This is a genomic window from Caballeronia ptereochthonis, assembly GCF_001545075.1.
Taxonomy (GTDB): Bacteria; Pseudomonadota; Gammaproteobacteria; order Burkholderiales; family Burkholderiaceae; genus Caballeronia; species Caballeronia ptereochthonis.
In genome coordinates this window covers 57,672-115,342 of the sequence record NZ_FCOB02000009.1, presented here as the reverse complement: position 1 = coordinate 115,342, position 57,671 = coordinate 57,672, and the positions used below count along the sequence as shown (strand labels likewise).

42 protein-coding genes and 9 pseudogenes (1 of these 51 only partly in view) are annotated in these 57,671 nt (G+C 60.0%); 23 read left to right on the top strand and 28 right to left on the bottom strand.

Features of this window, described 5'->3' with window-relative positions; translation table 11 throughout:
• Positions 1-38 precede the first annotated feature (38 nt).
• From AWB83_RS11645 to AWB83_RS37880, 3 genes and pseudogenes are all read left to right on the top strand, one after another.
• Positions 39-477 (top strand): annotated as a pseudogene (locus tag AWB83_RS11645) (efflux RND transporter permease subunit); the annotation flags it as partial.
• A gap of 7 nt (positions 478-484) precedes the next feature.
• The gene (locus tag AWB83_RS11640; RefSeq protein ID WP_510183547.1) at positions 485-730 is read left to right on the top strand and encodes a hypothetical protein; all 246 of its coding nucleotides are present in this window, start codon (positions 485-487) and stop codon (positions 728-730) included.
• Between the two features lie 159 nt (positions 731-889).
• On the top strand, positions 890-1,333 hold the full coding sequence (locus tag AWB83_RS37880; protein ID WP_143750038.1) for a hypothetical protein: 444 nt from the start codon (positions 890-892) through the stop codon (positions 1,331-1,333).
• Between the two features lie 104 nt (positions 1,334-1,437).
• Here AWB83_RS37880 and AWB83_RS11630 read toward each other — a convergent pair whose 3' ends face one another.
• The 5 genes from AWB83_RS11630 to AWB83_RS36950 form a co-directional block, all read right to left on the bottom strand.
• On the bottom strand, positions 1,438-2,280 hold the full coding sequence (locus tag AWB83_RS11630; protein WP_087045374.1) for an NAD(P)-dependent oxidoreductase: 843 nt from the start codon (positions 2,278-2,280) through the stop codon (positions 1,438-1,440).
• 9 nt (positions 2,281-2,289) lie between these two features.
• Positions 2,290-3,444, bottom strand: a complete 1,155-nt coding sequence (yqhD, locus tag AWB83_RS11625) for an alcohol dehydrogenase (protein ID WP_087045372.1) — start codon at positions 3,442-3,444, stop codon at positions 2,290-2,292.
• Between the two features lie 60 nt (positions 3,445-3,504).
• Positions 3,505-4,494 (bottom strand): FAD binding domain-containing protein, encoded by a 990-nt coding sequence (locus AWB83_RS37170; protein ID WP_244197674.1) that lies wholly within the window; start codon positions 4,492-4,494, stop codon positions 3,505-3,507.
• Between the two features lie 209 nt (positions 4,495-4,703).
• Positions 4,704-4,925, bottom strand: a complete 222-nt coding sequence (locus tag AWB83_RS37700; protein WP_159463035.1) for a DUF3331 domain-containing protein — start codon at positions 4,923-4,925, stop codon at positions 4,704-4,706.
• A 416-nt stretch (positions 4,926-5,341) separates the two neighbouring features.
• The gene (locus AWB83_RS36950; protein WP_208636741.1) at positions 5,342-5,776 is read right to left on the bottom strand and encodes a protein kinase domain-containing protein; all 435 of its coding nucleotides are present in this window, start codon (positions 5,774-5,776) and stop codon (positions 5,342-5,344) included.
• Positions 5,777-6,306: 530 nt separating this feature from the next.
• Between AWB83_RS36950 and AWB83_RS11605 the strand changes: the two genes are divergently transcribed.
• A complete protein-coding gene (locus AWB83_RS11605; protein WP_087045368.1) occupies positions 6,307-10,881 on the top strand; it encodes a tetratricopeptide repeat protein in 4,575 nt (1,524 codons plus the stop codon).
• A 693-nt stretch (positions 10,882-11,574) separates the two neighbouring features.
• Positions 11,575-11,916 (top strand): annotated as a pseudogene (locus AWB83_RS37165) (transposase); the annotation flags it as partial.
• A 334-nt stretch (positions 11,917-12,250) separates the two neighbouring features.
• On the opposite strand, the pseudogene AWB83_RS11590 reads toward AWB83_RS37165, so the two are convergent.
• The 6 genes and pseudogenes from AWB83_RS11590 to AWB83_RS11565 all read right to left on the bottom strand — a co-directional run.
• Positions 12,251-13,329: pseudogene (locus tag AWB83_RS11590) on the bottom strand (IS630 family transposase).
• 102 nt (positions 13,330-13,431) lie between these two features.
• Positions 13,432-13,723, bottom strand: a pseudogene (locus AWB83_RS11585) (IS30 family transposase); the annotation flags it as partial.
• A gap of 66 nt (positions 13,724-13,789) precedes the next feature.
• Entirely contained in the window at positions 13,790-14,062 is a 273-nt protein-coding gene (locus AWB83_RS11580; RefSeq protein WP_087045367.1) for a DUF4148 domain-containing protein, read from the bottom strand.
• Positions 14,063-14,215: 153 nt separating this feature from the next.
• Positions 14,216-14,491 (bottom strand): DUF4148 domain-containing protein, encoded by a 276-nt coding sequence (locus tag AWB83_RS11575; protein WP_087045365.1) that lies wholly within the window; start codon positions 14,489-14,491, stop codon positions 14,216-14,218.
• 148 nt (positions 14,492-14,639) lie between these two features.
• Positions 14,640-16,005: pseudogene (locus AWB83_RS11570) on the bottom strand (heavy metal sensor histidine kinase).
• A gap of 26 nt (positions 16,006-16,031) precedes the next feature.
• Positions 16,032-16,442, bottom strand: a pseudogene (locus AWB83_RS11565) (winged helix-turn-helix domain-containing protein); the annotation flags it as partial.
• Between the two features lie 479 nt (positions 16,443-16,921).
• Between AWB83_RS11565 and AWB83_RS11560 the strand changes: the two are divergent.
• Positions 16,922-18,069 (top strand): annotated as a pseudogene (locus tag AWB83_RS11560) (porin).
• Positions 18,070-18,249: 180 nt separating this feature from the next.
• On the opposite strand, the gene AWB83_RS11555 reads toward AWB83_RS11560, so the two are convergent.
• A complete protein-coding gene (locus AWB83_RS11555) occupies positions 18,250-18,645 on the bottom strand; it encodes a hypothetical protein (RefSeq protein WP_087045363.1) in 396 nt (131 codons plus the stop codon).
• A 283-nt stretch (positions 18,646-18,928) separates the two neighbouring features.
• Here AWB83_RS11555 and AWB83_RS11550 point away from each other — a divergent pair, with 283 nt between their 5' ends.
• From AWB83_RS11550 to AWB83_RS11540, 3 genes and pseudogenes are all read left to right on the top strand, one after another.
• A complete protein-coding gene (locus AWB83_RS11550) occupies positions 18,929-19,951 on the top strand; it encodes a YncE family protein (protein ID WP_087045361.1) in 1,023 nt (340 codons plus the stop codon).
• 96 nt (positions 19,952-20,047) lie between these two features.
• Positions 20,048-20,583 (top strand): annotated as a pseudogene (locus tag AWB83_RS11545) (efflux RND transporter permease subunit); the annotation flags it as partial.
• 22 nt (positions 20,584-20,605) lie between these two features.
• Positions 20,606-21,526 carry a LysR family transcriptional regulator gene (locus tag AWB83_RS11540; protein ID WP_087045359.1) on the top strand — a complete coding sequence of 307 codons (921 nt, stop codon included), beginning with the start codon at positions 20,606-20,608 and terminating at the stop codon, positions 21,524-21,526.
• 872 nt (positions 21,527-22,398) lie between these two features.
• On the opposite strand, the pseudogene AWB83_RS11535 reads toward AWB83_RS11540, so the two are convergent.
• From AWB83_RS11535 to AWB83_RS11525, 3 genes and pseudogenes are all read right to left on the bottom strand, one after another.
• Positions 22,399-22,760: pseudogene (locus tag AWB83_RS11535) on the bottom strand (divalent metal cation transporter); the annotation flags it as partial.
• Between the two features lie 414 nt (positions 22,761-23,174).
• Positions 23,175-25,202, bottom strand: a complete 2,028-nt coding sequence (locus tag AWB83_RS11530; RefSeq protein WP_244197673.1) for an alkaline phosphatase family protein — start codon at positions 25,200-25,202, stop codon at positions 23,175-23,177.
• A 590-nt stretch (positions 25,203-25,792) separates the two neighbouring features.
• A complete protein-coding gene (locus AWB83_RS11525) occupies positions 25,793-27,691 on the bottom strand; it encodes a potassium transporter Kup (RefSeq protein ID WP_159463034.1) in 1,899 nt (632 codons plus the stop codon).
• 573 nt (positions 27,692-28,264) lie between these two features.
• On the opposite strand from AWB83_RS11525, the gene AWB83_RS11520 reads away from it, so the two are divergent.
• From AWB83_RS11520 to AWB83_RS11505, 4 genes are all read left to right on the top strand, one after another.
• Complete coding sequence (locus tag AWB83_RS11520; RefSeq protein ID WP_087045353.1) at positions 28,265-29,494, top strand: YncE family protein; 1,230 nt, start codon at positions 28,265-28,267, stop codon at positions 29,492-29,494.
• 79 nt (positions 29,495-29,573) lie between these two features.
• Positions 29,574-29,813, top strand: a complete 240-nt coding sequence (locus AWB83_RS36455; protein WP_159463033.1) for a hypothetical protein — start codon at positions 29,574-29,576, stop codon at positions 29,811-29,813.
• A gap of 383 nt (positions 29,814-30,196) precedes the next feature.
• Positions 30,197-31,366, top strand: coding sequence for an extracellular catalytic domain type 2 short-chain-length polyhydroxyalkanoate depolymerase (locus tag AWB83_RS11515; RefSeq protein WP_087045351.1), 1,170 nt, complete (start codon positions 30,197-30,199; stop codon positions 31,364-31,366).
• A gap of 581 nt (positions 31,367-31,947) precedes the next feature.
• Positions 31,948-32,415: an Lrp/AsnC family transcriptional regulator gene (locus tag AWB83_RS11505; RefSeq protein WP_087045561.1), complete on the top strand. Its 468-nt coding sequence runs from the start codon at positions 31,948-31,950 to the stop codon at positions 32,413-32,415.
• A 264-nt stretch (positions 32,416-32,679) separates the two neighbouring features.
• On the opposite strand, the gene AWB83_RS11500 is transcribed toward AWB83_RS11505, so the two are convergent.
• The 5 genes from AWB83_RS11500 to AWB83_RS11475 form a co-directional block, all read right to left on the bottom strand.
• Positions 32,680-34,209 (bottom strand): PAS domain-containing hybrid sensor histidine kinase/response regulator family protein, encoded by a 1,530-nt coding sequence (locus AWB83_RS11500; RefSeq protein WP_087045349.1) that lies wholly within the window; start codon positions 34,207-34,209, stop codon positions 32,680-32,682.
• A gap of 66 nt (positions 34,210-34,275) precedes the next feature.
• Entirely contained in the window at positions 34,276-34,827 is a 552-nt protein-coding gene (locus AWB83_RS11495) for a response regulator (RefSeq protein WP_087045347.1), read from the bottom strand.
• The gene (locus AWB83_RS11490; RefSeq protein WP_087045345.1) at positions 34,828-35,106 is read right to left on the bottom strand and encodes a hypothetical protein; all 279 of its coding nucleotides are present in this window, start codon (positions 35,104-35,106) and stop codon (positions 34,828-34,830) included.
• A gap of 77 nt (positions 35,107-35,183) precedes the next feature.
• On the bottom strand, positions 35,184-35,432 hold the full coding sequence (locus AWB83_RS11485) for a hypothetical protein (RefSeq protein WP_087045559.1): 249 nt from the start codon (positions 35,430-35,432) through the stop codon (positions 35,184-35,186).
• A gap of 984 nt (positions 35,433-36,416) precedes the next feature.
• Positions 36,417-37,340, bottom strand: coding sequence for a LysR family transcriptional regulator (locus tag AWB83_RS11475; protein WP_087045343.1), 924 nt, complete (start codon positions 37,338-37,340; stop codon positions 36,417-36,419).
• A 192-nt stretch (positions 37,341-37,532) separates the two neighbouring features.
• Between AWB83_RS11475 and AWB83_RS11470 the strand changes: the two genes are divergently transcribed.
• The 3 genes from AWB83_RS11470 to AWB83_RS11460 all read left to right on the top strand — a co-directional run bounded on the left by AWB83_RS11470 (position 37,533) and on the right by AWB83_RS11460 (position 39,657).
• Positions 37,533-38,111 carry a YceI family protein gene (locus AWB83_RS11470; RefSeq protein WP_087045341.1) on the top strand — a complete coding sequence of 193 codons (579 nt, stop codon included), beginning with the start codon at positions 37,533-37,535 and terminating at the stop codon, positions 38,109-38,111.
• Positions 38,112-38,160: 49 nt separating this feature from the next.
• The gene (locus AWB83_RS11465) at positions 38,161-39,066 is read left to right on the top strand and encodes an NmrA/HSCARG family protein (protein WP_087045339.1); all 906 of its coding nucleotides are present in this window, start codon (positions 38,161-38,163) and stop codon (positions 39,064-39,066) included.
• Positions 39,067-39,276: 210 nt separating this feature from the next.
• Positions 39,277-39,657 carry a carboxymuconolactone decarboxylase family protein gene (locus AWB83_RS11460; RefSeq protein WP_244197672.1) on the top strand — a complete coding sequence of 127 codons (381 nt, stop codon included), beginning with the start codon at positions 39,277-39,279 and terminating at the stop codon, positions 39,655-39,657.
• Between the two features lie 379 nt (positions 39,658-40,036).
• On the opposite strand, the gene AWB83_RS11455 is transcribed toward AWB83_RS11460, so the two are convergent.
• From AWB83_RS11455 to AWB83_RS11420, 7 genes are all read right to left on the bottom strand, one after another.
• Positions 40,037-40,891: a lipase family protein gene (locus AWB83_RS11455; protein ID WP_087045557.1), complete on the bottom strand. Its 855-nt coding sequence runs from the start codon at positions 40,889-40,891 to the stop codon at positions 40,037-40,039.
• A gap of 186 nt (positions 40,892-41,077) precedes the next feature.
• Positions 41,078-41,722: a hypothetical protein gene (locus AWB83_RS11450; protein ID WP_087045338.1), complete on the bottom strand. Its 645-nt coding sequence runs from the start codon at positions 41,720-41,722 to the stop codon at positions 41,078-41,080.
• Positions 41,723-42,864: 1,142 nt separating this feature from the next.
• Positions 42,865-44,436: a D-arabinonate dehydratase gene (locus AWB83_RS11440; protein ID WP_087045334.1), complete on the bottom strand. Its 1,572-nt coding sequence runs from the start codon at positions 44,434-44,436 to the stop codon at positions 42,865-42,867.
• Between the two features lie 102 nt (positions 44,437-44,538).
• On the bottom strand, positions 44,539-45,234 hold the full coding sequence (locus tag AWB83_RS11435) for a hypothetical protein (RefSeq protein ID WP_087045332.1): 696 nt from the start codon (positions 45,232-45,234) through the stop codon (positions 44,539-44,541).
• Positions 45,235-45,263: 29 nt separating this feature from the next.
• Entirely contained in the window at positions 45,264-46,157 is an 894-nt protein-coding gene (locus tag AWB83_RS11430; RefSeq protein ID WP_087045330.1) for a fumarylacetoacetate hydrolase family protein, read from the bottom strand.
• Between the two features lie 12 nt (positions 46,158-46,169).
• Positions 46,170-46,973, bottom strand: coding sequence for a 2-keto-4-pentenoate hydratase (locus AWB83_RS11425; RefSeq protein ID WP_087045327.1), 804 nt, complete (start codon positions 46,971-46,973; stop codon positions 46,170-46,172).
• A 2-nt stretch (positions 46,974-46,975) separates the two neighbouring features.
• The gene (locus AWB83_RS11420) at positions 46,976-47,707 is read right to left on the bottom strand and encodes an IclR family transcriptional regulator (RefSeq protein WP_244197671.1); all 732 of its coding nucleotides are present in this window, start codon (positions 47,705-47,707) and stop codon (positions 46,976-46,978) included.
• Positions 47,708-47,871: 164 nt separating this feature from the next.
• Between AWB83_RS11420 and AWB83_RS11415 the strand changes: the two genes are divergently transcribed.
• Positions 47,872-49,305, top strand: coding sequence for an MFS transporter (locus tag AWB83_RS11415; protein ID WP_087045323.1), 1,434 nt, complete (start codon positions 47,872-47,874; stop codon positions 49,303-49,305).
• A 409-nt stretch (positions 49,306-49,714) separates the two neighbouring features.
• Positions 49,715-50,950, top strand: a complete 1,236-nt coding sequence (locus AWB83_RS11410; protein WP_087045321.1) for a porin — start codon at positions 49,715-49,717, stop codon at positions 50,948-50,950.
• 808 nt (positions 50,951-51,758) lie between these two features.
• Here AWB83_RS11410 and AWB83_RS11405 read toward each other — a convergent pair.
• Entirely contained in the window at positions 51,759-52,565 is an 807-nt protein-coding gene (locus AWB83_RS11405) for an IclR family transcriptional regulator (RefSeq protein ID WP_087045319.1), read from the bottom strand.
• A gap of 84 nt (positions 52,566-52,649) precedes the next feature.
• Here AWB83_RS11405 and AWB83_RS11400 point away from each other — a divergent pair, with 84 nt between their 5' ends.
• The 5 genes from AWB83_RS11400 to AWB83_RS11380 form a co-directional block, all read left to right on the top strand.
• Positions 52,650-54,083 (top strand): MFS transporter, encoded by a 1,434-nt coding sequence (locus AWB83_RS11400; RefSeq protein WP_087045317.1) that lies wholly within the window; start codon positions 52,650-52,652, stop codon positions 54,081-54,083.
• Positions 54,084-54,201: 118 nt separating this feature from the next.
• A complete protein-coding gene (locus AWB83_RS11395; protein ID WP_087045315.1) occupies positions 54,202-54,654 on the top strand; it encodes a cupin domain-containing protein in 453 nt (150 codons plus the stop codon).
• Positions 54,655-54,876: 222 nt separating this feature from the next.
• Positions 54,877-55,713: a shikimate dehydrogenase family protein gene (locus tag AWB83_RS11390; protein ID WP_087045313.1), complete on the top strand. Its 837-nt coding sequence runs from the start codon at positions 54,877-54,879 to the stop codon at positions 55,711-55,713.
• Between the two features lie 26 nt (positions 55,714-55,739).
• Positions 55,740-56,759: a Gfo/Idh/MocA family protein gene (locus AWB83_RS11385; protein ID WP_087045311.1), complete on the top strand. Its 1,020-nt coding sequence runs from the start codon at positions 55,740-55,742 to the stop codon at positions 56,757-56,759.
• A gap of 23 nt (positions 56,760-56,782) precedes the next feature.
• Positions 56,783-57,671: the 5' portion of an alpha/beta fold hydrolase gene (locus AWB83_RS11380; protein WP_087045555.1), read on the top strand. 143 nt of this gene lie beyond the right edge of the window; 889 of the gene's 1,032 nt are visible here — the first part of the coding sequence; its start codon is at positions 56,783-56,785; the stop codon falls past the right edge of the window.

Genomic DNA, 57,671 nt, shown 5'->3' with positions numbered 1-57,671 from the left:
GGACGCTCTGGCGTTTTACCCCCAGCCAAAGATATCTCATGCTAGGCCTAGTCCGTATCGCCCTTCGGCGGCCTTACACCTTCGTAGTCCTCGCGATCTTCATTCTCATCATCGGCCCATTGTCCGCGATGAGAACGCCAACCGATATCTTTCCGGATATCAGGATTCCCGTGCTCAGCGTCGTGTGGCAATACACGGGGCTGCCACCGGATCAGATGGTCGGTCGCATTACCTCGCCATTCGAACGCACGTTGACAACCACGGTGAACGACGTCGAGCATATCGAGGCCGAATCGGTGGCCGGCTTCGGGATCAGATTATTTTTCCAGCCCCGGCGTGAATATCAGCACGGCGAACGCACGGGTCACCGCGGTGGCGCAAACTCAATTGCGGCAATTGCCTGCGGGTACGACACCACCTCTGATCCTGAACTACAACGCGTCGACCGTACCGATCATCCAACTTGCATTGGTCGCGGCCCTGGGTGGTCGCGAAGTACTCGGCCGACCTCGCGTTACAGCAGTATCGCCAAGGCGTGGTGGGTTACCTCGATGTCGTGCAGGCGCAGACGGCTCAACTCGAGGCGCAATGCAGCGTGCTCGATATCCAGACACGCCAGCCAAGCGCGAATGTGCAACTCCTGCACGCGCTCGGCGGTGGCCGGTCGAGCGATGAACTCGCTCACATGGCTTCAGCCCCCGCGCTCGTCGCCACGGCAACGCAGCGCTGATTGAACCTCCGCGCGGTAGGGGACCGCGCTGCCGGAGGTTCGATCACTTCGGCTCGCGTTCCGTGTGCGGTCTACTGCCAGCTGTTGGCGATCCCGGACACCTCGAGCGCGATGTCGTCGTGGCAATCGCTCGCCGTTGGCGTCTCGTGACATGGCCGAATGAAGCTGGCTTGCGATGAACCTGGAAAACTGCGTCGTGGCCTCGATCACGTGCCCCACTGCCGCCGCCATCAGTTGCTGATCGTGAATGACCAGGATTTTTTCGAGCATCAACGCGACCTCGACGCTGACCTGCCACACTCCATCACACTGCGCACTGCCCGCAGCCCGACTCAATCCAGCTTCCGCGAACCGGTACAGATCGACCGGTTCTTCACCGAAGCCCGTGTTTTGCAAGTAGTACGTCAGATACACGGCTCTCTTCAGTACATTGATCAGATGAGCATTGCCTTGCCCCTTGCGACAGACCGCAAGGGCAAGGTGATTCGCGAGCGAGATATCGGCAACAGCTTGCCTCTTCATCGGGAGCAGCATCACCTTGCTCCGGTGACGCCCATCAAAGGAAGCGCGGCTCTTGAGCCGGCGAGTGCGATGAGACATTGAACGTGTATCGAATAGAGAGCGACGATATCGGAATGGTCAGGGCTTCTGGCGCGTCTTGCTTCGGCGAATGCCGCTCATGACGAGCGGCATCGTGTCCACCGCGCTCAGCCGCCGCGAAGCGCGCTGCTCATGCCGGCATCGGAAAGCGCGCAAAGCGCCACCGCCGACCAGTCATGCTCGGCGCCGAGCCCTTGCGAGCGCAACGTCAGAAACCGGTCGTGCACCAGACTTGCCAGCGGAAGCGGAACGCCAAGCGCCTCGGCCGCCGCCCGCATCAGCCGGTTATCCTTCTGGCCGAGCGGCAATGCAAAGCCGGGCGGCTGGAATTGCTGTGACGCAATCATTGGCCCGTAGATCTTGTAGGGGGGCGCATTGAAGTTCGCGCTCGTCAACAGTTCGATCAACCGCATCGGATCGATGCCGGCCTTGCCCGCTACCGCACAGGCTTCACCGAGCGTTTCGATGATCACGGACAGCATGAAATTGCCGATCAGCTTGACCAGGTTCGCCTGCGAAGGATCCTCGCCGACGATGCCCACCGACTGCCCCAGCGTTGCCAGCAGCGGCGCGGCAACCTCGAGATGTTCGCGCGCCCCGGCCGCCATGATGAACAGCTTGCGCGCCGCCGCGGCATCGGGCCGGCCGAACACGGGTGCGGATACGAAACCCAGCCCCGCCTCACGATACTTCGCCGCGTGATCCTGCGCGGTCGCGACACTGATGGTGCTCATCGAGATGTGCAGCGCACCCGGTTTCAGCGTGGTGGCGATACCCTGCTCGCCGAACGTGACCGCAACGTGGGCGGTATCGTCGGCTACCATCGTGAATACCACGTCGGCGCCGAGCGCCGCCTGCGCGGGACTCGACGCGACGCACGCCCCCGCTTCGCGCAACGGTTCGGCGCGTGCCGGATTCCGGTTGAACACCTGCACGATCAGCCGAACCAACGCGGCTCATCAGGCTGCAAATTGATAGACCTGGCGGCTCACTTCGAGCGTCACGTCGCCGTGTTCGCCCAACTGCGTCATCCCGTGCTCATCGAGCTTCGCCACCAGTTTGTCGATTGACTGTTCGTCAATCTGGTAATCGCGCAAGCGGGTTGCCACCGACATGCGTTCGAAGAACCCGCGGGTCGCCGTAATCGCGGCGCTGATACGCTCGTCCGCGCTGCCCTCGGTGATGTTCCAGACGCGTTCGGCGTACTGCAGCAATTTCGCCCGCTTCGATTCATGCCGCACACTGAGCATGGCCGGCAGCACGATCGCGAGCGTCTGTGCGTGATCGAGTCCATGCAGCGCCGTAAGTTCGTGGCCGAGCATGTGGGTCGCCCAGTCCTGCGGCACGCCGGCGCCGATCAGGCCGTTCAGCGCCAGCGTCGCGGTCCACATCAGGTTGGCGCGCACCGCGTAGTTGTGCGGCTCGGCAAGCGCTTGCGGGCCGACTTCAGTCAGCGTGAGCAGCAGGCCCTCGGCGAAACGGTCCTGTACCTTGGCATCGACCGGATAGGTCAGGTACTGCTCGATGATATGAACGAATGCATCGACGACCCCGTTGGCGATCTGCCGCGGCGGCAGCGAATAAGTCGTAGTCGGATCGAGCACCGAGAAAAGCGGATAGGTCGCATCGCTCGTGAAAAACAGCTTGTCGCCTTTCGCGCGATGGCTGATGACGCTGCCATTGTTCATTTCCGAACCGGTCGCGGGCAGGGTCAGCACGCTGCCGAACGGCACCGCCTCGCGCACCGGAGCTTGCCTCGCCAGAATGTCCCATGGCTCGCCGTCGAACTTCAGCGCCGCCGCGATGAATTTCGTGCCGTCGATCACCGAACCGCCGCCCACCGCCAGCAAAAAGTCGACGTTCTTCTGCCGCGCGAGCGCAACTGCTTCCATCAGCGTTTCGTAAGTGGGATTCGGCTCGATGCCGCTGAACACGTGCCACGCACGCTCGCCAAGCGCCGCCTGCACCTGCGCGAGTACGCCGTTGCTCTTGATGCTGCCGCCGCCGCTCGTAATTAGCACCCGTGCATTAGGTGGGACATGGGCATCGAGGGCGGCAATCTGGCCTTCGCCGAAAATAATTCGTGTGGGGTTATGAAACGTAAAGTTCTGCATTGAAGCTCTCTTCCTTGGATTGAATACGGACCACGCTCCTGCACAGGACAGGGGCGAGTTTCACGCACGCGTGGCGCCAAACGCCCTCACGACGTTCACCCAATACGCCGCGCCGGTTGCCAATGCGTCGCCATTGAAGTCGTAGTGCGGGTTATGAAGTGGAGCGCGCGGGGTGGCTCCGTCGACGCCCATCCAGATGTACGCGCCCAGCTTTTGCTGCGCCATGAAAGCGAAGTCCTCGGAAGCCATCGACGGCTTGCAGCCCAACGTCACCTTCTCCGCGCCGACCGTCGCGCGCGCCGCCTCGAACGGGAATGCGTGCCGCTCGCCGGCGCGTGCGACCGGGAAATGCACGGTGCGAATGATTTCTTCCGCGGCGAGATCGGTTGTCATGACCGCGATCAGGAATTCCGCGGCAGGCGCGAGGCGGGCGCCGGCCGGTCCGACGATATCGATACTCGCACCCAAGGTGCTGGAGATGAACGGCATCTGCGCCGCAGGATCCGCGTGCGCGAGGCTGCCTCCCAGTGTGCCGCGATGGCGAATCGCGTAGTGGCCGATGGTCGCGGCCGCCTCCGCGAGCAGCGGACAGGCGGCGCACACCGTGGCACTCGTGGCTACCTCGTGATGACGCGTCATCGCGCCAATGGAAAGCAACTCGCCCGCGAGCGTCGCTCCGCTCAGCTGCGGCAATGCGCTGAGGTCGATAAGATGCGCCGGTTGCGCAAAGCGCATGTTCATCATTGGCGCGAGGCTCTGCCCTCCCGCGATGACTTTGGCGTCGTAGCCGTGCTGTGCGAGTAGCGACAGCGCATCTTCGAGCGTGGCAGGACGGTGATACGAAAATGCCGCGGGTTTCATGTGTTCTGCGCCTTCAGGTTCACGCCCGATCGCTTGGCGAAAACGGTGCGGACGTTGGCGGTTGATCGAGAGGGTCACGCGTTGACGAACACGTCGCGCTCCGCTGCTTCGGTCAACTGTCGAGACGCGAAGATAGCTCCAAAAATTTAACTCGTCAATCGACGATATATGATGCTTTCCAGCCAGCAAACCTGCAGAAGAAGTAGCGAGATACCGGCTAACGCTTTGTTTTTACCGGCAAAATCTTGTATCCATCTTGATCAGATCCAATGATCCGATCGATAATAATAAATCTTCAATTGACGAATTAGTTATAACCCATCGAAGCCCGCGAGCCACTTCACGGCGCATTGTGCACCGTCGCGGGGCATCGACTGGCCAGCCTGCACCAGTCCGCCTCAGTCGCGCGTGCTGGCCTTGATCAGCGCGCTGGCCAGGATCACCGCATGCCTGTTGAGTGGAACGAATCGTCCGCGGATGCGGGGACGGTAGATGCGGTCGCCTTTGCTGATGTACTCGCCGGACAGGGCGCAACGCCCCGCCTCGCGAGCGAGGGATGGTGCCCAGATCTGCTCTCCGTAGTTGCAAAGCGTTGGGTCGTAGCCAGCGCAAGGCGACAAGCGAATTGGGCAGTTCTTCGACGACTGTCAAAGAATAGCTATGCATGTCACCACCGTCAGTGCGAGATTGTTTGGTCGAACCACTGCTGACTTGCGGCTACTGGATGCACAGGACCGAGAAGTCGACCGTACGTCGATAAATGTTCTGCCAAGCCATGGCACGAACGTGTACTCGTTATATGCGCTCTTCCAATATGGATCCAGCTACGTAGAACACCTGACACGATGATTCCTTGGAGAGGAAGAGAAGGGAACCGGTCGAGACGCCAATGAAACTGCATGTGGTCGTCGGGCCGAACCGCGAGCCTCGCGCTGCAAGGGCAGAAAGCGCGTCGCGATAAGAGAGGGGTAGGTTTTGCCGGAGAGCGAGTCTACTTTACGGTCGGATAGGCGAATGTCGCATTGGCGTAACCGGCTTATACGGCGGTATATGCGCGGCAGCCTTCGGAAATGGCAACATGGTCTTGAGGAGCGCTCAGCGTGGTCAAGAATGATGCCCTGTGGGCAGACAAGGTTTGGTACCCAGCGACTCCGCCTTGCGAACGACGTCTGGCATCGAACGCGCATTCATTTTTCGCATCATCTGTCCACAGCGAATAGCAGTCGGTGCGGTAGTCGACGGGCCGATTCATACGGCCGGTTTGCTCAGGAGACATGTACGCCCAATCGCCGACGGATAACCCGACGTCTTCTGCCGAGACGCTGTGTTCCGGGGTCGTTGCGAGGCTGAAATCCGCCAGCAGAATAGCGTCCGTTTCTGGCGCGACCAGGGTATTGGTCGGCCGCAGATCTCGATGGATCACGTGAGCGCCAATCATGCCCGCCAATGCATCGACCATATCGGCCTTCACGTCATTCTCGGCAAGCGCTCATTCGTAACCGTACTCGCCCTCCCGAACATGGCGTAGTTGTGGTCGGTCTTTGGTGAATCGCGTCTCGTAACTTCGGCGGGCGCTTGCTGGTTAGGTGCCGCTCTTCGCACCCCGTGAGCACAAGTGCATAATCGGCGAACCCGAACGCGGCGTCGATCGAGAAAGTAGCGCTGCATCGATGTGCGAACGACCCGGACGAAAACCTTTCAGCGTGAAATCATTCAAACGGCGGAGGCGACGACCAGATATTGTCTTTGCTCTCCAGTTCAACTCACATGGTGCGTCCGGCGCGACGCAAATGCGATCAATGACGCCATTCGGCGGGCATGTTGCTGACAATGCAAAATTGCGGCATGCTGTTTCTCGCTCAGGGTGCCAATGCGATATTTAAAGGTGGGCGGCGCATAGTCGTTCGAAATCGGCGTGCTGTTCTGTTCATTCGAAGCACTGCTTCACAACGCAAGCGCACAGGAATGCGGTTGTCTGTTCATTGCCCTTAGGGGACGACTATGAACGAAGAATCGGACGAAAGCGGGCACTCGAGTTCGAACGACAACGGCACCGTTGGGTCGGGCGGTCAGGACTCTCCGGAACCGAAAAAGATTGTGACGGCGGAAGGCGAGAAACAGGAAGCAGGCGCCGGAGAAGAATCAAAGGAGAGCGAAAAGGCAGACGCCAAAAAAGGCCCGTTCGGCAAATTCGTAGCAGCGGTTGGCAGTGCGAAGACGTTAATGGTCAATCTCGTGCTCGTTGGCCTGATCGCCGTCGCGCTGTGGTCCGGGTTCATAGAGTTCCGGAAGAGCGCTATGGTCATCGACCTCATCCAGGTCCCGGAAAGTCTCAACAAGCAAGGATATTCGTCTCAGACCGTCGCGCAGGCACTGGTCGACCGAATGTCGCTTATCCAGGACATCGCGCAGTTGCGTAAGAAGGGAATGCCGCTTCAGCCAGCTTGGTCGGAACTAGACATCCAGGTGCCCGGAAGCAACATCTCCGTAAGATCGGCGGTCCGCTATCTGAAGGTCGAGGCCGGAATCGAGGACACGCGAGTCGGAGGAAGCGTGACCATGGACGCCGGGAAGCTCCGGCTGATCCTTAGGCGAACCGGCGGTCAGAACAGCGTTATATCTGACCATACTGGGTCGCTTGCCAACCTCGGCGAACTGCTCGATCAGTCTGCAAAAGATGCGCTTATCGCGGTGCAGCCCTGCCTCTTGGCCGCTTACTACTACAACCTGGAATATAAGTCCCGTAATTACGTCAGAACGATCCCGTCCATCCACAAGTGTCTGGCGAACGACGACGCGGACAGCCTTGCACAGGGCTACAACTTGTGGGGAAACGTACTGGCAGACATTGGTCATACCGATGAAGCCAAGCGCAAATACGAACTGGCCGCAGGGACAACCACGAAATGCAATTCCGCGGAAGCGTGCCTGAACCTCGGAAAGCTTTATGCGAACCGTGGTAACCAGGCCGCTGCGATCGCCCAGTTCCAAGCAGCCAAGCGCGCGGATGACACGCTCGCGGATGTGTACTCGTTCTGGGGAGACGCATTGAACGCCACCGGCCGCTACGACGACGCAATCGCTCAATGCCGGACTGCGCTCAAACTCGATCCAACGTCCGGTTGGTCGAATATCTGTATCGGCACGGCGAACCGGCTTCGGGGAAACAATGCGGAGGCGGTACGCAACTTCGAGGACGCGCTGGAATTCGCCGAGCGCAAGAGTGTGCGTAACATCGGGCGCACCGGCCCTGACGTCGATATCACCCTTTCCGATCCGACCTACCTTGCGTGTCGTGCACTTCAAGAGCTCGGCAGGTATCGAGATGCATTGAAGCAGTGCGAACTGAGCGCCACCCTCGATCCGTCTGATGCACCAACCCATGCCACCATAGGCGACCTCCAACGGACGCAGCTTCGCCGCAATGAAGCGCTCAGCCAATGCCGGCGTGCCATCGCCGCGCGCGCAGATTTTGTTGACGGACATGATTGTGCTGCCCGAGTGCTCGCACAGTTTGACGGGCCAGCGGCCGCCTTGTCCGAATTCAGGTCGGCGATGGCCATCAACCCATATTTCGGCTTGCGTTTGGTGTACGGTGACGCGCTGAGCAGTACAGGCGACGATGCCGGCGCGCTGGAACAGTACGGGCTGGCATTGGCGCAAAATCCTCTCAGCATCGATGCGCTCGCCCGTTTGTCGAACGCTGCGCTTCGCAGCGGCCACGTGGATCAGGCCATTGCTTACCTCGCCACGGCCTCGACCATTGCGAACGATTCATCAATGGTCCAAAACAGGCTCGGCAACCTTTTGTCCGGGCTCGCGCGGACCGGGGAAGCACTTCAGCACTACCAGATTGCCGCGACAGCGCCTGCCGTCGACGGAAGCGGCTATGTCGAACGCGGCGCCGCCCAGGCCAACATGGGGCACTTCAAAGAGGCGGTGGTCGAGTATGAGAAAGCACTCGCGCTCAATCCGAGCGACGAACTTGCGCAGGCGTACTGGGGCGACGCCATGGCCGCAACTGGAAACACGGCGAAGGCTATCGAGCATTATACGGTGGCGGTCAGCCGAAACCCCAACAATCCCGGTTACCACAACGGAATGGGCGATCTGCTGAATCATGGCGGCAATTGGAAAGCGGCCGTGCAGCATTATCGCGCCGCTGCGAGGGCGCCGGCGATCGACTCCGGCGGCTTTCGACAACGCGGCGCTGGTCAAGCCAAGTTGGGCCACTACTCCGAGGCCATAACCGAGTATCGAAAGGCCATCGCGATCAACTCGCGGGACGATGACACCTATGTGGCGTGGGGACAAGCACTCGCCATCACGGGGAACGACGATGCCGCCATCGAGCGTTACACCCAGGCCGTCGAAGCGAATGCGAGCAACGTCGATGCGCTCATGCAATGGGCGTTCGCCGCATGGCGACAAGGAAACGCAGAGCAGGCCCTCGCCCGACTCAGCGCGGCCGCATCCATAGCGCCCGGCGCACCCGTGCCTCACAACCAACTCGGCATTATGCTGATGGCGCGCGGGGAGTATCGGCAGGCATTTGCGCAATTCGCAGCGGCAGCGGGAACACTGGCGACCGACAGCGGTGGCTATCGCGAACGCGGCGACGCGCAGACGAACATGGGCCACTATGCCGCGGCTATCGCGGAGTACAGCAAGGCGCTCGCCATTAACCCGCAAGACGACAACGCGCATGTGTCGTGGGCCAATGCACTAAAGAACACAGGCGACGTCGCCGGGGCGAAGCAGCACTATGCAGCGGCCATCCGGATCAATCCGCTCAATGCAGACGCGCACGTGAGGCTGGGAGACGTCCTGACAGACGAGGGCAACCGGTCGTCGGCGACGAAACACTATTACGCCGTCGCCCGAATGCCAGCAATTCAAGCAGTCGACTATTACAACCGCGGCGCGGCTCAAGTGCACATGGCTCACTATGTCGAGGCGATCGCTGAATACCAGAAGGCAATCGCCATCAACCCGAACTACGGCGACGCTTATGTGGCCTGGGGCGATGCCTTGGCCGCTTCCGGGAATGATGGTGCCGCCTCCGCGCGCTACGCCCGGGCGGTGACCGTAAATCCATCGAACGCCGACGCCGAGACCCGACTGGCGGACGTTGCGCAGAGGGAAGGACATCTTGATCAAGCTATCGAACATTACGTCTCGGCTCTGGCCCACTCTCAATCGCTGTTGGTGGTTCGCAATAAGTTAGGAAACCTGTTAAAGGATCACGGCAGGTTCGACGAAGCACAGGAGCAATACGCTGCTGCGGTTGCCGCACCGGCGATCGACGTGAACGACTATCGTGAGCGAGGCCTCGCCCGCTACAGTATGGGCCGTTACACTGACGCGACAGGCGATTTTCAGAAGGCCGTCAGTCTGAACCCCAAGGACGATAGCTTGCACGAACTTTGGGGAAATGCGCTGGCGGCCACGGGAAACGATGACGGTGCTGTCAAACAGTACGCGCAGGCTTTACGCCTCAATCCGGCCAGCGTCAGCGCCCGAGCGCTGTGGTCTGACGCCGCACAGCGCCGAGGTGACAACGCTCAGTCCATTGCCCAACTCAAGGGAGCCCTTGCCATCGCACCGAACGCCGGCTGGATTCACAACAAGCTCGGCAGCGCGCTGCTCGCGCGCGGAGACGTTGCGGACGCGCTCGGGCACTTCGCGACGGCCGCGAGCATCGCGGCTAGCGATTTCGATGGAATACGAGAGCGAGGCAACGCTCTGACGAGCATGGGCCGCTTCGCCGACGCGGCGGTCGAATATCGCAAGGCGATCGCCATCAATCCGCAGGATGATTCCGTGCAAGTCTCCCTGGCCAATGCATTGGTCGAGATAGCAGGCTATCCGGAAGCGATGGAGCACTTTGCAACGGCTGCGCAAATCAATCCGCGCAATGCAGTCGCGCACCTGGCGCTGGGTGATTTCCTGAACGGCAAAGGTGACCGGTCCTCGGCGATGGAGCACTATAATGCAATCGCCCGAATGCCGGCAGTCGAAGCAAATGACTATTACAACCGCGGCGCGGCCCAAGCGCACATGGCTCACTATGTCGAGGCGGTCGCTGAATACCAGAAGGCGATCGCCATCAACCCAAACTACGGCGACGCGTACGTGGCCTGGGGTAATGCCTTGTCCGTTGATAACGACAGCAGGGCGATTGTTCAATACGCCAAAGCCGCGACGGCGAGTCCAAGCAATCGTGATGCGCATTTACAATGGGCGCGAGCGGCCAGACGGCAAAAGCGCATCGACGAGGCCATCGTGCAATACCGCTTGGCCCTGAAACTGAGTCCGGCTTCCGTCCTCCCCCTGATCGAACTGGGTGACACGCTTTCCGAAGTGGGCAGACCAGAAGAAGCAGAGAAAGTGTATCGGCTGGCGTCCACGGCATATGCGATGAACGCGCAGGAACACTTCTTCCGCGCCGAGGCTTACGCAAGATTGCATATGATGAAGGAGGCCTCATCGGAATGCCAGGCCGCCTCGGCCATCAATGCGGTAAATGTCGACTGCTCGCCTTTTGCCGAGACTGCAGTAACCCCGAAGCAATAGTATTCCTGCACGCATTCGCCGCTGTTGGGTTCGCGAGCTTTGACGCGCCAGATAATCGACGTTCGAAGCGTTCGGCTGCCTGCTGAGGCGAGGCTGCGAGCGCATGCTTGTCGTCATAAGAAGCGTTCGATAACCAAATGGCCTCACTGTTTTGACATTCCGCCGCTGAACCCCAGCGTGCGGATCTCCAGCACCGGCTCTCGGACAAAGAGCATCACGCCTTCATCACGCAGGTGTGCGAACACGCTCAAAGCGAGGCCGGGCTAGTACGACATCCCCTAAATGGCCACCTTTAATAATTATCGGGCTGCAAGTAAGGGTGCAGGAGCTAAAGTCGGAACTGGTGTACGGGGGAGTTTAGGCGGGAGCTTGAAGGCGGTGGAGGTTTTAGCTGAGAATCTGATTGTCGAAGTCGGAAACCAGCAAACAACAAACCATCCACCATGAGCAAGCTTACGGAAAAAGCAGTTGTCGGTCTATCGGAAGTCGGTCTGGGCCTGGACGAATTGGTGCGACACGGAGCGCGGCAAGTGATTCAGCAGGCAATCGAAGCGAAGCTCTCGGCGCTGCTGGAGCGATTCGAAAATGTCAAGACCTTGCATGGACAACGCGCCGTGGTACGCAACGGCTATCTGCCTGAGCGAGAAGTGTTGACGGCAGCCGGGGAGATTCCAGTGAAGGTGCCCAAGGTTCTACGCGGCGAAATATCCGAAGGCCACGGAAACCTTGAAGAAGGATCGGGAGAGCCTGCTGGCTTTCTACGACTTCCCGGCCGAACACTGGCAGCACCTGCGCACAACAAACGCGATCGAATCGACGTTTGCGACGGTGCGCCACCGTACTACGCGTATGCGCAACTGCGTGTCGCGACCGACCTTCCTCGGTCTGGCATTCAAGCTAATCGAGGATGCGGAAAAAACTTGGCGCCGGATCAACGGCCCCGAACAGATCCAGCTGTTGCTGGAGGGCATTGCCCTCCAGGACGGCGAGCCGGTGCAAGACGATCAACCGGGTCAGCAGAAACTCGCCGCTTGACGTCGCCCGTTATCAACGGCCCATACACGAGACTTGACCTTATCTTAGGGTGCAGGAGCGTGACGACTAGCTCGGTCATTTCGTCGAGCGAACCTGTGCCCGGCAGTGGTTCCCATCGGCCGGTGTGGCTGCGAAACGCGGCACTATACCGATAGCGGCCGAGCTCGGTGAGGCGCGCCACGACGGTGTGCTCCTCATCATCGAGACGTTTGATCAACAGGTGCCGCCCGTAGGCTTGTGTGACGATCTGCTCATGGCCAAGCAAGCTGCGCAGCTGACGCTGAAGTTCGGCCGCGCATTGTTTGGTGGGATGGCGGGCATGTCAGTCTCTCGATTACGATGCGCCAGTTTGCAGCGGATACCCTCGGAAAGTCCATCTGAAGGGGGGCGTGCTGTCTGATTATGCTCGAGGATAAACTGCTCGGTACGCTCGCGCAGGTGCGCGATGCTGGTATGGCTGGCATGGCGCAATACCCGACGCGTGTAGCGCGCAAACCATAGTTCGATCTGATAGACCCAACTCCCGTGCAACGGCGTGAAGTGAAAGTGAAACCGCTCATCGTGCCGCGCGTTGAACGCATGCCAGACAGCCTGGGCACGATGCGTATTGAGGTTGTCCCAAATCACATGCACCCGTTTGCCCGGGTACGCCCCGCGCTCCATGAAGGCAACCAGGTCGTCCTGGGTGCGACGCTCGCGACAATCTGCCAGCACCTGCCCGGTATGTACATCCAGCGCAGCAATCAGCGCTTGGGTGCCGTGGCGAATATATTCAAACTCCCTGCGCCGCAGCCGTCCCGGCGCCGGCGCATGCCCCGGATGCTTACGCTCGATGGCTTGAATGCCAGTCTTCTCATCGATGCTGAGGAACACCGCGTTTCGAGGGACCTTGCGGTGCGACTTACAAATCACATTGACCTTCTCACGAAAGGCTAGGTCGGGACTGTGTAGCCATTGCTTGACCCGGCGCGGTCGAACGTCACCGGCCTGCAAGATGCGCTGTACATGAGTGCGGCTGATCTGTTCGACAATGCCGCGCTCGATCGCGCGCGCCACGATCTCGTCGAGCGTTGGCGTAACCCGCTCCTCGGGTTCGTGCGCTTCACATGCCAACGCGATCAATTGCAGTCGCGTTTCTTGCGTGATGCGCGGCCGACGGCCGCTACGCTCACCCTCGCGCAGCCTTTGTGCACCGTGCAGTGCAATGCGCTTGCGCCACATGCACACCGTCTGCACCGACACGTTCAACTCTCGAGCAATGACCGTATTCGGATGTCCTTCGTGCGCCCAGAGCGCGATGCGTGCCCGCATCACATCGCGCCGAGCCGCAGTCTTTCGCTCGATCAGCGACAAAAGTTCTTCTCGTTCCTTCTTCGCGAACTTTATTGGCGTTGCATGACGACCTTGGCTTATCCCAACATGTTAGCCAAGACTCTTATTTAATCAAGCCATTTAGGGATGTCGTACTAGTTGGGATTTTTTGCAATGGCGGTTTCAAAACCGAAATGCAACAGGTTAGTGAAGAGATGAAGGTGATTGTGTGGAGGCTTCGAGCAGGCGCGCAAAGACCTCCAGAGGCGACTGAAACGCGTGGGTAGCACGAGGATGATTGTTCAGCCTGTTGGCGATGGCGTCGAGCTCGTGCTGACTGTAGACGGACAGATCGGTGCCTTTGGGCAGGTATTGTCGGAGTAGCCCCTTGGTGTTTTCGCAGGTGCCGCGTTGCCACGGGCTGTGCGGGTCACAGAAGTACACACACACTGGTGGTAACAGTAAGTTCCGCATGCCGCGCCATCTCCTTGCCCTGATATCACGGTGACCAAACCGCTGTCGGTCATGCGGCGCGCCGCCTCGTGTGTGGTACGCATCCCGCTTAGTGATTGGTCTGCGTCTCAGCGACGCCGCCATAGGCCGTGGCAACCTTGTGTTCATGCTGCTCGGCGAAAGCGGCCTTGTTACGCGCGATGGTGCGTGCGCTCGGCGGATAGTCCGTGCCGTTCGCGGGCAGCAGACCTTGCGCTTCAGCCTGCACGAGTTGTTGCTTGACCTCGGCGCGCGTGAGGCCGCTCGTCTGCGCCTGGGCCTGGGCCTGGGCTGCTAAGCCAACGGTCAAAGATGCGATAAGCAGGAGAAGGGTCCTTTTCATGATCGGTTCCTTAGGAAACTTAATGCGTTAAATTCGGATTGGAGGATGAGTTGGCAAAGCACGGGCCGTGATCACGTGCAAAGGCGTCGTGCCATACGACGCTCAGCGCGCAAACAAGGCTCGCAAGCGCGCTCGCGCAAAGGGTCCATCGCTTCATTGCGATGCCTCGCCGTTGTACGAAGCGCCGCTCGCCTGCGTGTTTGCATTCGCGCCGCCGTACGCGTCGCGCGCCGCGACCTTTGCTTCGGCGGCTTGCAGCGCCTGCGGATAATCCGCATCGTGCGTGCTCGGGCGATAACCCACCGCTTCGAGCTGCGCGAGTTCGGCGCGCACTTGCGCACGCGTCACGTGACTCGGCGCCGATTGCGCGAACGCTGCGAACGGCATCACGGTCGCCACTGCCAGGACGACACACATCAACTTTTTCATCGTCTTTACCCTCACTGATTCACGGAAGAATGGCGGAGGATGACTGCCCCCCGAACGCCGCTGCGTTGTTCGCGACGTTGAGGACATTGTGGGATTCGAGCCCTGTGGAGAAGCTGACGCTGACGTTACAAGTTTGATATCTTGCGCATCACGAACGTGAGGCCGCGTCCGGAAAAGACAGCACGAAACGCGTGCTGCGCGCGTCGCTTTCGGCGTGTGCGCGGCCGCCGTGCAGTTCCATGATGGTCCGCACAATGGCGAGTCCCACCCCCGCCGATCCGCTCGCCGCGCCCGCGCCGCCACGCGACGAATCGCCGCGATAGAAGCGGTCGAACACGCGTTCGAGCATCGACGGTTCGATGGGCACGCCCTCGTTCTCGACGCACACGCGCACGAGCGCCGCGTCCGCATCGACGGAAAGCGTGATGGTTCCATCGCGCGGCGTGTAGCGCACGGCATTGGCGAGCAGATTGCTCACCGCGCGCCTGAACAATTCGACATCGGCCGTCAGCGGTTCGGAACCGCGCACGGTGATGCGCACGCCCGCATCTTCCGCGAGCCCTTCGAAATACTCGGCGATGCGTTGCAACTCCTCGCCCGCATCGAATTCGCGCAGATGGCGCGCGAATTGCGGATGCTCCGCGCGCGCGAGAAACAGCACGTTTTCGATCATGCGCGAGAGGCGAGCGCATTCCTACATATTCGATGCGAGCAGCATCTGATACTCGTCCGTCGAACGTGGTCGCGCGAGCGCCACTTCGGTTGCGCCGCGCATATTGGCGATCGGAGTGCGCATGTCGTGCGCGAGGTCGGCCGTGAATTGCGACAGGCGCTGAAAGCTGCGCTCGAGTCCCCCGAGCATGCCGTTGAGCGCGGCGATCAGCGGTTCCAGTTCGCTCGGCACGTTGTCCATTGCGATGCGCGTATGGAGCTTGTCCGATGTCACCGTCGCCGCGCTGTTCGCCATGTTGCGCAGCGGTTCGAGCGCGCGGCGCACCAGAAAGAAGCCGATCGCGATAGCGGTCGAGCAGCATCCAGCGATCGCGCATGTCGCGCACCACAACGATGGTCGCGAGCGTGCCGTCCATCAGACGCGTGTCGACGGCCAGCACGCGAAGCGGATCGCCATCGGCTTCGTGCATATCGACGATGGCCTGAGCGGTGATCTGCGCGCCCGCGGGCACCGCATGCGACGGCAGAGCAACCTGCGCCAGCGCCGCATCGACATTGTGTTGCACGAGCGGTTTGCGCGCGGCATCGACGATTTTCAGGGACAGCGCGCCGTTGCCGAGCACCTGACTTTCGAGCCGTTCGCGATAGCGTTCGATATCCGCATAGCTCTGCAATTCATCGACAAGCCGCCGCGTATGGCGCGCGGCGAGCACGATGTCCAGACCGTCCTGCACGTGCACTTGATGCGCGAGCGCGAGAAACACGAAGGAGCCGACCAGCGCGAACACCGCGAGCGTGGTCGCGGTAAAAACGAGCGCGAACGTCGTGGTAAGCGAACGCATATGCACCAATCGTGACCGGGCGTATTGATCACATAGCCGACGCCGCGCACCGTCTGAATGAGCTTGACCTCGAAGTCGTCGTCGATCTTCGCGCGCAACCGACGGATGGCGACTTCGACCACGTTGGTATCGCTGTCGAAATTCATGTCCCATACATAGGATGCAATCTGCGTGCGGCTGAGTACTTCGCCACGCCGGCGCGCCAGCAGTTGCAGCAAGGCGAACTCGCGGGGTGTCAGATCGATGCGCTTGCCCGCGCGGCGCACCTTGCGGCGCGCAATGTCGATTTTGAGGTCACCCAGCGAAATCAGATCGCTGCCGCGCGGCGGGCCCCGCCGTGCCAGCGAACGCACGCGCGCAAGCAGTTCGACGAAGGCGAAGGGTTTGGCGAGATAATCGTCCGCGCCGAGTTCGAGACCGCGCACGCGGTCCTGCATGACACGAAGCGGGGTCGTGGGCTCGAAATCAGGGAATTAGCTCGCCGAAAACCGACCCGCATCAAGGGCCATTGATCTCTCCAACATTCGAGACGTTATCTCACCAATTATCAAGGTGAGAGCGATCCCAACGGACAGCGCAGACAGTGTCGCGATTATCAGCATATCCACTTCATCCTCCTGTAAAGGCGTCAAAGGGTCTCCCTGTCGTACGTATTTTTATGGACGTCTTGGGCCCTTATCTTCTGCCCGCATGCTTAGTAGACGCTTAGCGCCTTAGCGCACCTCAAACTCGCCATAACAGATTAAGCAAGCGCCCTTTAGCGACAAGAAGGTGTATGTGCGCCACACGCGAACAAGAAACTGTCTTACCTCGATCTTTCAATCTTTGGCCGATTACAGTCCGTGACCACGCAGTGCTAACGACAGCACGACACGCGCTGCATCAGGTTTGACCATCATCAACACGGGCCCCTTCCATGAAAAGAAAACTGCTCGCCAGCGCGATTATTTGCGCGCGTGCGTACCCGATCGCTTCCTTAGCGCAATCTTCCGTCACCCTTTACGGCGTCATCGACGAAGGCTTCGACTACACGAACAATGTCGGCGGCCACTCCAACGAGCTGCTGGCGAGTGGATTTGCACAAGGCAGCAGATGGGGGCTGAAAGGCTCGGAAGATCTGGGCGGCGGCAACAAGGCGGTGTTCCAGCTCGAAAACGGCTTCGACGTGAACAACGGCAAGCTCGGGCAGTCGGGGCGTATGTTCGGGCGGCAAGCGTACGTGGGTTTGAGTTCCTCGACACTGGGAACGCTGACCGTCGGTCGTCAATATGATTCGGTGGTCAACTTCTCGCGCCGCTGACAGGGAACGGCAACTGGGGCGGCTACCTGCTTTCCCATCCGTTCGATAACGACAACACCGACAACTCGTTCCGCCTCAATAACTTGGGTCAAGTACACGAGCAACAACTACGGCGGATTAACGTCCGGCGGTCTCTACGGCTTCAGCAATCAGGCGGGCGGATTCGCCAATAATCGCGCATACAGCGTGGGCGCGCAGTACGTCGCCGGACCGCTCTCCGCCGCGGCCACGTATATGCAGATCAACAATCCGGGCGCCAATGCGGGCGGCTCCCTCGCCGCCGACGACACCGCCTTCTTCGCCGGACGCGAGCGCGTCTGGGGCACGGGCATCAACTACGCCATCACCGATGCCGCCACGCTCGGCTTCGTCTACACCGATACGGACCTGAACAACGCCACCGGCTCTGTCTATGTCGGCAATTTCGCCAACACCGCGAGTTCGCTCAAGTTCGACAACTTCGAACTGAATTTCAAGTACCAGTTCACCAAGGCGATCTTTGCGGGCGCCATGTACAACTACACCTCGGGCAAATTCTACAGCGCGGCGGGAAATGCCAAACCGAAGTGACATCAATTTGGCTTGATGACGGACTACCAGATTTCGCCACGCACGGATGCCTATATTCAAGGCATGTATCAGCACGTTGCGGGCGGCAGCGCAGCGGCGTCGCCGCTCGATCAGGCTTATATCACAGGGCGGACGCTCCGTCTTCGACGCGCAACCAGTTCGCCGGCCGCGTCGCCGTTCGCCACTTGTTCTAGCGCCCATCATCGAAGCATAAGCACGCTGGCGGATCGAAAAAACGAAGCGGCGCAAAAATAGCGGATTGCGGCCTTAAGTCCCAAGAAGTCGGTCGCTCGTGTCGTCGGGAACCGCGCGGCAGACTTCGTTCAATCATTCGCGCCGTGCAGATAAGCTAGAGACGCGCATCGAGACAAGATTCAATTCTTCCGATTAGCCCGCGAATCGAGCGCTGCCTCCTTGCGCGGCGCGGGCGCTTCTCCGACATCGGCGCAAGATTCGACATGAAGCTGGACGAGCCATGCAGCAGGACATTCATCAGCGACGACCAGCCGCGACCCTTCTCGTTCATCCAATCCTTGCGTGACATGACCTTTTGATGCAGCTGCTTCGAACGCCGAGCGAGCCTGGATCTTCGTCGCGATGACGAGGGCAAACGAAACGACAAGCACGATTACTCGGGTGGTCTCGTCACTGAAATCATCGATGCGCCCGGACGCAGCCAAAACGAGCAGCGCCAGCACTTCGGTGACCGCAACCGAGATGGCGAACAGCACACCATTCGCGCGCATCCTGGCGAGCACGACATGTCGCATCCAAACCTCCCGTCAAGACCGCGAATGAATAGCCCTCGCTGGATTGTCGGCTCGCATCAACCACGCGACAAGAAACACATAAGAAAAAGAGAATTCCTCGACGCGAGGACTTGCGACGCAACCGCGACCCTGGCATCGCTCGCTTAGCGGAGCCTTAGCGATTGGCTCGGTCAGAGATCGGCGAACCAGAGAATCAATGCAAATCTCAATTCCTTGAGCTTGCGTATGAACGCCCTTTTTCGAGCGCTAGACTCATGTCGAACATTCGCACCCTCAAATCGCCATGAAATGCCTTCGACTCGCGGCTCTGCTTTGCTTTGCCTACGTTGCCGGCGTCCAGAGCGTTCACGCCACCGACGCACCTAAGCTGAACCTGATCAAAACCGTTCCCTTACCCGCAATTACCGGCGGAGATTTCGATCATTTCGCCGTCGATCTGGCGCATTCGAAGCTTTATGTCGCGGCGGAAAAATATGGGTCGATCGAGACGTTCTCGCTGCCCGACGGTCGTCATACGGAGAGCAACCGGTCGGTCGCCGTCTCTCCGCACAAGATCGAACTGATCAAGGAAGGCCAGGCGTTGATGATTGCCGACGCGGGAGCCGCGCGCCTCGAAATCGTGGACACGGGCAGCATGACCGTCGAGAAGCGTATTTCGCTACAGCCTCAGCCTGACAGCGGCATTCTCGATGCGCGAACCGGAATCTTCTATGTCGGCAATGGCGGCGTTCAAAGCGGCAAGGACTACGCCTATATCAGCATGCTATCGACGCAAAGCGAATCGTTGCTCGGACGTATTCGCGTCCCGGCGGGCCAGATCAAAGGCATGGCGATCGATCTGCGGACCCGGCGCCTGTTCGTGAACTTCCGCGACAAGAATGCCGTCGGCATCATCGATACCAAGACCAACCGGCTCGTCGGAACATGGAGCGTCCCCGGCCCTTCCCGCAATTCCGCCATGACCCTCGACGCCGAACATCGGCGCTTGCTCATCGGATCGCGCCAGCCGGGAAAGCTCTATGTTCTGAATGTCGATACCGGCAAGGTCATGCAAACGCAGGACATCACCGATGTTTCCGACGAGATGGCCGTGGACCCCGCGCATGCATGCGTCTATGTCGCTGGCGAAGGCGGACTCGACGTGATACGGCGCAAGCAGGACGGCGCCTACACGAAGGTCCAACACATCGATACCTACGGCGGAAAGACCTTCGCTTTCGTGCCCGAGTACCACCGCCTCTATGTGGTGCATACGAAGGGGCCGCTGGCTTCGAAAGCCGGCCTGCAGATCTTCGACACGCACTAAAAGCAAGATTACGAACTTGTCACTTTCCGGTCAGGGTCGGGCAAAGCGCGCGCATGCAAACTGCGTCTCCTAGTGCCCCGACTCGGAAAAGACTTCGTGTGGATCGTTCGACTCGCCCTTCGCCGCCCTTATACGTTCCTCGTTCTGGCGCCCCTGCTATTCATGATCGGCCCGCTTGCCATTCTGCGCACGCCGACCGATATCTTTCCCAACATCATATTCCGGTTGTCAGTATCGTCCGGTCGTATAGCGGGTTTTCCCCCGAGGACATGGCGAACCGCACCACGTCGAACTATGAGCGTGCGCTAACTTCGGATGTCGAGATTATCGAGCACATCGAGTCGCAGGCGCTCAATGGCGTATCGGTCATCAAGATCTTCTTTCATCCGAGCGCGGACATCAATCGTGCGGTCGCGGAACCCACGTCCAACTCCGCTTCCATTCCGCGCATTCTGCCGCCGAATATCATCACGTATAACGCGCTGACGGTGCCTATTCTTCAGCTCGGCCTGTCGAGCGACTCATCGCCCGAGCAGACACTCTACGACCTCGGCAACAGCTTCGTGCGCACGCAACTCGCCACCGTCCAGGGCGCGGCCGTGCCCCTGCCCTTCGGCGGCAAGACACATCAACGTCAAATCAAAGCTAGCAGCCATGAATCAACTCGAATCGATGCGAATCTTCGTCAAGGTCGCGGAGTGTCTCAACTTCGGCGTTGCCGCGAAACAGCTCGGAATATCTAATTCGGCGGTCACGCGAGGCGTCGGTGCGCTGGAGCATCATCTGAGACTGCGGCTGATAAACAGGACGACGCGTAGCGTTTCGCTCACACAAGCGGGTCAAAGCTATTTCGAGAGCTGCGCCGACGTGCTCTCGCAAGTAAAACAGATAGAAGAAAAAGTGCGCGCGGAAGCGGAATCCGCGACCGGCCGTGTGAAGATCGCCGTATCCGCCCTGTTCGCGGCAACGGACTTGCCCAAGTTGCTGACCGAGTTCCGCAAGAAGCATCCGCTCATCGCATTCGACGTGACGATCTATGAAAATCAGGCGCAAATCTCGCCCGAGGATTTCGAATTGTCCTTCATGGTCGAGCGCAAGCTCCGCGATTCATCGCTCGTCTGCCGAACGCTTGGTCGGACGCAGGATGTCATCGTCGCCGCGCCTTGCTATCTAGAGTCTCGCGAGTTGCTGCTCAGTCCGAGAGATTTGCCCAATTACGACATTCTTCTAGATTCCGAATCGCTGATGCGCTACTGGACATTCAAGGACAAGGACGGCGTTCACCGCGTCGCGCTCGTACCGACGATGACCGCACGGAATACCTGCGCTGTCGTCCGTTCGGCGGTCGCGGGTCTGGGCGTAGCGCGGCTGCCTCGAATGGTGATAGAAGGCGAGTTGGAAAGCGGAAAGCTCCTCCCGCTTCTCGAGAATTTCGATCTCGACGGGAAGGACCGAACCATTAGCATGCTCTATGCCGGCCAGCGTTACGCGACACAGGCGATTCGATCGCTCGTGGACTTTGCGATCGAGCGACAGGCAGAGATGTCGTTCGCTTCGCGCGGCGCCCATGCTTGACGACTTGTGCAAACGCCTGTAATGCCGCCGTCTTGCCGGATCAAGTGCGGACACGGTGACTGCACTGAACGTCGACGGGATGATCTCACGCTGATTCCACATCCGATCGGGAGTTGCACCGTTGTCTGTGTCACCGGTTCACCGCCGCCCAAGTTCAATCTTCTTCGGTATCGTGACGCTCTCCGTCGTACCGGTCTTCGACGGACGAGATTACATTTCGCTTTTGCCCGCCCGCTACGACGTCATCAGCGGGATAGCCAATGCTCACGCCTTGTCACGCCATTTCGCTTTGTGGCTCGGCATATAGCCACGGTAACGGCACAGACGGCACACTGGATGCGAGCGGCCCCATCGGTGATACGGGGCTTGCATACCCCACTTACCTTCCGCTCCGATACCCTCCATTGCGGCGCAATTCAGCCAACGTCAATACCTTTCAACGCCGACTATCCGTCGGTCACTCCGGCGCGTATCGCCGAAACGAACCTGCGACCGACTTTATTTTCTCACATCAATGATTCCAGACATTAAAGTCCGTCACAGCGGCGGTAGATGGCAAAGCTCTTTCCTGCCTTGTCACATTCAACGTCTGGAGAATTGGATGTTGAAGCCGTGACCTGCTGTACGACCAGTAGTTGCCTACCCGGACGTGCGCGATTGGTAACGATCGGGGGCGAAGCTCCGAGGACAAAGTACCTTCCGAAAGGCGTTCCACCTTGGCGACAAGGTGGCCGACACCGCCAGCAGCGACGTGGTGTGGGAGCAAGGCAAATTCCGCATGCGCAACTCAAGTGAACCGCTTTTAAACCTTTGTCACGACTGATGGGCCAAAGCTGCTACCACGCCTAACCAAAATGGTGCGTAGCAGGTTGCGCGCCCATTGCTGAAAGGTCGGCGGCGATATTGATGACGTTGGCGACGACCAGCAAGATCACCGCACTGTAAAGCAGCCAACGCGGATAGAGTGCACGCATGTTGGACGCCAGGCCTTTACTTGTCACGCGCCCGATCCGTGCGCTCACCAGCTGAATCGCGGTCATCAGCGGGTATGTGGCAGGAGCGTCCAAAGCAGATCGAAACCAAACTGGGCGCCAGCCTGTGAGTATATGCCGATGCCAGAAGGATCGTCATCCGCCGCTCCTGTAATGAGCCCGGGGCCAAGCCGCTTGATCCATGTTCGCGCGACTGGATCGCTGACCGCACTCTCGGGCTCAAGAATCTTGTCGTCGCTCATGGAATCCTCCTTGCGCAGCCTACGCAATCGCTAGGCCAGGGGATTATCACTAAATGAGAAGCGCTTCAGCATCACGCATTCGAACCAGCGTCTAGATGCGGGCGGGCGTCACGACCGATTGACAGATTGGCAATGACTGGCCGTTCGGCGATTCGCACCGCTGCACCGTTGATATTGGCATCCGGTGATGCGTGAACAAGTAAGGGAGCCGTGTCGGCAAGTAAGGAAGGTGCACCTCGGCGGCCACAAGCCATCGGCGGCCGCGCCGTATTTTGCTCAAGCGGTATGTCTTCGTCGTCGCTTCTGCGCTGCGCACGTCGCGTCCCGGGCTGCCGGATTGCCTTTTTCCGAGAAGCGCGAAAACCGCCGCAGGCGCGGCGGCCGGGTTGTTAATTTCGCGCTAAGCCCGGTTAATTAGAAAGGCCACCAGCCCATACCACCGCCCTTCTCGCTGTCGTCTTCAGCGTGCCGGTGCCCGTGCTCGTGATCGTTAGGGGCCGTTCGGAAATCAAAGAGGTCGAACAGATCGCCGATCGCTGGCGCGTTCACTGGGACGTATGGGTTGTCGTTGTGCTGAACAGGGTTGGGCAGATTATCGCGGCTACGACCGGTAATCGGCGGCAGGCCCCAGTTGCGTTCGATGAATTTCACCAACGACGCGTGATCCGCGTAGCCATGCGAAATGCGCCCGCCAGTGGAATACTTCGACACCGCAATCATCGGGATACGCGAGCCGTCGCCAAAAAAGTCAACGGGCTGGATGTATCCCGAGTCGTAGTAGCCGCCCCCTTCGTCCGTGGTGATGAAGATTGCCGTACTCTCCCAGAGCTTCGGATCACTCTTGACCGCATCGACCAGCTTCCTGACGAATGCCTCGTACAGGCCGAACTTCGAGGAGGTCGGATGCCCATCAAGCAGTCCGCCCGGCTTCACAAAAGACACCGCGGGCAGATTCCCGGAACCGATGTCTGAGTAAAGGTCCGGCAGGTCGGCAAGGTGCGTTTCCCGAGCCTGCTGGTTCGTCATGATCGACGTCTCGTAGAGAAACGGATTGCAGATGTTGCAGTAGATGCTCTGCGCGGGATTGCTGATGAAACTGCGCCACCCCTCGCCGTAGTACTTCCACGGGATATTTCGATCAAGCAGCGTATCGCCGATCGTGCGCACCGGTGAAGGGGGGATCGTGTATGGCGACTTGGTCCTGTCGAGTACCGTGCCGTCGCCGTTGTACCCGGGGTTGTAATTGTTGAGCAAGTAATAATGTGCCGGCGCGCAGTTCGCTTTCGGATCGTACGGCAGCGACTTCAGGTATTGACGAATCGGACCCACGCCGGGCTGACTGGCATCTGAACAATTGCTATAGCTGCCGCCCGAGTAGCCGTCTTGGGTGTACCAGTTGTTCGTGCCGGCCAAGGGGTTGGGATTTTCAATCTGATCCGATGGCGGCGTTGCCGGTTTGCCGTTGCCGTCCGTGTAGTAATACGCATCAGCGGCGCCGATCATGATGCTGTTCGCGCCGGTTCCGCCCATGACCGGTTGATGGTAATTGTCGCTCATCGTGTATTGCTGGGCCAACTGCGTAAAGTACGGCATGTCGCCATTGTTGACGTTATAGAAGCCGAGCGCGTTTGCGCCTTCGCCGGTCGTCTGATCAGTGAAGGGCGTCGGCTGCGGCTTGCCGTTGCTGCCTGCCCCGATACTGGTCTCGACCCACGCGAACAGATCGCCGAGACAACCGCTCGGATTTTCGCGCGTCGCGTGCGCCACTTTACAGTCGGATTGCTGCCACGCTTGATAGAAACGATGCACCGGGCCGCCCATGTACGCATCATAGAGAGGCGGTTGCAGCAAATAAGGTCCGTTCATCAGCGCGTTGTAGTTTGCCACCCGCGAATCCTTCGCGCCCGTCGGCAATCCTGAGGCGCCGCTGAGCAACTGGTCCACGTCGGACGGCTCAAGGGCTGCGCCTTCGGCCTGTGCGGCCGCGTCATGTTTCGCGAAAGGCGGGGGGCTCGCGTCGCTCGCAGCAGAATGGGTTCCACCTGTATTCGGCGACGGTAGCGTTCCATATGGAGTCTTGTTTGTAGGAGCGATCGTGAATTCCGCCGGTCCGAGAAGTTGCGCCTGGTATTGCTGGGCCTTCTTGAAATTCGGGCCTGGCGAGCCATCTGCATTGACAATGCCCTGGGACAACAGATTCCATACCGACTGCCCTTGCTTTGGCTGGTAGGTGCCGAATACGTGGTCGAACGTACGGTTCTCGCCGACCACGATGATCACGTGCTTAATCGGCGTGCTGGTCCGGAACGCGTGCTCGTCTCTGGCTGCAGCAACGCTCGCGGGCGCGGTTCCCAAACCGAACGCAGTGGCTCCCGCGCAAGCGGCGAGCAGCGCTCTTACATAGACCATATTGCATCGCTGTGAAAACTGACCCATCCCCATCTTCCATCTCCTTACCGTTGGTTACGACGGTAAGACCATAGGGGGTGTTCGTGAACATCGCGAGGCAGAAGAATTACGGTTGACTGTCATTGTGTCGGCCACCCTCGCATGAGCCCAATGAGGGCCATTCGCCGCTGATGAATGTCCGAAATTTTCTACCGACGGCCCGCGAGCGGGCGAAGCGAATGCTGTTCATTTAGGAACCCAAATTACGTAATAACTTAGCCACGCCGAACCACGAAGTGGGCAGACATCCCTCCACATTGTCTAAAGCGAACCCGTCTGGTGAGAAACGTTTCGCATTTAAGCAGGTCGTTGCATCAACGGATGCCACGGCATCCTTACTTCAAACGTCGCCGAGCGGCCACGCGCGAGGAAACGGACGGGCGGCGGCTGGAGACATGACCTATGGAGAAAGCGGCGGCCGACCAATGAGTCGTAGTTGTCGGCTGGAGTCGCGACGATGGCACGCATCATGGAGTCCAGTCCTGTGAGCGAACCGGTGGAATCATAAAAGGCGCTGACCGGTGACGCGTTTGCTGCCGCCGCGTACGACGTTCCAAACACGCCGGCAGCCCCATGCGGGCCCTTCACAGGTTCACCTGACCGCCCATTTCGACGACCCGGTTCGGAGGCAGGCTGAAGTATTCGGCCGCTTGTGCCGCGTTCCTTGCCAGAAATGCAAACAATCTCTCGCGCCACAGCGACATGACGTGACTTTTCCCCGTCGCGACAATCGTGTCTCGTCCCAGGAAAAACGATACGTCTGCGGGATCGTAGTGCCACCCCGGTATTCGACGCTCGAGTAGCCTGAGAACATCTGGGATGTTTGGAATTTCCATGAACCCGTGACGCACCGCCACCGAATAGCAACCGTTCCCAAGGTCCTTTAGCGCCACCTTGTCATCGTCTGATACATGGGGCGTGTTATCGGTCGAGCCGGCCATGAAGATGTTGATTTGATGCATGACGCCGTTGTGTTTCAGATTGTGCAGAAAGGCACTCGGCGTCATATCAGCGACGCCGCCCGGGAAAACGGCCGTGCCTTGCGTGCGCATCACAGGGTGCTCGCCCGTGGTCAACGACTGAATGAGCGGCGCCAGCTCAAGGCTGTCATCCCGGATTTGTTGCACCACCATTTCACGGCCTTTGTGCCACGTTGTCATGATCGTGAATAGCGCCGCACCGGCTAGCAAGGGAAACCATCCGCCATCCATGACCTTGTTGGCGTTACTTGAGACGAACAGCAAATCAACGAGCGCCATCGGTACGATGACAGCGAATGTCGCGACGGGTTTCCAACGCCACAGGCAATGCGTAATGAAATACATCAGCAGCGTCGTCAATAGCATCGTGGACGCGACAGCAATGCCGTACGCCGCCGCGAGATTATCCGAAGACCGGAAGAACAGGACGAGAAAGACAACCGCGACATAAGGCGTGAGATTGATGAACGGCACATAAACCTGACCGATCTCGTCGCTCGAAGTGTGGACCACGGGTATGCGTGGCAGCAGGCCAAGCTGTACCGCTTGCTTGGTCATCGAGAACGCGCCGGAAATGACGGCCTGCGAGGCGATGATGGTCGCAAACGCCGAAAGCACAACGAGCGGGATTAGCGCCCACGACGGCACCGATTCGAAGAACGGTTGACTGATGACCGAAGGTTTGCTCAGAACCAGGGCTGCCTGACCGAAATAGTTCAGCACCAGGGCGGGGAAGACGAGCACTAGCCAGGACACCCGGATTGGCGTCTTGCCGAAATGTCCCATGTCAGCGTAGAGTGCCTCGCCACCCGTCAGCGCAAGGAACACTGATCCGAGCACAATGAATGCCGTAGCCGGTGCGTGCGTAGCGAATACGAAAGCATAGGTAGGCGACACCGCCAGAAGGATGCCGGGACGACCGACGATATTCGTGACGCCGATCACCGCGAGCGCGACAAACCATAGCAGCATCACCGGTCCAAAAAGTTTCCCGACCGCGCCGGTGCCGCGTTTTTGAAGATCAAAAAGTCCAGTCAGAATGACAAGGGCAATCGGCACGATCCACTCGGAGAGATGCGGGTCGATAAGCGTTACACCCTCGACAGCCGATATGACGGATATGGCCGGCGTGATCATTGAGTCGCCGTAAAACATGGCGGCGCCGAAAACGCCAAGCGTCAGCAACACCCGACGAAGACGCACAGGCGCAACCTCGGACGCGAGCGCGGTCAACGCAAGAATGCCGCCCTCCCCGTCGTTGTCGGCACGCATGACAAAGCACACATACTTCAGCGTGACGACGACGATGATGGACCAGAGAATCAGAGACACGATCCCATAGACGTTCGTCGGACTGACACCGCCTGCGGCTTTTAGGCATTCCCTGAGCGTGTAGAGCGGGCTCGTGCCAATGTCACCGAACACGACGCCAATGGCGCCGAGCGCGAGTGCGGGCATTGCCCGAGTTTCTCGAGACTCTGTATGGAGAGCAGATGTCGACATGTTTGCATGCTTCATGAAGGGTTCGCAGCGATGCGCCTAGAGTGTCCAGCGCGTGAGCCCCCACCGTCGCACAATTCGAACCTGCCAGTTCGTCGGTAGCATTGTCGCAAGACCTCTGTCTCCTTCATCGGGCGTTCGCGCTTCCGAGCAGGGTGCATTGGAGATTCCAACTTTCCCAAAGGAACGGCCGGAACGATCGCCATTACGCCGTCAGAAAAAAGCGTGTCTCTGCACGGCGATAGTCAAGGCAACTGCTCGCCCTGAAGCGGTAGCGCTCTCAGCGGGTCGATGCCGAAACAGAAGTTAAGAATTGATCGAACCTTCCAACGCTGTCGTTACGCTGCCGGGATCCGGCAATGTTGCTGTGCTTCCGAGTCTCGGAAGTAAGCCACACAAGACGATGAGTTTCCATCTCGCAAGCTTAAGGACCGCTTAAGCGCGGGAGATTTCGTGCGCGGGGAAAACCATAAGATTCGTCAGCTTGGTGACGTGCTTATGCTATGGCAGCGTCCATTGTCACTTTCGACGCGTGCTTGACGCAGGTCATCTCCCAACCATGATAGGAGGCGTGCGATGCCAAGGTCCATGCGGGTGAATGCGATGTTCGCATTAGTAGCTATCTTGATCGCGGGTTGCGGCGGGCATGACGACGACAATGGAGCGCCGCATTATGTATCGGACATATCGGTTCCGAACGTCAAGGCGGGCGTTAATTTCTCGTTCGATATCGGCATCGTTTCCGGCAGCCGTTATTACTTCACCGATAGGAATAACGCGTCACTGGATCAAATCGACATTCCGTCGAAGACGTTCGTCAAGGCTATCCAGGGTACCGGCAATCTCGCGTTCACGGGGCTTGGCCCGGGCCCGAACTCGATGGCCGGTCCAGACGGTGCGACGCCGGTCGGCAGTCGCATCTATGTGGGCGACGTGAACTCGGTAAAGATCGTCGATCCCAGTGTGGGTGCCGTCGCGAGCAAGATCACCGTGAGCACGACGGGTGTGCGCGCCGATGAAGGCTGCCTCGATCCCACGCACAACCTCTTCATGATCTCGAGCCCGGAGGAACCCGTTCCGTTTGCGACCTTCATCAACACATCGACGCAGACCGTCGTCGCCAAGGTGACGTTCACCGACAACGCGGGCAAGCCCACGGCGGGACTAGAAGCGTGCCGGTACGATCCGGCCAGTGACAACTTCTTCGTGAACGTCGACGGCAGCACCGCGAATCCTCACGGTGAGCTAGTGAAACTACCAGGGGCGTCCATTCGTGCGATACCGAGCGGCGGCACTCAGAACTACACGACGCTTGCGGGCGTCGCGATGTATGGAGAGGGCAACTGCGATCCAACGGGCCTTGCGCTCGGACCCGGGAACGATATCGCGGTCGGATGCAGAGAAGGGACGACCAACGCGCCCTTGTTGATGGAGATATTCGACCGTTCGAATGGCGCGCTTCTGGCATCGCTCAACGCTGGCGGCGGCGATCAGCTCGAATATGATGCTGTAACCAATCGCTACTACAACGCCGCCAGCAGGTGGACGTCTTCCGGCAACGCATCGACGAACGGTGCCTGCTCGTCCGCATCGCCGTGCACACCGGTGCTGACAATCGTGGACGCAGGATCTCGAAGCATCGTTACGCGCCTGAACACAGGCAACAACGCGCATTCGGTCGCTGTCGACCCGGCGACAGGCCTCGTCTTTGTCCCGTACTCATCAGCGACATCTCCCGCGGGTTGTTCAAATTGTGCGGCCAATGGGTTCGTCAATGGTGGCGTGTCCGTATTTGCGGCAAAGTAAGCGCATTCGCGATGTGAGGACGAGGCGGCGCATCTTCGCCGCTTTGCCCCCTCTCGAGCCTGCGTCCGCAAGAAGGACGATGGTTAAAATCACAAGATTGGCAGTCCTGGTCATAGAAAGAATCAAGGGCCAGGTGCGGCAAAGGGAACGTTGGCAGAAAACGGTTCGAGAGGCTGCAATGCTTCTTGAATTAGAAATTCAACGCGTCGAAAAACGCAAATCCGACGAACGAGACGCTTTTGCCCGAGGGCTCGCGCTCGCCCGACTTCGCCAGCGGCTCGGGCGGATCGCCGATCGCTACGCGCATCTACTCGAGTAGGTCGAAAGCCCGAGTGACGGCGCAAGCGAATGTCATGTCATGGCCGAGCCGAGAAATCTAGTGCCGCCAGAAGTCTCCGCGCCCAGCATCAAACTTCCGTGGCCGGCCACGAATTCGAATTAGAGGCTCCAGCGCGAACGGCTCGTTTCGGAAGCAGATCGGTTATTGGGGAATCGCCGACAAGCCGTCTTCGCCGCGCACATTAGGCTTAGGATTGGCCGCACTGCGGGAGCGATTTTTGCAATGCCGGATATCGTCGTGCGCGTCGTACGTCGGAAACGTTTCTCAACCGCGTTGTCGATGATGTGTGTTAGCGGGTTTCTCACGTAGGCGACACGGCAGGCAGTTCGAAGGGGCGATGTTGCTCCGAAAAGGGGACGACAATGACGACGAAAGCTTTGGGCCAGCGGTTAGCGCCGGCATTTGTATTAGCGATCGGCCTTGCCGGGTGCGGAGGTGGTGGCGATTCGTCCGGAACGGGAACAGATGCTGTGGCATTTGGGACATCGCCAAAGGCGTTAGCGACCTCCGCGAGTCCAACCGCGATTGCTACCCCTGTCCCTTCCGGAATCGTAAAGCTCCAGCGCTACCAGATTGACCCGACGAAAATCTTCGTCGCGGGTATCTCGTCTGGCGGTTTCGCGGCGGTACAGATGCACGTCGCTCACTCTTCGACCCTCAAAGGCGCCGCAGTGTACGCTGGCGGAGTGTATTGGTGTGCCACCGCCGGAGGCGCCGCGACAGCTTTGGCGAACTGCGGAGGTTTGACACTTCCTTCGAATCAGGCGTCATACAACAGCACGTTGACGACATCCGAGGCGTACCTGGACACGCAATCGTCCCTGGGGACCATCGACTCGGCGACGAATCTGCGTGGACAGCCTGTGTACCTCTGGTCCGGTACGCAAGACCAGGTAGTCAACCCGCTTGAGATGGCCGATCTCGACTCGGAATACCGACATTATGGAGCCAAGGTGCATTTCGACAATGCGTATCCCGCTGAGCACGGCTGGGAATCGCCCGATGGCGAACTTGCATGCGGCACGCTCGGGAGCCCCTACATGGTGCGCTGCTCGGCAAATGGCGCAGTCTACGACTCCGTAGAAACGTGGCTGACGATGTTCCTCGGCCCATTGAAACCGCGCAACACCGGCATGCTGTCGGGTACGCTGTCTTCATTCGATCAAACGGAGTTCGGGGCGTCTCCAAGCCTTTCGATGAGCCAGACAGGAAGCGTTTTTGTTCCCAAAGCCTGCGCGCAAGGGAACAAGTGCGGATTCGTGATTGCTCTCCACGGCTGTCTGCAGGAGGCATCGCTTATCGGAAACCGCTGGGTCACCGAGGCGGGCGTCAACGAATGGGCCGACACGAACAAGTTGGTAGTCGTGTATCCCGACACGATCGCGTCGTCTGCGCCGGGGCCGACCAACCCGAATGCATGCTTCGACTGGTGGGGCTATTCAAATCAATACGACCCAAACTACGCACTCAAGAGCGGCTTACAGATGTCTGTGCTCTACAGGATGGTGCAGCGCGTGACCGGCCAACCGTAAGAGCGTCGTCGCACGGATCGAAGCGGGCGCCGATCGCCGTCTGCAACACGGTTTATCGGTTGGGCGGATGAGGCCGTGAACGACCGGTCAGGGCTGACGGCGAACGACCGTACCCACCCACTTCTGCCCGTCGACCCAGCACGATCTCATTGGCGGCTTCCAAGGTACAACGGCCGCTCGTCGATTCGCTTAGGTAGGCGGGTATTCGGCCAACATAGCCGCCGTTCGCTCTGCCGAGCTAAGCCGTGAGTCGGGTAGCGTAAGTCCCGTTTCTCCTAGCAAATGGAGTGCGAGGTCGGCTCCAGACGCTCCGGCGCCGCCAACGGCCAGGTCATCCACGGCATTGCAACCGGACCGATTTGCGCTCAACGCGACAGTGGATGCGGCGAGTGCGCGCACGCATGCGCACCCAGCGCTGCGGCCGCTTCATCTTCCGGCTCCGCGGACAGATCCCTCTTGAAAGTCTCGGCGAGGAAAAACGCGCACACCAGGCTCAGCAACCCTGTCGCCGCGATATAGATCGAAATGGGCAGCGTCTGGCCATACGTGGCGCGATACATCGCCCAGGGTGGTCCAAGGTGATCAAGCTCGACCGTTATGACATCGCCATTCTGAACATTCGTGTGCGCGACGGACGCATCACCAAGTCGCGCCTTGCCGAAGAAGTCAATCTGTCGATATCGCCTGCGTGGGAGCGGGTGCGTAACCTCGAAGAAAGCGGCGTGATCCGTGGGTATCGAGCCCAACTCGACTGGACCGGCGTGATGCCGGTGAGCCGCGTTGTCGTGGAAGTCACGCCGGCGAGGCATACGGCGCACGATCTGCGACGTTTCGAGGAGCACGTGCAGGCCGCACCCGAAGTCGTGCAGTGCTACGCGACCGGCGGCGGCGTGGACTACGTCCTGCACGTACTCGCGCGCGATATCGATCACCACCAACGCTTCATCGACGTATTGCTGACGGATAAACTCGGTATCGAACGCTACTTCACCTATATCGTCACAAAGGTCGTGAAGAATCTACCGGATAGCATGCCCGTGTGGGCGTGAATCTTTCTTGCAACTCATCCCGCCACGGGCGAGCGCGTTCCAGCGACTTGTGGGGCAAGACGCGCTTAGAATGATTCCTGGGGGGCGCTACTGCGCTCAAGATATTGGAGGCGCGCTCGGCCGGAGGCAGTCGGCGCGATTCTTCTTCGGACGCTTATGGTCTGCCGTGGGGCGGCATTTGCATTCAATTTGGGTTCTGACCATCGCTGTCCCGCCTTAGCGCCTTGACGCAAGCTCCAGCAGGCAACCGCACGCGAAGGTCGATCACCCTCTCAGCGCCTTGGCAAGATCGGCCAGGCGGTATGGCTTGTGAACGAACGCGAATTCGTGAAGCGTGCCATGCTGGGCGCGCAGCGCGGCAAGCGGGTAACCGGACGTCAGCACCACCTTCACTTTCGGATGGTCGGAGCGGACGAGGCGCGCCAACTCAATGCCGCTGATTCCGTGTGGCATCGTGATGTCGGAAAAAACGACGTCGATATCGGACCGATCCTTCAGTATCGCCGCTGCTTCGGACGCGCTGCTCGCCGCGACAACTTCGTATCCGATGCTCCTGAACAGTTCGGACGCCAGGCCCAGTACGTCGGGTTCGTCTTCAACCAGCAGCACTCTCTCAGTTCTCGATGGCGCGGGGATACTGACACCCTCATTCGCCTCGGCCGAGGGCAAATAGAGATCGACGCACGTGCCCCGTCCTTCCTCGCTCGAGATCGTGACGTCGCCACCGGACTGGGTAATAAATCCGTACACCTGGCTCAGGCCAAGCCCTGTGCCCTTGCCAGCAGGCTTCGTGGTGAAGAACGGCTCAAATGCCTGCGCCAGAACGTCGTGGGACATCCCCGCGCCCGTATCGGCGACAGAAATGTGCACGTAGCGACCGGCGGGCAGCGTCGCTGTCACCTCTCTGTCTGAATCAATGATGTTGGTGGAAATGGTGACAGCGCCGCCGTCTGGCATCGCATCGATTGCGTTCACAACGAGATTGAGGAGGGCCGCCTCGAACCGTGCTGCATCGACGAGCGCGAGGGCCCGCCCGGAATGAAGCCTGAGTTCGCAATGCGTGGTGCGGTCACCGGCTCGCGCGAGCATTGGATCGAACTCGCGGATCAGCGCATTGAGGTCGTAGACGTCAGCCTGCAACGGCTGCTGGCGCGCGAACGACAGCAGTTGCTGCGTCAGTGAGGCTCCCCTGTCGATCGCCCGCCGCATGCCTTCGATCATCTTCATGTCGAGTGGCGTGCGCGACTGCATGGCCAGCACCTGCAGACCGTTCGACAGCACCGCGAGCAGATTGTTGAAGTCGTGCGCCACGCCGCCGGTCAGTCGGCCAATGGCCTCCATCTTCTGCGCCTGGAACAGCGCCGCATTGGCTTTTTCGAGTGCGGCCGCCGCTTCCTTGCGCTCGGTGATGTCGCGTGTGATCTTTGCAAAGCCCACGAGCGCGCCTGTCTCGTCGCGAATGGCATCCACCACGACGTGCGCCCAGAAACGGCTGCCGTCCTTTCGAACGCGCCAGCCTTCGCGTTCAACGCGTCCGTCTCTCGCTGCCGTGGCGAGCGTCAGCGCCGGCGCCCCCGCCGCCCGGTCTTCGTCCGTGTAGAAACGTGAGAAGTGCTGGCCGAGGATTTCTGCGTTGCTGTACCCCTTGATCCGCTCGGCACCCGGGTTCCAGCTCGTCACCATGCCTGTGGGCGAGAGCATGAAGATCGCGTAATCGGTGACACCCTGAACCAGAAGACGAAACTGTTCCTCCGTTTCGGACACCCCGTGCGGCCGCTTCTCGATGTCGCCCATCCTGCATCCCCGTATCGGCTTTCCCAAATGCGATTCTACCCGTCCCGACCGTGCGGCCGGGCGCGTTCAAGGCCAGCACCTGGCGCTTACAGGTGCCCAGCGCGACGCAGGTGGGTGTTCGCATTGGAGCAACGCCCGCATTGAAGCAACTGCATTTCGGCGCTGCCAACTCGCCGGGCCGGCCAGAGGCGCCGCCGTATGTTCTTCGATGACGGAGATCAGATCCTCAACACGGGCGGGCTTGCGGAAGAAGCGGTTCCAGAATGGCGGTGTATCGGTCGGCTCGGGCGAGGCTGACAGCATGACGATGGGCAATGCGCAGTGGGCCGGCTGGCTTCGCACGATCCGGCAGAACTCGACGCCATCGATTTCGGGCATCTCGTAGTCGGTGACGATGCACTGGATCGGGTTACGACGCAGGATGTCGAGCGCCCGACGGACGTCACCGGCAACGCTTACGCGATGACTGTCTCCCTCCAGTGCCACCTGCAGCGACCACAGGTTCTCCACGTCGTCGTCGACCAGCAGAATATTTGCCACGATCCGGCTCACAATCCCAGTTGGCAATTTATGCCCGGCGCCGTCCCGGTCGGCAGCACCGGTGCACTCTTTCGGCATTCATTGCGCCGACGAAGCGGCGGTATCGGAAGCACTTTTGCCCTGCGACATCTTCTTGCCCGACTGTGAAGACTTCGGCTTCATGGTGTTTGTACCTTTGGAACTGGACGTACTGCCTGTCACTCCGCTGGCGCTGGGTGTCCCCATCCCGGTGCCGCCCTGCCCGGCGCTGCCGCCCCCGGCTCCTCCACCGCCGCCACCGGCGCCTTGCGCAACGGCGCTTCCAGCAAATGCAATGCACGCGGTCAATGCAATGACGCGGATCTTGCCCGTTTTCATACCGCCTCCCTTGATGCTTCCCTGAAATTCGCGTGCACAGGCACGCGCGCTTCACGCGTTAGCGCATGAAAACTTCCTCAGTGCCCTTGCGGTGCCGGCTCATCGGGCGGCACGTCGCCAGGCGACGGCTCTCCCGGCGTCTCTTCCCCCGGAACATCCTCGTCCGGCTCCGAGCCAGGCACGTCGCTGCCAGCCGGCTTTTCGATTCGTGTCGACCCGCCAGTCGCTGGCGGGTCGCTCGCCGGAAAGCTTTCTTCGACAGATCTGTCAATGTCTTGCTCGGTACGGTCATCCGGTGCACGTTGCTCGACAGGTTGCGTTGCCATGGCTTGCTCCTTGCGGGTAGTAGTTGTGGGCAATTCCGCAATCGGTGTGCCGGGAACCGGGCACACAAGGGAGTTCCGGTATGCGTACACCGCGTCGCAGGAGGCACCCACATGCAACTCGAACACTTTGAAGACGCAAGACGCTGTATGGATCGCTGATACAGATTTCCCAGCGAAGCCGTTGCAGCGATCGCCTTCGTCGATGTCGCCGCTGTATGGGGCGTGGCTACCACAGCGTCAGCCACCAGTTCGACTGCGTCGATGTCTGCCCGGCCCGTCATTTGCCGCTGGAGACTGCGTGCCGACGTTGCGGATACAAGGCACCATTCGTGATTAACCTGCAGCTTCTTGAAGCGCCGTATCGATGTGCATATTGCCGCTGGGCCTATGGAAACAAGGGGTATTCGCCAGCCTCTCACCGGTCCATGACGCGCGAGGAGCGCATTGCCATTTGCGCGAAACCCTACAGGCTGGACTTCGGGTAGGGGCCGCTGCGCCTGCAGTACGGGCTGGCTTGTTGGTGCTTCTTGGCGAGCCCGGGTTATCGGCCTACCACTTGAAATTCCGTGCGGCGAACGCGGGATCGAACTGCCGGGCTCGCTGCACCTCGTCGCTTTAGCCGCCGACGCGTATGAATAGGCGTCGCGAACTCGACTGTGGCCTGCCCAGTGAATTCGTTCCCGTGGTAGGGAGAATACGCCCAGAAGCCTTCTGAAAGCGACACGTAGTCGATGAAATCCTTCAGCGTCGGCTTGTGTGGATAGTTCTCTCGCTCGCCGCACGGCTTCAGCTATTACGCGCGTAGCGACGAATGCGACGGAGTTTGCAATGGAGGTTGCTTTTGAAAGTGGTGAACCCGCGGTCCGCCGGTGATCGCTGAAGAGCGTGTTTGGCCGTGGAAGGCAGAGAGCGTCGCCTACGGGCCTCACTCTGCCCATGGTCATGGCGCGCTCTCGGCGTTAGCGACTATCGCGAGCCGCGTACCTATCGGCCGACATGATGGCTTGATGGATCTGTCATAGTCTCATCCAGCTTCGCCACAAGAAATTCTGCAAAGACCGCGACTGCGGGCGGCACCGGTGGACGGCTTGTGTAAACCAGTTGCAGGCCGAGGCTCGAGCTCGCGCGACGATAGCTCGGCAGTACGCGCACCAGTTTTCCCTGTGTCAGAGCCGGGTCGACCATCAACTGCGGCAGCAACGCAATGCCGAGTCCAGCGACACAGGCTTGCGCCAGCACTCGCATGTCGTTGACCGCGAACCGGCTGTCAATCGAAATCTCCTGACTGCCGCGCGGGCCCTGCAGACGCCACGTACCGCGCCGCTGCCTGGTGGATATCGTCAGGCAGTCGTGTCCGGCAAGTTCCCGCAGCGTGCGTGGTGCAGGACGGCGTTCCAGATAGACCGGACTCGCCGCGAGAATCATTGCATTCGACGCCAGCCGACGCGTCTTGAAACCGCTACCAGTCTCGATTCCCATGCGCACGGCGAGATCGATGCGCTCGGAGATGAGATCTGTCGGCGTATCGTCGAGCACGAAGTCGAGGCTGATCCTGGGATATCGCGCATAGAACTCGACTAGCCATTCCATGCCGATGAGTTCAAACAAACCTGCCATCGACGCCACGCGCACCGAGCCGGACGGCGCCTGCTCGTCCGCATGTAGCCGCCCTATCTCGAAGATCCGGTCGAGCGCAGGCGCATAGCGTTCGAACAACACCTGGCCCTCCGCGCTCAGCGAGAGCTTGCGAGTAGAGCGATGCAACAGACGAGTGCCGAACTGGCCTTCGAGTTGATCGATTCTCCTGCTGAGTGTGTTCGCGGGCATGCCCAGGCGCCGCGCCGCCTCCGAGAAACTGCTCGCGCGGACCACCTGGACGAACATCGCGAGGTCATTCAGATCGAGCATTTGATTTCTCCAAATATGGATTAATCCAATCCGATTTTACCGGCTAGTGTTGGACGCCGTTCTTACCCATACTTGAGGTTCGCACGGTAGGCGGCCGCTTCGCAGGTCGATTCGCCAACGAGCTTTCCCAATGCCCGCCTCTCCCCGGGACCGCGCACGAGCGCGACAACTCAACGTTTCAAGGAGCCTGATTTGAAGAAGCATTTGATCATCGCGGCCGGAGCACTCGCCGCTTCGCTGTCGTTTTCGGCGTTTGCAGACGTCGCGACGTACCAGTTCGATCCGAGCCACACGTATCCGGCCTTCGAGGCCGATCACATCGGCGGTTTGTCGGTCTGGCGTGGCAAGTTCGATAAATCGCAAGGCACCGTGACGCTCGATCGCGCATCCAGGACCGGCACTGTCGAGGTGATGACGGACATCGCGTCGGTCCACACGGGTAGTACGAAGCTCGATCAGGAACTGCAGTCGGACCAGTTCTTCGACGCGTCGAAGTTTCCCGAAGCAAGCTACAAGGGCACGATCAGGTTCAAGGGCGACAAGCCCGTCTCGGTCGTCGGCAATCTGACGATGCACGGTGTGACGAAGCCGCTGACGTTGAATATCGATTCGTTCAAGTGCATGCCGCATCCGATGCTCAAGCGCGAAGTCTGCGGCGTCGACGCAGTCGGTGAATTCGACCGCGGTGACTTCGGCGTCGACTTCGGCAAGACATACGGCTTCAGCATGAAGACCAAGCTGCTCATCTCGGCCGAAGCCCTCAAGCAGTAAGCGATTCGGAGCGTAGTGCTCTCCTTGCAAAACCTAACGGAAAGCAATCATGTCGAACACACAGAAACTCATCGCCGTCGCCGGCGCAACTGGTCAGCAAGGCGGCGCCGTCGTGCGCGCGCTGCAGGCAAGCGGCCAATTCAAAGTGCGCGCGTTGACGCGCAATCCAGCCGCGCATCCGAAGCTGGGTGACGAAATCGTTCTGGCAGACTTCAATCGTCCGGAAACGCTCAAAGCGGCGTTCACCGGAGCATACGGCGTTTTTCTTGTCACCAACTCATGGGAAGCAGGAGCGGACGAACTCGTCCAGGCGCTCGCCGCTGTCACCGCAGCGAAAGAGGCCGGCGTCCAGCACCTGATCTGGTCGACTCTGCCGAATGTGGAAATGATCAGCCGCGGCAAAATTGATGTCCCGCATTTCACGAACAAGGCGAAGGTCGAGCGCATCGTGAGTGAGGCCGGATTTGCCCATCACACGTTCGTGATCGCACCGTTCTACTACCAGAACGTGCTCGGCGCCATGGGCCCGCAGAAACAGGCGGACGGCACGACGGGTTGGGCGCTGCCGCTGGATGGCGAGCGGCGGGTTATCCATACGGGCGACATCACTGAACTTGGCAGGCTGGTGGCTGGCGCGTTCGCGCAACCGGAGCTCGCGGGACACGGCGAACATTTGCCGCTGGTGGGCGATTTTCTCAGCTTCAACGAAATCATCGCCACGTTGAATCATCAAGGAAACGCGTTCTCGTTCACGCAGGTCCCGCGCGAGGTTTTTGCTACCTGGTTCCCCGGCGCCGGAGATATCGCGGCCATGCTCGCCTACTTCGAAGCGCACACGTATCTCGGTTCGGATTCGCGCGACGCGATCGCGCTCGCCAACAAAGTCGCCGGTCGGCAGCCCACGAGTTTTGTCGCGTGGGCCAGAGCGAACTTCGCGATCCCGGCGGCGTCCTGAAAAGGCATCTCCGGTCGACCAGGTCCGGCGCGTCTGTTCATCATCTCTGCTCGACCTGATCGACATGCCCTCATCAAACCACGAACGAGCAATATTCATGAGCCGGATTCCTTATCACACCACCGAGGGCGCGCCCAATGCATCGCGCCCGCTTCTGCGACAGATCGCCCTGTCTTCTCCTACGGACGTCCGCTGAATGTGCACGCCCAGATGGCGCACGCTCCGGCGGTGTTGGCGTCGTACGCATCGCTGCGCGCCGCAACCACGGAGCACGGCACCCTGGGTCCGAAGATCAGCTGGGCGCTGAATCTCGCAACGGCGGCCACGGTCGGAAACGACTACATGATAGGCATCGCCAGTCGATTCGCCCGCGCCAGCGGCTGGACCGAAGCGCAGACCGCTTTCCTACGGTCCGGCGCCACGACGGGCGATACCAGGATCGACGCACTGATTCGCGTGGTCAAGGAGGCCGCAGCCAAATCGGAAAACGTCACGGACGCCACGTGGAAGTTCGCTCAACAAGCCGGCTGGAACGATGCGCACCTGACCGAGGCCTTCGCGTACCTCGGGCTGACGGTGACCTCGGCGTAACAGGCTACTGCAAATCATCGTTTTCCACGAAAAGCGGGGCTCAAATGAGCCCCGCATATTACTCAGCTATGACGGATCGCGGAGGGCCTACCTGGGGGTAAGCATATTATTCGCACTGAATCTAGCGGTTACAGGGCGCCGCGCCGCCTGCAGCAAGGCTTTTCCGCCGATGGAATCTCGCACAAGCTGTGGAACGTCAGTCCATGCTATTTCAGCCGTTTCCTGATCGAATCGCCATTTTTTGCACGGATCGAACGAAGACCCAATCGTGGCGCGGTGGCGCCGATCAATAACCCAAGCTCGCCGTCCAGCAACGATCATCAGACTCTGATTCGCGTGGGCTTGCGGCATACGTTCTGATCGATGTAGCCAGCACGCGTCATGGCATGAAGCAGCGCACGTAATTGATAGGCGCGTGATCAGCGAGATCGCGCACCACCACATTGCCGGTTTTCCACGCGTAATGCAGCAGGTACTCCTCACGCGCGGCAGTGCGATCGTCGCGCACAAAGGCTTCATCGCTGGAGGAAGCCAGCACGCCTTCGCGCGTCAGGTAAGCGGCTTCGCCCACGTGAACATAACCGCCGACTTCCGGCGGCAACTCGGTGACGACATCGCAGCAATCGACCAGCCGCATCATGTCGATACCGGCAAGCGTCGCGACGAACGCCGCATCGCCCACGCGCGGCGAGCCGATCGTGATGAGCCTGTCCGGTGCGATAAGACTTCCATACAGCGTCGCGATGGCCGCGCCGAGGCTATGGCCGGTCACGATCAGGCGCTTGCGGGTGGCTTGCGTCTGCTCCAGCCACTGCTTGACCTCGGGCAAGACACTGCGCGCCGCGCCCGCGAATCCCTTGTGCACGCGGCCCGCCTTTTCGGTCCAGTCGGTCAGTGTGAAGGCCAGATCAGCGCCGAGATCGGTGAGCTGAGTCGGTTCCGTGCCGCGAAATGCGAGCACGCACAGGCCGTCCGACGATCGCGATGCGCCGAAGCCTTGCGTGCCCGTGGCGGCGTCCTCGAAGAGGGTGACGTCATCGAAGCGTACGCGGCCGAGCGCTTCTTTCAGGCGCGCAAGTCCAGCGTCGTGATCCTCATAGTGCACATAGGCGAGTCGCGCGAGTTCGACGGACAACGCCACTTCGTCGTACTCCGCTCCTGGCACGAATACGGTGTCCCGCAGTTGCGGCGCGTCGAGCGCGACGCGGCTAGGGTCATAAGGGATACTCGGCATGGCGGCCTCCTCGATCGACATGAACCTCAGGACGCGGACGCTTCGCTCGCAAGGAAGGTTCCCGCGCACACTTTGGATCCGTAGAGCATAACCGAGTGACGCTTAGTGGCCGGCCCGGAAGTCAAATCAAGAGGCGGGCTCGATACTGAATGCATCAGTTACTGCGAAAACAGCGTCAAGATTCGCTCAAGCTCGACGATTTTCCTCACAATCATCCCAGTACCGCAGTGGGTCGCGATGGTCTGGATAACGTAAGTCAAGCCACGCTGCGAGCGTCGTCCAATCTGGATGGTGCGTGCCTGTTCGCGCCGACCAGTTCGACGATCGCTCGAGAATTCGACCAGTCCCGCGATCGCGAACAAGCACGCTGCCGAGACCGTTCGAAGTGTTTGCCTGTGATTCGATAAGGTAACGTGGCAGGAGCCTGAGTTCAGCATCCTTGGCCCATCCGTATAACCCGCGAACCACGCCTGAAGCGTCTCGCAATTCGATGGGGCCGCTTTCCGGGCGAACCGCTGTCCACCCTTCAGGAAACTCCGCGACAACCTCGTCTTTGCCTTCTCTCACCCACTTCACGCGTAAAGCCCGCGTCATCGCTTCGCGCATGCGAGGCACCGATTGGTAGCCTGGCGGCAGTTCGATCGACACCGGCAGCGTGATCAGGTTGTCTTTCCAGAGGGCAGATTCGTCCTCAACGCGCTTGACGACATCGGACACGTCTGGCCCGAACGGATTCTCCGGGCGGCTCGACACGCTCGCCTTCGCCGGCGGCAACCCCTCGAAAAGGCGCTCAGCGTCCTCACGGGTCAGTTTCGACTTTCCTTTACTCATACTCTCAGTGCTAAGTTTGGATCGGCCCGAACGCGCACGTGCCCTTCACTGCAAAGCGATCTAGCCGAGCGACGACGATAGCGCATATGATCTCACGCTCTCGGCGTCGCGTTCATCGTCGCCGCTAACCTGTTGATCTTGTGGCGACGCCGCGGGGCGCGAAGCAAACGACAGTCACGGTGTGGCGCTCGCTCGCTTGCAAATTTTGTCGCCAACCGGATCGGGCGCGCAAAAGTTACCAGAAACGGTGACAGTCACGATGCTTCGCCGCGATGGATCATTCGCCTAACCCTCGACTGTTACCTGGTGCATCGCTTTAAGGTCGGGGAAGCGTCCTGCTTTCAGTACGATCCCTCTCGCAGACAAAGTAGGTCAGGTAGAGGGTTTTGACGAGTTCGCTCGCGTGGTCAGCGTTGCCACGTCCGTTGCGTATCGCGACGAGCGCCAGGTGGTATTTCAGCGATCAAACCCGCGCCGTAGCCGGTGAGATCGGCAGCAGCTGCGCCCGGGTGAGCAGCACGCGGCGCTTCGTCTTCGCGTTCTTCGGTTTGTTCGACATGTCGGCGAATCGCTTGTACTACGTCGGTTGGCATCTCGCGTGCGACAGCGCGCATCCTACTGAAGACTTTTAATGATGGCGCGAACTGCATCCCGCAATTGCCCATCGAAAGCTGCTGGCACGTCCCACGGCTCTCCTTGAGCTAAGAACGGCTGATTCCTCGCGAGGTTGGTAGGCGTTCGATGTCGGCATTGCTCAACGCGTATTTGATGGCGCTGCTATTGAGGAGAAATTCGGCATTGACGGTTAGTTGCACTGGTGCGCTCCTCGCCAAGGGCTTTCCGCTCCCTCACCTTCTTGCAGAGTCTCTGATCGACCTGCTCTCACCTTGCCCCGCTCGATGAGGCGGGGGCCTATCTCGATCAATGAGCGAATTCGGTAGAGTCGAGATGTGGCGCGGTAGCGGTAGGCTCGGTGTGTCTGTTGCCGCCTCTCCTCCAAACCGGCGAGTGGCCAGCGGCGGATGTCCGATGCATAGCAGCCCTTCAACTGCGCGCGCTCGCAGAGACGCACCTCCTTCGGGCTTCGGCGAAGACAGCTACGGTTAGCAGAATTGAGACCGTCGAATGTTATTGATGAACGCTCACATGATTGCGCTAATCTGCCAAGGTACGAATTCGTTCTGTCCGTAGCCGTGCCGCTCGCTGCGAGAACGAGTCCCCGAGGCCACATCTAGCAGCAATTCGAAAAGTACTCGGCCCAGTTGCTCGATCGTCGCTCGTCCTTCCAACACCTCTCCGCAGTTCAGGTCGATATCGTCGAACTGTCGTTGCCAAAGTGCCGTGTTGGTCGCAAGTTTGACGGACGGCGCGGGCGCGCAGCCGTAAGCTGAACCGCGTCCCGTGGTGAAGCAGATCAGGTTTGCACCGCCTGCTACCTGGCCCGTTGCCGACACTGGGTCGTAGCCCGGCGTGTCCATAAAAACCAGACCACGCGCCGTGATCGGCTGGGCATATTCATACACTTCGGTCAAATTGGTGGAACCGGCTTTCGCGATGCCTCCGAGCGATTTTTCAAGGATGGTCGTCAAGCCACCGGCCTTGTTGCCCGCAGACGGATTGTTGTTGATTTGCGCGCCTTGACGATGTGCATAGGCTTCCCACCACTTGATGCGATCAATCAGCTTCCGACCCACCTCGGGCGTTTCGGCGCGACGCGTCAATAAGTGCTCCGCGCCATAAATCTCGGGCGTCTCTGAGAGAATCGCAGTCCCGCCGTGTTGCACCAGCAGATCAACGGCTGCGCCCAGCACCGGATTGGCGGTAATGCCAGAATACCCGTCCGAGCCTCCGCACTGAAGACCGACCGTGAGATGACTTGCGCTGACCGGCTCCCGCCTCACGTTGTTTGCTTCGGGCAGCATGCCCCGAACCAGCTCGATACCCTTCGCGATCGTCAGTGTGGTCCCGCCGCTGTCTTGGATCGTGAACGTTCGCAAGCGGTCGTGTTCTCGGAGTCCCTGCGTCTCAAGAAGTCGCGGGATCTGATTCGTTTCACAACCGAGACCGACGATCAGCACGCTTGCGAAGTTCGGATGGCATGCATAGCCTCCAAGCGTGCGCTGCAAGAGCGCCAGACCATCGCCTTCACAGTCGATCGCGCAACCGGAACCGTGGGTGAGCGCCACGACGCCATCGACATTTGGGAAAGCGGCTAACTCCTCTGGATGGATATCGAGGCGAAAGTGATCGGCAATAGCTCGCGCAACCGTAGCCGAGCAATTAACCGAGGTGAGGATCCCGACGTAGTTGCGAGTGGCGACTCGGCCGTCTGCGCGGACAATGCCTTGGAATCTCGCGGGCTCCTTCGAGCGCACAGTCTGACGCGCGGCCAGACCGAACGCGTAGTCACGCGCAAAGTCGCCCATAGCGAGGTTGTGGGTGTGTACATGCTGCCCCGCCCGAATCGGCTGACTTGCAAAGCCGATTACCTGGCCGTAGCGGTGCACCGCCTCACCCTGACCGATGTTACGTGTCGCCACTTTGTGCCCGGGCGGGATCAATCCCGACACCGTCACTGCTTCGTTGTCGAGCACCGTGCCGGACACAAGCTGTTCGAGCGCGATAACGACATCGTCGGCAGGATTGAGCCGTATGACACGAGCCGACATCGACGCAGTGGATGGCTCGGACGTTTCGGCGATATTCAACGACATGGCACTGCTCCTACGTTTCTCAGGGTGAAGGCCGGTCGCGCGCGTGGCCACGTGGGATTCGCGCGAAGGGCAGTGAAGCGGTGATCGACGACGCTTAACCGCTTAGCCAGCGCTCCAGGGTGTTTTGCAGCGCGTGTACTCAAGTTGATAGAGCGTCGTATCCGGCGCGGTCGCGCCAGCCTCAGGCAAAGTCGCGAGTCCCGAAACTAAACGGTCCACCGCCGAAGTGACATAGTCTGCCCGGCACCCTTCGACTAGCACGATCCATGTGGGTACCTGCGTGCCCTCTGACCGCGCCTTCTTTTCCGCCGTTTCCACCTTGCTAATCGCTTCGTCGGCAAGGCACAGGTGCACGCCCGTGATCCCCGGCAAATCCACGAGAGGCGGCAGCACGCGCTGACGCAAACCCTTCACGACGTCTGCCCGTGCATCCGAAGGCACGTCGAAGCGCACGCTCATGAGATAGGCACCCTGCCCAACGCCGTCCGAATAGGCGACGTGACAGATTGAGCGCGCAACGTTCCGGAAAGAGGCGACAACCTGCCTGGTCCACGGCGTCGGCGTATTCAGCCGGGAGAGGTAATCTTGCGCGCCAAGCACCTCGACGGTGTCGGCCTCGTAGAGATTGAAGTACTCGGGACCTGCATCCAGTGCTATGAAGCGTCGACCGCGCCTGAACCCGGGGATGCCGGCGCGTTCCGGCATGTGCTCGCGATTGTGCCACTCGTAAAATTCATCTTTCGCTTCCGGCAGCAGGTCGTGCCAGATTGCGACGACGCCCGTTCCAGCAAGGCTCATATCTCCTCCCTTTGACAAATCGAATCGTCTTAACGTGCCGATGGATACTCGCCGCGGCCCCAGGCTGCGCCAAGAGTGTCCGCGTACTGCACAACCTTTTGTGTCTGCTCGCCGAGTCCGCTGCCGCCGAGCGTCATCGTGTCGCCGGCTTTGAGAAAGACTGGCGGTTTCTGACCGAGACCTACGCCAGGAGGCGTGCCCGTAATGATCACGTCGCCAGCCATCAAAGGCATGAAGCGGCTGAGATACGCCACGATGTGCGCGACGTTGAAGATCATTGTGCGTGTGTTGCCGGTCTGACGGCGCGTACCGTTCACGTCAAGCCAAAGGTCGAGCACCTGTGGATCGGGAACTTCGTCACGGGTCACGAGCCACGGGCCAAGCGGAGCGAACGAAAATCCGCTTTTACCCTTGGTCCACTGCCCTTCGCGTTCGAGCTGATACGCGCGTTCGGAAACATCATTCGCAAGACAGTAGCCCGCCACATGGTCCAGCGCATCGGCTTCGTCGATTTGCCACGCGGGCTTGCCGATTACCACGCCGAGTTCCACCTCCCAATCGAGCTTTTGCGCGTCGACGGGCAAAACGACCGGGTCATTCGGGCCGCTGATGGAGCCCGTATGCTTGTTGAACACCACAGGCTCGCGTGGGATCGGCGTGTCGGTTTCAGCAGCATGATCGGAGTAGTTCAGGCCGATGCACACGAGATTACGGACATTGCCGACGCACGCGCCGAGACGCGTGCCTGATTCAACGACGGGCAGACGATCTAAATCGAGTTCGCCCAGCTTTGCAAGCGCGACTGGCGTGATACTCGTTCCATCAATGTCGTTCACGATGCCAGTCAGATCGCGGATCGCGCCGCTGGAATCGATAATACCGGGCTGCTCACGACCAGGTTGGCCGAAACGGACGAGACGCATGTCGTACTCCTGTCAAGACAAAAAAATGATGGGCAATGTGCCGAGTTCGCCGAAGCGGATAAGCAACTCACAACCGACTGGCAACTCCAGAACGCCGGCGTAGGACCCGGTGATCACAGCTTGGCCTGCATACAATCCGAGGCCGCGCGCGCGAAGGAAATTAGCGAGCCACACGATCGGCGCGAGCACGCCTTGATCGGGGTGGCGTCCCGTGAGCGTGACCGCTTCGTCCCCGACGCGGGTCAGACCAAGGTCGAATTCGACAGGGAGGTCAGCTGGCGTGGCGCCATCGAATAAGTTCACTCGCGGTCCAAGGACAAGACCGGCGTTAAAGAGGCCGTCTGCCATTAGCTCAGGAAACGTCAGCTTTTCTGGATGCGCATAACGGCAGCCCAGCAATTCGAGCGCGAGGTGCGTGTCCCCAAGCGCGTCGAGCACTTCCGCTTCGCCATAAACTTCGCGCCGTGGCGGCAGATCGCTGTTCAGTAGGCAGGCCAGTTCCGGCTCCGCCCTTACAGCGACACCGGCAGACCCGCTCATGCGACAAACATCGCCTCGATGAATATCGGCGTCGTAGATTGGAGCGGCAATGACCTTGCCCGGCTGCGGAAGTGCGCATTTCCATGCGCCGATCTGCCGGCCGAGTTGACGGCTGACCTCCTGCTGAATCGCGAAACCGTCGTCCAGGTTCGCAGGCAGCAGTTCGACGGGCAACCGCTCGACGAGCGTGCCTGTTCGGCGCGCTGTCACAAGAAGGCGCGCGGCCTGTTCGCGCGGACTGGCGATACCCTCGGCGGCCTGTGTTGCGGCTGTCATCTTCAAGCCGCCTCACTCACGTTCGCCCCGACGCTCTTACGCGGCCATACCGCACCTAGCTTCGAAGCGGCCTCTTTTAACAACGCGTAGAAGTCGTCATAGCGCTCGGGCTGAACTCGCATGAGGGGCCCCGCGATGCTCATCGTGCCGACCACGGTACCGTCGGTCAGCGACTGCACGGGCACCGCCAACGCGGCAACGCCGGGTTCGGCTTCTTCCACGACATGCCCATGGCCGCGCGGTCTGGTCAGTTCCGACTCGGGAATCAACTGCTCGATGCTGTTAATCGCCTTTGGCCCGCATGCGCGAGCACCCGCTTTTCCGAGTCCGCCACCCAATGCGTATTCGATCGCGCGATCGTTTGGCGTCGACGCCAGCCACACTTTGCCGTTCGCTGTTGCATACAAGGTAATCGGGCTCTCCATTGACGGCGAATACATGAGCCCCGGTGCCGCGCCTTGGGAGGACGCAAGCCATGCGAGCGTCACTTCGCTGACGACGGTCAGGCGAACCGGTTCCCGGCATTGCGCGGCCACCTCATCGAGGATCGGCCGCACCAGGCCAGGTAAGCCCAGCCCATGCAGGTACCGCTGACCAAGCAAGGATAGCTTCAGAGTCAGACGATATTGGGACGTATGTTTGTCCTGTTCAGCCCGGCGCTGCTCGCACAGTTGCGCAAGCACGCGATGGGCTGGGCCGTTCTCCAGTTCGAGTTCAGCGCCGATGTCCGACATTCGCATCCAGCGCGCTTCACGTGCGAGCAACTCGATCGCTTGCGGCGAACGGTCAACTGCTCCCTTGACAAGTATCATAGCGTTGGTAACATTGTTCTTGATGGAACGATGTTACAACAATAGAGAACACGCCCAGAAAAGTCAATCGAAGACGGAGACGAGTTATGAATGGAAGCACCCCGGCTGAGCCGCATCGCCAGCGCCAGTCGAAAATCGCAGCGGCCAGCGGCTGGATCGGATCAGCACTCGAGTACTACGATTTCCTCATTTACGCGACCGCAGCGTCATTGGTCTTTCCGCAGCTTTTCTTCCCCTCTGGCAATCCGACGGTCGCGATCATCGCATCACTGGCGACTTTCGGTGTTGGCTATGTCGCCCGTCCAGTAGGCGCTATGGTGCTCGGCCACATCGGCGATCGGCACGGCCGGAAGACGGTGCTGATTTTCTGCATGTTCCTGATGGGCATCTCAACGATGTGCGTGGGACTTTTACCCACGTATCAGCAGGTCGGCATCTGGGCTCCGGTGCTGCTCGTCATTCTCCGGCTCGTTCAAGGGTTCGCCGTCGCAGGTGAGCTCTCCGGTGCCAGTTCGATGATTCTTGAACATGCACCGTTTGGTCGGCGCGGCTACTTCACGAGCTTCACCATCCAAGGGTCTCAGGCTGGGCAGCTCCTGGCGTTCGGGGTCTTCCTGCCTCTCGCGCATTTCATGCCGAAGGACCAGTTCGCTTCCTGGGGATGGCGAATTCCGTTCCTGTTCAGCGTTGTCGTTGTCATTGTTGGTTACATCATCCGCCGCCAGGTTCGCGAGACCCCGACTTTTGCCCAGGAGCGAGCTCACGGTCAGGTTCCCGACTCACCGGTCGCCGAAGTCCTGCGGCAGAATTGGGGCGATGTTTTGCGCGTCGTCTGCATGGCGCTCACCGCCGTCGTCGTGTTTCTCGCTACAGTGTTCGGTACTGCGTACGCGGTACAGCCGGCGTACGGTATCGGCTTTCCTGCCGGAGTCTATCTCTGGATTCCGGTTCTCGGTAACATCTGCTCCGTCATACTGATTCCCTTCGTCGGCAATCTCTCAGACAAGATCGGCCGCAGGCCGCCAGTACTTGTCGGGGCCTTGAGCGCCGGCCTGCTTTCCTTCGGCTTCCTCTATGCGATTAGCATTCACAACCTCTGGCTCTCGCTGATTTTTTCGGCGCTCATGTGGGGCATCGCCTACCAGGGCTTCAACGGTGTGTTTCCGAGCCTGTTCCCAGAACTCTTCCGACCGCGGGTGCGCGTGACGGGAATGGCCATCGGGCAGAATGTCGGGACAACTTTGTCGGCCTTGATACCTGCGCTTTTCGTCGCCGTCGCGCCCCCTGGGTCCGCCAACATCCCATTGAAGATCGGCTTTCTCACATTCGGCATTTGTCTAGTTGCCGCGTTTGCCGCGTTCACCACTCGGGAAACGTACCGTCTCCGCCTTGACGATCTCGGCGACCGCAACGCTATTCCTGTACCCAAGGCGGAATATGAACGCCTGCGCAGTGAATCGATGGTCGCGACCAGCAAGAATGCCGCTGAATCGAGGTTTGTCCACAACGTGCGGTCTTAAGCCGACGCCGGCCGCCTGCTCGGCGTAATCGCGCCTTGGGCGCAACGCAAATCGGACGTCCATGCAAACGTGTACCTCGGCGCCGGACGCCGGTTCGAATGTGCCCGAGTTCATCGCCTCGTCGTGCGCCGAAGGATAGTCATCGATCGGCGCAGCTTGGGTCGCGCACGCATTCGCGCCAGTCCATCGCATGGACGTAGGAATCCAAACGCCTCAGGTTAGTCGGTCTGCAGATGTATCGCGTGCCCAAGTTAATTCGCAAGTCCATATATCCGGGGACGTGCAGGCTGGCGAATGCGGTTTCCACGTAATCGAGACGTAACCGGCGACGATTATGAGCGCACTTACGGCGTCGGTGCCGACCTCGTTAAAACAGACGTAACTCGCTTTATCCACAATAGGAGACGCAATGAGGACCTTTGAAGTGACCAAGGCCGCCGTCGTCGCGGCAACGGCATTCGCAGCCGCTGCGCCGGCGTTCGCACAAAGCAGCGTCACGCTGTACGGCATCGTCGACGATTCGATCGTCTATCAGAGCAGCCAGACCTCGCTGGGTTCTACAAGCGGCGGCCGTTCGAATGTCAAGACGGCATCGGGCATCTGGGCGGGCAGCCGTTTCGGCCTGAAGGGTGGCGAGGATCTGGGCGGCGGCACCAAGGCGATTTTCCAGTTGGAATCCGGCTTCAACGTCAACAACGGCGCGCAGCAATACACGAACGCGATGTTCGGCCGTCAAGCCTGGGTCGGTCTGACGAACCAGACGTTCGGTACCTTCACATTGGGTCGCCAGTACACGTCGTACTACACGCTGATGTCGCCGTACAGCCCGACGAACTGGCTAACCGGCTACTTCGGCGCGCATCCGGGCGATCTGGACGCATTGGACACGATCTACCGCGCGAATAACTCGATCGTCTATACGTCGCCGCAGCTCTACGGTGTGACGGTCAGCGGCTCGTACTCGCTCGCAGGCGTGCCTGACAGCGTATATCGCGGCTCGACGTGGTCGGCTGCGATCCAGTATCAGCAAGGCCCAATCGGCGGTACGGTTGCCTTCATGCGAATCAACAACTCGGCCGTCGGCGGCGGCGTCTATGGCGCGGATTCGACGATGAACACGGCAGGCCAGTCGGGCGTGTCGGCGGTGACGAACGGGTATCAAGGCGCCCAGGCGCAGAATCGCTTCGCGGTCGGCCTCGGCTACGTATTCAACAGCGCGTGGGATCTCTCGGCAACGTACACAAACGTTCAGTACATCCCGGGCGTGCTGTCCAAGTTCACCGATGAGCAAGTCTTCAATACCGCTGGTACCGTACTGCACTGGAAGGCCACGACAGCATGGGACTTCGCTGCGGGCTACAGCTACACGTGGGCGAGCAAGGCGAACGGCATCGACGACGCAGCGTCGTACCACCAGTTCAGTTTGTCCCAGTACTACGCGCTGTCCAAGCGGACCGGCTTCTACGCCCTGGAAGCGTTCCAGCGCGCGAACGGCCGAACGCTCGGCACGCCGACGTTCACGGCGGCAGGCGCGACGAACCGGCAGATCGATGCAACAGCATCAATCGGCGACGGCTTCCAGTCGACTCCGTCGTCCTCGCGCAGTATGTTCGCAGCAGGCGTAGGCATCGTCCATCGCTTCTAAGCACCGGCGGAGGCCCTTTTCTTACTTGCGACGGTGCACGGTGAGGCCACCGACCGGGGGTCCACCGTGCAACCGCGAGCTAACCGTCCCGGGTATGTGCAATCTCGCAACCCGCCGGAAGCATGCTGCGGGCTTCTCCCTCGTTGCCCGAGCGCTACAGCTCAGACCCGGCATGGGTGCCCACCGAAAAACTAAAATCGTCGCCACCACTTCGATGTCGGGACACTCTCGCAGTTACCAGCCAACAACCCGGTGAGATCTCGTTGCTGCACCCAATATTGAGTACGTCGTGATCTCTGACGCCCCCCGGCGGCATCACGTTCGCATCAACGGCCGCTCGGATGCACTCAGCAGATGGACCACGAACAGTCCGACGCCTACGCGACCTCGAGTTCAGACTGCCATTGACCGTCGCGAATGCCGGCTGTGTATGGGGGAGAACGGCCGCCGCCAACGACCACCCTGCGCCGTAGCCAGCGCCTCGAACTGGCCGAGGCCGCGAAGGAACGCGCAGGACGGCCGGCCGTGACGCACGGCTCGGCGCATGGTTCCGTTATCCCGAGACGCAGGCAGAGGACGTGATCGGGTTTGAGTTGCAAACAGCGTCGACGCGGGTTCACGCGCCTGTCAGCCTCACTTGCCTCACTGCACGCACTGTCTTGGCGAACCCGAGGATCCTGATGACGCGTTTGAGGTTGTAGTGCTTGCGAAGCCTTCATCACCCGTTGAAGGTCGCAGTTCAATGGGGAGGCGCTTCAACTGCTTCCCTTGGGCTACTTGCCGAGACTCATGGGATGAATCCGGCATCTCAAGCCGCCTGGTTGACGTCTCTGTCGACGCTCTGTCGCGGCCAGACGGCCCCCAGTTTCGCGGACGCTTCGCGCAGTAACGCATGAAAGGCGTCGTAACGCTCCGGCGGTATGCGCAAGACCGGCCCAGCGATACTCATTGTTCCGACTACCGCCCCATCAACCTGCGAACGCACGGTCACGGCCATCGCGACCACACCTGGCTCGGCTTCCTCAACGACCAGACCATAGCCGCGTTGCCTCGTCAGTTCGAGCTCCGGTAATAATCGGTCGACGCTATTAATCGCCTTCGATGTGCCTGCGCCGTTGGGCTGGCCGAGCCCGCCACGCAATGCGAGGCCAACTGCTTCGTCGTTGGACATTGCCGCCAACCACGCCTTTCCGACCGATGTGGCATGCAAGGCAATGGGACTATGCATGGACGGTGAATACATCAGCCCCGGCGCCGCACCTTGAGACGCAGCGAACCACGCAAGTGTCCCTTCATTCACCACTGTCAGCCGCACGAGCTCATGGCACTGCGCTGCGACTTCATCGAGGATAGGCTGGACCAGGCCCGGCAACCCTAGCCCATGCAGGTATCGCTGACCGAGCAAAGAAAGCTTCAAGGTCAGGCGGTACTGGGAAGTCTGTTCATCTTGCTCAGCCCAGCCCTGCTCGCAAAGCTGCGCAAGCACTCGATGGGCGGGCCCTTTCTCGAGCTCGAGTTCAGCGGCGATATCGGACATTCGCATCCAGCGCGCCTCACGGGCGAGCAACTCGATCGCCTGGAGTGATCGGTCAACTGCTCCCTTGACAACTCTCATGATGTAGGTAATATGGTTCTTAATGGAACGATGTTACAACTATAAAGAATGGCATCGAAAAGTCAATCTAGACGGAGACAAGTCATGAGTGGAAGCACCCAGGTTGAGGCCCATCGCCGGCGCCAGTCGAAGATCGCGGCAGCTAGTGGCTGGATTGGCTCAGCACTCGAGTACTACGACTTCTTCATTTATGCGACCGCAGCGTCATTGCTCTTTCCGCAGCTCTTCTTCCCTTCGGACAATCCGACGGTTGCCATCATCGCATCACTGGCGACTTTCGGTGTCGGTTACGTCGCCCGCCCCATAGGCGCGATGGTGCTCGGCCATGTCGGCGACCGGCACGGCCGCAAGACGGTGCTGATCTTCTGCATGTTTTTAATGGGTATCTCGACGATGGGTGTGGGACTCTTGCCGACGTATCAGCAAGTCGGCATCTGGGCGCCTGTGATGCTCGTCACCCTCCGGCTCATTCAGGGGTTCGCCGTGGCGGGAGAGGTCTCCGGCGCAAGTTCCATGATCCTTGAGCATGCGCCGTTCGGCCGGCGTGGCTACTTTGCGAGCTTCACGCTCCAGGGGGTGCAGGCGGGGCAGCTTCTGGCGGCAGCGGTTTTCCTGCCCATCGCGCATTTCATGCCGAAGGACCAGTTCGCTTCCTGGGGATGGCGAATCCCGTTCCTCCTCAGTTTTGTCGTTATCGTCATGGGCTACGTCATCCGCCGCCAGGTCGAGGAAACTCCGGCTTTCTCCGAGGAGCAAGCCCATGGCGAGGTTCCTGCCTCCCCGGTCATCGAGGTCCTCCGGCACAGTTGGGACGATGTCTTGCGCGTAATCTGCATGGCGCTCACCGCCGTCATCGCGCTTCTTGCTACGGTCTTCGGCGCCGCGTATGCGGTCCAGCCAGCGTACGGTATTGGCTTTCCTGTAGGCGTCTTTCTTTGGATTCCGGTTCTTGGCAACATCTGCTCGGTGATACTGATTCCCTTCGTGGGCAATCTCTCTGACAGAGTTGGCCGCAGGCCGCCCGTTCTTGCTGGCGTGCTCAGCGCCGGGGTGCTTTCGTTTGCCTACCTCTACGCCATCAGCATCCACAACCTCTGGCTCTCGCTGATTCTTTCGGTGCTCATGTGGGGGATTGCCTACCAGGGCTTCAACGGTGTGTTCCCGAGCCTCTTCCCCGAACTCTTCCGCACGCGGGTGCGCGTAACGGGAATGGCAATTGGACAAAACGTTGGGACGACGCTTGCTGCGATGACGCCAACACTCTTCGTAGCCGTCGCGCCCCCCGGCACCACCAACATTCCGCTGAAAATCGGCTTCCTGACGTTCGGCATCTGTCTTGTCGCCGCGTTCGCCGCTTTCACCACGCGGGAGACGTATCGGATCCGCCTTGACGACCTCGGCGACCGCGATGCGGTACCCGTACCGCAAGCCGAGTACGACCGGGCGCGCGCCGAGGCGGTGGCCGGACGAATCGGAACAGCCGATGCGCAAGACCTTGCAAATCAGGCGCACTCGTAACTGCTTTGGCCGGTCCACTGGTCGCTAGTGCGCGTCAGGGTGACTTGGCTTGAGCCGAACAGAATCGATGTAACCGCGGCGCTAGGGAATAGATCGACGCCGCACAAAGGAAACGCACATGCACAACGAAGACACACCCCGCTACGACGGCCCACGTGAGCTCGCGCAATCTCTAAGCGCGTTTGCGCGCATCAGCGCGGCCGAAGCGCCCTGGAACCAGGAAGGCTTGCGCGCCGATTCTGAGTACCGCGACCTCGGACTCGCCGCGGTGACCAACGGGCGCATCGGGGCAAAACACATTCGTGCGCTCAAGCCGTTCACCGAGCCTACTGGCTGGCACTGGCACGACATGACCGGGCACTACCTGTATGTGCTGCGCGGATCCGTGACGTTCCGTTTCGCCGGAGTCGAGGGCGACGTGACGCTCAACGCGGGTGACGGCCTTTCACAACCCGCCGGCGTGCCGCACAACGTAATGTGGCGCTCCGACGACCTCGAGGTCATCGAGATCAATGAGCCCGCTGTGTACGGGACTTGGGATCTGGATATCCCACCGGCGCCGTGGAAGTGATCGTCTAAGCCCTTTCGAGTGTCATGACATCGCGTGTTCTCGGCGCGTCCGACAGTCGCAGAAGGCCCAGAATGCAACGAACGTTGCGTCAAGGAGATGCAGTATTCGTCATCAAGTGGATTGGCCGGAGAATGTACGTGTCCGACACCCGCTTGGTACGCCAAATCTAGGATCAGTCGAGCAAGACCGCGCCTTAAGCCAACATCGACCAACCACGCAGCAATGAATCCACATATCACCGGTAAAACGCGACTCTATGGGTTAGTGGGAGATCCACTGACGGCCGCTAAGTCGCCACAATTGTTGAACCAGCTCTTTGCTGAGCAGCGCGTGGACGCGGCTTGCGTTCCGTTCTGGGTCAAGGCGGCGAGCCTGTCCGCCTTCGTCGACGGTGCTCGAGCGATGAGCAACCTCTCCGGCATGCTCGTCACCATGCCCCATAAGCAACGGATGCTGGAATATGTCGACGAACTAGATCCAACGGCTCGACAGATCGGCGCGCTCAATGTCATCCGTTGCGAGGCAGATGGACGTTGGGTTGGAGCAATATTCGACGGCGTTGGCTGTGTTCTTGGGATGCACTGGGAAGGCCACCATCCGGCTAATAAGTCCGTGCTTCTCGTCGGCGCCGGAGGCGCAGGCAGCGCCATCGCATTTGCAGTCGCGTCCGCAGGCGCTAGCGGGCTGACCATATCCGATGCCGACGGCCATCGGGCTGGCGACCTTGCGGCATCTGTTGCTGCCGAAACCGGCTGCGAAGCACGTTCGGGGCCGCCCGACCCGCAAGGCTTCGACATCGTCATCAATGCCACGCCGCTCGGCATGAAAGTGGGCGATGCCATGCCGGTCGATCCCGAGCGGCTTTCGCCTGGTGCCATCGTCGTCGACATCATCAACGCGCCCGAGCCAACGCCGCTTCGACGCGCCGCGCATGCGCGCGGCTGCCGCACCCAGGACGGGGGGCCGATGCATCAAGGGCAGGCTGTCTACGCACTGAAGTTTTTGGGTTTCGATTACCTCCCCGATGGACGATCAGCGCCGGCCCACGGTCCGCGATGACTTGGTAATTTCAAAGGAGAATATGCATGAGAGTTGCTTTGCTGGAGGTCAGCCATTGGCATGTCCCGCTCTATCTGGATGCGCTGGAAGCGCCTGGAATTGAAGTGGTTGCCGTGTCGGATGCGGAGGATGTCAAGGGCGAGGCAATCGCCGCACGATTTGGAAGCAAGCTATATTCGTCGGCCTATGAGTTGCTCGAGCGTGAGGAAGTCGATTTTGCATTCGTGTTCGGACGGCATTCCGAGATGCCGGCGCTCGCCGAGGCCGTGATCGCGCGAAACATTCCTTTCGCGCTTGAAAAACCATGCGGCGTCAATATGTCACAAGTCACCCGGCTTCGAAAACTGACCGAGGAAGCCAACCTTTATTGCGCAGTGCCACTCATCTTCCGAATGAGCGAGTTGCTCTGTTCGCTCGAAGATGCCGAAGGGCGCATTCCATCGGACTTCAACTACATGTCGTTCCGGTTCATTGTCGGACCGCCCAGTCGATACGAAGCGGCCGGTGCCGGCTGGGCGCTCGATCCGGCTTACTCCGGAGGCGGATCGACAATCAATGTGGCGACTCACTTCATCGACCTGTTTAGACTACTGACTGGCAAGGAGATCGCCCGAGTCTCTGCCACGATGAACTCAAGAACGCATCAAAGAGCAGTTGAAGACTATTCGCTGCTGACCATGCAAACCGAAGACGGCGTAATCGGCCTGGTGGAAACGGGATACAGCTTCCCCAGTACACCCGACGAGCAGCGCGAATTTTCGTTCACGCTTGCATCCGATCGTATGTACGCGAAATCCGGCCCCGACCGGATCGAGATTCGGGAAAGAAACAACTTGTCTGCGGGCACGCGAAGCCGCCGCCTTCAGCTCGAGACAGACATTTACTACCCATTGTTCGTCAAGCGCGTGCTCACGGAATGCCGTACTGGAGCAAGGCCAATCGCGTCGTTGCGCGACGCAGAGCGCATGATGCAAGTCATGGATGCGGCCTATGCGTCAGCGCGCCAGGGGGGTGCGCTTCAAACTCTTGAGCCGATTGCTAGCTGACGTATTTGTTGGATCGCCCGCTGATGATGCAAACAGGACAACATTGCAATGCGGCCGGCTATCCTGCGCCGCAGGAGGCCGACTGGATCGCGCGAGATTTCCGTTTCAACACCGGCGAGATCATGTCAGAGGTGCGGCTACATTACCGAACCATTGGCGACCCGTCCGGTGAGCCAGTTCTCGTCCTGCATGGCACCACGGGCACAGGTGCCAGCATGCTGACACCCGATTTCGCGGGCGAATTGTTCGGCTCCGGGCAACCGCTCGATGCCAACAGGTATTTCATCATCCTTCCGGACGCGTTGGGAGCCGGTGGATCGTCCAAGCCGTCTGACGGATTGCGCACACGATTCCCGGCTTACAACTACGACGACATGGTGCTCGCGCAGCACCGGCTTTTAACCGAGCATCTGAACGTCCGGCACCTGCGCCTGTTGATCGGTAACTCGATGGGCGGCATGCATGCATGGATTTGGGGGGTGCGCTATCCCGATTTCATGGACGCGCTCGTGCCAATGGCGTCACAACCGACGGAGATGTCCGGCCGCAACTGGATGTTACGCCGCATGCTTATTGAGATGGTCAGAAATGATCCGGAGTACCGGGGCGGCGATTACACCAGTCAGCCCGGTTCGTTGCGCCTTTCCAGCGCCTTTTTCGCGCTGGCGACCAACGGTGGCACCCTCGCCTGGCAAAAGGCGGCGCCGACGATCGAACTAGCCGATAAATATGTTGACGCCAAGTTAGCGCAGCCGTTCACATTGGATGCCAACGACTTCATATACCAGTGGAGCGCTGCACGCGGTTATAACCCCGCGACCAGTCTCGGGAACGTGAAAGCTGCGGTTCTCGCCATTAACGCCGCCGACGACGAACGCTATCCGCCGGAGACCGGCTTGATGGAGCGCGCGA

What these genes read in the sequence shown, in the direction of transcription:
- AWB83_RS37880 (WP_143750038.1), top strand. Translation starts at nt 890, where the DNA reads ATGAAGCTGGCTTGCGATGAACCTGGAAAACTGCGTCGTGGCCTCGAT.
- yqhD (WP_087045372.1), bottom strand. Translation starts at nt 3,444, where the DNA reads ATGCAGAACTTTACGTTTCATAACCCCACACGAATTATTTTCGGCGAA.
- AWB83_RS11605 (WP_087045368.1), top strand. Translation starts at nt 6,307, where the DNA reads ATGAACGAAGAATCGGACGAAAGCGGGCACTCGAGTTCGAACGACAAC.
- AWB83_RS11580 (WP_087045367.1), bottom strand. Translation starts at nt 14,062, where the DNA reads ATGAAAAGGACCCTTCTCCTGCTTATCGCATCTTTGACCGTTGGCTTA.
- AWB83_RS11575 (WP_087045365.1), bottom strand. Translation starts at nt 14,491, where the DNA reads ATGAAAAAGTTGATGTGTGTCGTCCTGGCAGTGGCGACCGTGATGCCG.
- AWB83_RS11555 (WP_087045363.1), bottom strand. Translation starts at nt 18,645, where the DNA reads ATGCGACATGTCGTGCTCGCCAGGATGCGCGCGAATGGTGTGCTGTTC.
- AWB83_RS11550 (WP_087045361.1), top strand. Translation starts at nt 18,929, where the DNA reads ATGAAATGCCTTCGACTCGCGGCTCTGCTTTGCTTTGCCTACGTTGCC.
- AWB83_RS11540 (WP_087045359.1), top strand. Translation starts at nt 20,606, where the DNA reads ATGAATCAACTCGAATCGATGCGAATCTTCGTCAAGGTCGCGGAGTGT.
- AWB83_RS11530 (WP_244197673.1), bottom strand. Translation starts at nt 25,202, where the DNA reads ATGGGGATGGGTCAGTTTTCACAGCGATGCAATATGGTCTATGTAAGA.
- AWB83_RS11525 (WP_159463034.1), bottom strand. Translation starts at nt 27,691, where the DNA reads ATGTCGACATCTGCTCTCCATACAGAGTCTCGAGAAACTCGGGCAATG.
- AWB83_RS11520 (WP_087045353.1), top strand. Translation starts at nt 28,265, where the DNA reads ATGCCAAGGTCCATGCGGGTGAATGCGATGTTCGCATTAGTAGCTATC.
- AWB83_RS36455 (WP_159463033.1), top strand. Translation starts at nt 29,574, where the DNA reads ATGGTTAAAATCACAAGATTGGCAGTCCTGGTCATAGAAAGAATCAAG.
- AWB83_RS11515 (WP_087045351.1), top strand. Translation starts at nt 30,197, where the DNA reads ATGACGACGAAAGCTTTGGGCCAGCGGTTAGCGCCGGCATTTGTATTA.
- AWB83_RS11500 (WP_087045349.1), bottom strand. Translation starts at nt 34,209, where the DNA reads ATGGGCGACATCGAGAAGCGGCCGCACGGGGTGTCCGAAACGGAGGAA.
- AWB83_RS11495 (WP_087045347.1), bottom strand. Translation starts at nt 34,827, where the DNA reads ATGCCGAAAGAGTGCACCGGTGCTGCCGACCGGGACGGCGCCGGGCAT.
- AWB83_RS11490 (WP_087045345.1), bottom strand. Translation starts at nt 35,106, where the DNA reads ATGAAAACGGGCAAGATCCGCGTCATTGCATTGACCGCGTGCATTGCA.
- AWB83_RS11485 (WP_087045559.1), bottom strand. Translation starts at nt 35,432, where the DNA reads ATGGCAACGCAACCTGTCGAGCAACGTGCACCGGATGACCGTACCGAG.
- AWB83_RS11475 (WP_087045343.1), bottom strand. Translation starts at nt 37,340, where the DNA reads ATGCTCGATCTGAATGACCTCGCGATGTTCGTCCAGGTGGTCCGCGCG.
- AWB83_RS11465 (WP_087045339.1), top strand. Translation starts at nt 38,161, where the DNA reads ATGTCGAACACACAGAAACTCATCGCCGTCGCCGGCGCAACTGGTCAG.
- AWB83_RS11460 (WP_244197672.1), top strand. Translation starts at nt 39,277, where the DNA reads ATGGCGCACGCTCCGGCGGTGTTGGCGTCGTACGCATCGCTGCGCGCC.
- AWB83_RS11455 (WP_087045557.1), bottom strand. Translation starts at nt 40,891, where the DNA reads ATGCCGAGTATCCCTTATGACCCTAGCCGCGTCGCGCTCGACGCGCCG.
- AWB83_RS11450 (WP_087045338.1), bottom strand. Translation starts at nt 41,722, where the DNA reads ATGAGTAAAGGAAAGTCGAAACTGACCCGTGAGGACGCTGAGCGCCTT.
- AWB83_RS11440 (WP_087045334.1), bottom strand. Translation starts at nt 44,436, where the DNA reads ATGTCGTTGAATATCGCCGAAACGTCCGAGCCATCCACTGCGTCGATG.
- AWB83_RS11435 (WP_087045332.1), bottom strand. Translation starts at nt 45,234, where the DNA reads ATGAGCCTTGCTGGAACGGGCGTCGTCGCAATCTGGCACGACCTGCTG.
- AWB83_RS11430 (WP_087045330.1), bottom strand. Translation starts at nt 46,157, where the DNA reads ATGCGTCTCGTCCGTTTCGGCCAACCTGGTCGTGAGCAGCCCGGTATT.
- AWB83_RS11425 (WP_087045327.1), bottom strand. Translation starts at nt 46,973, where the DNA reads ATGACAGCCGCAACACAGGCCGCCGAGGGTATCGCCAGTCCGCGCGAA.
- AWB83_RS11420 (WP_244197671.1), bottom strand. Translation starts at nt 47,707, where the DNA reads ATGTCGGACATCGGCGCTGAACTCGAACTGGAGAACGGCCCAGCCCAT.
- AWB83_RS11415 (WP_087045323.1), top strand. Translation starts at nt 47,872, where the DNA reads ATGAATGGAAGCACCCCGGCTGAGCCGCATCGCCAGCGCCAGTCGAAA.
- AWB83_RS11410 (WP_087045321.1), top strand. Translation starts at nt 49,715, where the DNA reads ATGAGGACCTTTGAAGTGACCAAGGCCGCCGTCGTCGCGGCAACGGCA.
- AWB83_RS11405 (WP_087045319.1), bottom strand. Translation starts at nt 52,565, where the DNA reads ATGAGAGTTGTCAAGGGAGCAGTTGACCGATCACTCCAGGCGATCGAG.
- AWB83_RS11400 (WP_087045317.1), top strand. Translation starts at nt 52,650, where the DNA reads ATGAGTGGAAGCACCCAGGTTGAGGCCCATCGCCGGCGCCAGTCGAAG.
- AWB83_RS11395 (WP_087045315.1), top strand. Translation starts at nt 54,202, where the DNA reads ATGCACAACGAAGACACACCCCGCTACGACGGCCCACGTGAGCTCGCG.
- AWB83_RS11390 (WP_087045313.1), top strand. Translation starts at nt 54,877, where the DNA reads ATGAATCCACATATCACCGGTAAAACGCGACTCTATGGGTTAGTGGGA.
- AWB83_RS11385 (WP_087045311.1), top strand. Translation starts at nt 55,740, where the DNA reads ATGAGAGTTGCTTTGCTGGAGGTCAGCCATTGGCATGTCCCGCTCTAT.